The 54,169-nt window shown below is 56.9% G+C and carries 50 protein-coding genes and 1 pseudogene; 18 read left to right on the forward strand and 33 right to left on the reverse strand.

What is annotated here, in order from left to right:
* From bfr to ACOVRA_RS01080, 3 genes are all read right to left on the reverse strand, one after another.
* Positions 1 to 427 (reverse strand): bacterioferritin (gene bfr / locus ACOVRA_RS01070; RefSeq protein WP_421718699.1); only part of this gene is annotated, 427 nt, incomplete at its 3' end.
* Between the two features lie 59 nt (positions 428 to 486).
* Positions 487 to 672 carry a (2Fe-2S)-binding protein gene (locus tag ACOVRA_RS01075; RefSeq protein WP_421718700.1) on the reverse strand — a complete coding sequence of 62 codons (186 nt, stop codon included), beginning with the start codon at positions 670 to 672 and terminating at the stop codon, positions 487 to 489.
* A gap of 306 nt (positions 673 to 978) precedes the next feature.
* A complete protein-coding gene (locus tag ACOVRA_RS01080) occupies positions 979 to 2,163 on the reverse strand; it encodes an acetyl-CoA C-acetyltransferase (RefSeq protein WP_421718701.1) in 1,185 nt (394 codons plus the stop codon).
* A gap of 276 nt (positions 2,164 to 2,439) precedes the next feature.
* Here ACOVRA_RS01080 and phaR point away from each other — a divergent pair, with 276 nt between their 5' ends.
* The 3 genes from phaR to ACOVRA_RS01095 all read left to right on the forward strand — a co-directional run bounded on the left by phaR (position 2,440) and on the right by ACOVRA_RS01095 (position 5,648).
* The gene (phaR, locus tag ACOVRA_RS01085; RefSeq protein WP_290807868.1) at positions 2,440 to 3,030 is read left to right on the forward strand and encodes a polyhydroxyalkanoate synthesis repressor PhaR; all 591 of its coding nucleotides are present in this window, start codon (positions 2,440 to 2,442) and stop codon (positions 3,028 to 3,030) included.
* A gap of 137 nt (positions 3,031 to 3,167) precedes the next feature.
* Positions 3,168 to 3,938, forward strand: a complete 771-nt coding sequence (locus tag ACOVRA_RS01090) for an SDR family NAD(P)-dependent oxidoreductase (protein ID WP_298230661.1) — start codon at positions 3,168 to 3,170, stop codon at positions 3,936 to 3,938.
* A gap of 9 nt (positions 3,939 to 3,947) precedes the next feature.
* Complete coding sequence (locus ACOVRA_RS01095) at positions 3,948 to 5,648, forward strand: M28 family peptidase (protein ID WP_421718702.1); 1,701 nt, start codon at positions 3,948 to 3,950, stop codon at positions 5,646 to 5,648.
* Positions 5,649 to 5,655: 7 nt separating this feature from the next.
* Here ACOVRA_RS01095 and ACOVRA_RS01100 read toward each other — a convergent pair whose 3' ends face one another.
* Complete coding sequence (locus ACOVRA_RS01100; protein WP_421718703.1) at positions 5,656 to 6,147, reverse strand: lysozyme inhibitor LprI family protein; 492 nt, start codon at positions 6,145 to 6,147, stop codon at positions 5,656 to 5,658.
* A gap of 155 nt (positions 6,148 to 6,302) precedes the next feature.
* On the opposite strand from ACOVRA_RS01100, the gene ACOVRA_RS01105 reads away from it, so the two are divergent.
* From ACOVRA_RS01105 to ACOVRA_RS01115, 3 genes are all read left to right on the forward strand, one after another.
* Complete coding sequence (locus ACOVRA_RS01105; protein ID WP_421718704.1) at positions 6,303 to 7,094, forward strand: SapC family protein; 792 nt, start codon at positions 6,303 to 6,305, stop codon at positions 7,092 to 7,094.
* A 678-nt stretch (positions 7,095 to 7,772) separates the two neighbouring features.
* Positions 7,773 to 8,471, forward strand: a complete 699-nt coding sequence (locus ACOVRA_RS01110; RefSeq protein ID WP_421718705.1) for an AAA family ATPase — start codon at positions 7,773 to 7,775, stop codon at positions 8,469 to 8,471.
* A 4-nt stretch (positions 8,472 to 8,475) separates the two neighbouring features.
* Positions 8,476 to 9,249, forward strand: coding sequence for a hypothetical protein (locus ACOVRA_RS01115; RefSeq protein WP_421718706.1), 774 nt, complete (start codon positions 8,476 to 8,478; stop codon positions 9,247 to 9,249).
* Here the strand turns inward: ACOVRA_RS01115 and ACOVRA_RS01120 are convergent.
* Positions 9,246 to 9,812, reverse strand: coding sequence for a TMEM165/GDT1 family protein (locus tag ACOVRA_RS01120; protein WP_421718707.1), 567 nt, complete (start codon positions 9,810 to 9,812; stop codon positions 9,246 to 9,248). The two genes, ACOVRA_RS01115 and ACOVRA_RS01120, sit on opposite strands and share 4 nt — an antisense overlap.
* 17 nt (positions 9,813 to 9,829) lie before the next feature.
* On the reverse strand, positions 9,830 to 10,966 hold the full coding sequence (locus tag ACOVRA_RS01125; RefSeq protein ID WP_421718708.1) for an iron-containing alcohol dehydrogenase: 1,137 nt from the start codon (positions 10,964 to 10,966) through the stop codon (positions 9,830 to 9,832).
* A gap of 153 nt (positions 10,967 to 11,119) precedes the next feature.
* Between ACOVRA_RS01125 and ACOVRA_RS01130 the strand changes: the two genes are divergently transcribed.
* From ACOVRA_RS01130 to ACOVRA_RS01140, 3 genes are all read left to right on the forward strand, one after another.
* Entirely contained in the window at positions 11,120 to 12,937 is a 1,818-nt protein-coding gene (locus ACOVRA_RS01130) for a dipeptide ABC transporter ATP-binding protein (protein WP_421718709.1), read from the forward strand.
* Positions 12,938 to 13,057: 120 nt separating this feature from the next.
* Positions 13,058 to 13,912, forward strand: a complete 855-nt coding sequence (locus ACOVRA_RS01135) for a MaoC family dehydratase (protein WP_290805983.1) — start codon at positions 13,058 to 13,060, stop codon at positions 13,910 to 13,912.
* A 29-nt stretch (positions 13,913 to 13,941) separates the two neighbouring features.
* Positions 13,942 to 15,774: a DUF885 domain-containing protein gene (locus ACOVRA_RS01140; RefSeq protein ID WP_421718710.1), complete on the forward strand. Its 1,833-nt coding sequence runs from the start codon at positions 13,942 to 13,944 to the stop codon at positions 15,772 to 15,774.
* A 15-nt stretch (positions 15,775 to 15,789) separates the two neighbouring features.
* Here the strand turns inward: ACOVRA_RS01140 and hisN are convergent, their stop codons facing one another.
* From hisN to ACOVRA_RS01190, 10 genes are all read right to left on the reverse strand, one after another.
* Entirely contained in the window at positions 15,790 to 16,581 is a 792-nt protein-coding gene (gene hisN, locus ACOVRA_RS01145; protein WP_421718711.1) for a histidinol-phosphatase, read from the reverse strand.
* Positions 16,582 to 16,583: 2 nt separating this feature from the next.
* The gene (locus ACOVRA_RS01150) at positions 16,584 to 17,717 is read right to left on the reverse strand and encodes a PQQ-dependent sugar dehydrogenase (protein WP_421718712.1); all 1,134 of its coding nucleotides are present in this window, start codon (positions 17,715 to 17,717) and stop codon (positions 16,584 to 16,586) included.
* 41 nt (positions 17,718 to 17,758) lie between these two features.
* Positions 17,759 to 18,187: a hypothetical protein gene (locus tag ACOVRA_RS01155; protein ID WP_421718713.1), complete on the reverse strand. Its 429-nt coding sequence runs from the start codon at positions 18,185 to 18,187 to the stop codon at positions 17,759 to 17,761.
* A 69-nt stretch (positions 18,188 to 18,256) separates the two neighbouring features.
* The gene (locus ACOVRA_RS01160) at positions 18,257 to 19,120 is read right to left on the reverse strand and encodes a flagellin (RefSeq protein WP_421718714.1); all 864 of its coding nucleotides are present in this window, start codon (positions 19,118 to 19,120) and stop codon (positions 18,257 to 18,259) included.
* 145 nt (positions 19,121 to 19,265) lie between these two features.
* Positions 19,266 to 19,703 (reverse strand): hypothetical protein, encoded by a 438-nt coding sequence (locus tag ACOVRA_RS01165; protein WP_421718715.1) that lies wholly within the window; start codon positions 19,701 to 19,703, stop codon positions 19,266 to 19,268.
* 237 nt (positions 19,704 to 19,940) lie between these two features.
* The gene (locus ACOVRA_RS01170; RefSeq protein WP_421718716.1) at positions 19,941 to 20,816 is read right to left on the reverse strand and encodes a flagellin; all 876 of its coding nucleotides are present in this window, start codon (positions 20,814 to 20,816) and stop codon (positions 19,941 to 19,943) included.
* Positions 20,817 to 21,047: 231 nt separating this feature from the next.
* The gene (locus tag ACOVRA_RS01175; RefSeq protein WP_421718717.1) at positions 21,048 to 21,872 is read right to left on the reverse strand and encodes a flagellin; all 825 of its coding nucleotides are present in this window, start codon (positions 21,870 to 21,872) and stop codon (positions 21,048 to 21,050) included.
* A gap of 230 nt (positions 21,873 to 22,102) precedes the next feature.
* The gene (locus ACOVRA_RS01180) at positions 22,103 to 22,927 is read right to left on the reverse strand and encodes a flagellin (protein ID WP_421718718.1); all 825 of its coding nucleotides are present in this window, start codon (positions 22,925 to 22,927) and stop codon (positions 22,103 to 22,105) included.
* 237 nt (positions 22,928 to 23,164) lie between these two features.
* Positions 23,165 to 23,989, reverse strand: coding sequence for a flagellin (locus tag ACOVRA_RS01185; protein ID WP_421718719.1), 825 nt, complete (start codon positions 23,987 to 23,989; stop codon positions 23,165 to 23,167).
* Between the two features lie 218 nt (positions 23,990 to 24,207).
* Positions 24,208 to 25,032: a flagellin gene (locus ACOVRA_RS01190; RefSeq protein ID WP_421718720.1), complete on the reverse strand. Its 825-nt coding sequence runs from the start codon at positions 25,030 to 25,032 to the stop codon at positions 24,208 to 24,210.
* Positions 25,033 to 25,333: 301 nt separating this feature from the next.
* Here ACOVRA_RS01190 and ACOVRA_RS01195 point away from each other — a divergent pair, with 301 nt between their 5' ends.
* From ACOVRA_RS01195 to ACOVRA_RS01210, 4 genes and pseudogenes are all read left to right on the forward strand, one after another.
* The gene (locus ACOVRA_RS01195; RefSeq protein WP_421718721.1) at positions 25,334 to 25,744 is read left to right on the forward strand and encodes a DUF1761 domain-containing protein; all 411 of its coding nucleotides are present in this window, start codon (positions 25,334 to 25,336) and stop codon (positions 25,742 to 25,744) included.
* An 88-nt stretch (positions 25,745 to 25,832) separates the two neighbouring features.
* A pseudogene (gene surE / locus ACOVRA_RS01200) lies at positions 25,833 to 26,597 on the forward strand (5'/3'-nucleotidase SurE).
* A complete protein-coding gene (locus ACOVRA_RS01205; protein ID WP_290808609.1) occupies positions 26,594 to 27,235 on the forward strand; it encodes a protein-L-isoaspartate(D-aspartate) O-methyltransferase in 642 nt (213 codons plus the stop codon). The pseudogene surE and the gene ACOVRA_RS01205 overlap by 4 nt, the downstream one beginning before the upstream one ends.
* A 55-nt stretch (positions 27,236 to 27,290) precedes the next feature.
* Positions 27,291 to 28,328 carry a peptidoglycan DD-metalloendopeptidase family protein gene (locus ACOVRA_RS01210; protein WP_421718722.1) on the forward strand — a complete coding sequence of 346 codons (1,038 nt, stop codon included), beginning with the start codon at positions 27,291 to 27,293 and terminating at the stop codon, positions 28,326 to 28,328.
* 319 nt (positions 28,329 to 28,647) lie between these two features.
* Here the strand turns inward: ACOVRA_RS01210 and ACOVRA_RS01215 are convergent, their stop codons facing one another.
* From ACOVRA_RS01215 to ACOVRA_RS01295, 17 genes are all read right to left on the reverse strand, one after another.
* Positions 28,648 to 29,496 carry an ATP-binding protein gene (locus tag ACOVRA_RS01215; RefSeq protein WP_421718723.1) on the reverse strand — a complete coding sequence of 283 codons (849 nt, stop codon included), beginning with the start codon at positions 29,494 to 29,496 and terminating at the stop codon, positions 28,648 to 28,650.
* The gene (mtgA, locus tag ACOVRA_RS01220; protein WP_298230632.1) at positions 29,493 to 30,263 is read right to left on the reverse strand and encodes a monofunctional biosynthetic peptidoglycan transglycosylase; all 771 of its coding nucleotides are present in this window, start codon (positions 30,261 to 30,263) and stop codon (positions 29,493 to 29,495) included. The genes ACOVRA_RS01215 and mtgA overlap by 4 nt, the downstream gene beginning before the upstream one ends.
* Positions 30,245 to 31,342 (reverse strand): tRNA epoxyqueuosine(34) reductase QueG, encoded by a 1,098-nt coding sequence (queG, locus tag ACOVRA_RS01225; RefSeq protein ID WP_421718738.1) that lies wholly within the window; start codon positions 31,340 to 31,342, stop codon positions 30,245 to 30,247. Before queG ends, mtgA begins: the two co-directional genes overlap by 19 nt.
* Positions 31,343 to 31,393: 51 nt before the next feature.
* On the reverse strand, positions 31,394 to 32,068 hold the full coding sequence (locus ACOVRA_RS01230) for a glutathione S-transferase family protein (protein WP_290808624.1): 675 nt from the start codon (positions 32,066 to 32,068) through the stop codon (positions 31,394 to 31,396).
* 72 nt (positions 32,069 to 32,140) lie between these two features.
* Complete coding sequence (locus ACOVRA_RS01235; RefSeq protein WP_421718724.1) at positions 32,141 to 34,297, reverse strand: primosomal protein N'; 2,157 nt, start codon at positions 34,295 to 34,297, stop codon at positions 32,141 to 32,143.
* Positions 34,298 to 34,403: 106 nt separating this feature from the next.
* Positions 34,404 to 35,234 carry an AAA family ATPase gene (locus tag ACOVRA_RS01240; RefSeq protein ID WP_421718725.1) on the reverse strand — a complete coding sequence of 277 codons (831 nt, stop codon included), beginning with the start codon at positions 35,232 to 35,234 and terminating at the stop codon, positions 34,404 to 34,406.
* The gene (locus tag ACOVRA_RS01245; RefSeq protein WP_421718726.1) at positions 35,231 to 36,490 is read right to left on the reverse strand and encodes a hypothetical protein; all 1,260 of its coding nucleotides are present in this window, start codon (positions 36,488 to 36,490) and stop codon (positions 35,231 to 35,233) included. The genes ACOVRA_RS01240 and ACOVRA_RS01245 overlap by 4 nt, the downstream gene beginning before the upstream one ends.
* Positions 36,491 to 36,502: 12 nt before the next feature.
* Complete coding sequence (gene flhA, locus ACOVRA_RS01250; protein WP_421718727.1) at positions 36,503 to 38,620, reverse strand: flagellar biosynthesis protein FlhA; 2,118 nt, start codon at positions 38,618 to 38,620, stop codon at positions 36,503 to 36,505.
* A gap of 9 nt (positions 38,621 to 38,629) precedes the next feature.
* Complete coding sequence (locus tag ACOVRA_RS01255; protein ID WP_290808640.1) at positions 38,630 to 40,024, reverse strand: sigma-54-dependent transcriptional regulator; 1,395 nt, start codon at positions 40,022 to 40,024, stop codon at positions 38,630 to 38,632.
* A gap of 71 nt (positions 40,025 to 40,095) precedes the next feature.
* A complete protein-coding gene (gene fliN / locus ACOVRA_RS01260) occupies positions 40,096 to 40,452 on the reverse strand; it encodes a flagellar motor switch protein FliN (RefSeq protein WP_421718728.1) in 357 nt (118 codons plus the stop codon).
* Positions 40,453 to 40,463: 11 nt separating this feature from the next.
* Positions 40,464 to 41,072, reverse strand: coding sequence for a hypothetical protein (locus ACOVRA_RS01265; protein WP_421718729.1), 609 nt, complete (start codon positions 41,070 to 41,072; stop codon positions 40,464 to 40,466).
* A 41-nt stretch (positions 41,073 to 41,113) separates the two neighbouring features.
* Positions 41,114 to 42,127 carry a flagellar motor switch protein FliG gene (gene fliG, locus ACOVRA_RS01270; protein WP_290808649.1) on the reverse strand — a complete coding sequence of 338 codons (1,014 nt, stop codon included), beginning with the start codon at positions 42,125 to 42,127 and terminating at the stop codon, positions 41,114 to 41,116.
* On the reverse strand, positions 42,128 to 43,750 hold the full coding sequence (gene fliF / locus ACOVRA_RS01275) for a flagellar basal-body MS-ring/collar protein FliF (RefSeq protein WP_421718730.1): 1,623 nt from the start codon (positions 43,748 to 43,750) through the stop codon (positions 42,128 to 42,130). It lies immediately after the preceding gene.
* A 245-nt stretch (positions 43,751 to 43,995) separates the two neighbouring features.
* Positions 43,996 to 44,253 (reverse strand): DUF1153 domain-containing protein, encoded by a 258-nt coding sequence (locus ACOVRA_RS01280; RefSeq protein ID WP_290808655.1) that lies wholly within the window; start codon positions 44,251 to 44,253, stop codon positions 43,996 to 43,998.
* Positions 44,254 to 44,406: 153 nt separating this feature from the next.
* Complete coding sequence (locus ACOVRA_RS01285; protein ID WP_421718731.1) at positions 44,407 to 45,798, reverse strand: flagellar hook protein FlgE; 1,392 nt, start codon at positions 45,796 to 45,798, stop codon at positions 44,407 to 44,409.
* 127 nt (positions 45,799 to 45,925) lie between these two features.
* Positions 45,926 to 46,612: a flagellar hook assembly protein FlgD gene (locus ACOVRA_RS01290; RefSeq protein WP_290808661.1), complete on the reverse strand. Its 687-nt coding sequence runs from the start codon at positions 46,610 to 46,612 to the stop codon at positions 45,926 to 45,928.
* Positions 46,613 to 46,629: 17 nt separating this feature from the next.
* Entirely contained in the window at positions 46,630 to 48,333 is a 1,704-nt protein-coding gene (locus ACOVRA_RS01295; protein ID WP_421718732.1) for a flagellar hook-length control protein FliK, read from the reverse strand.
* 499 nt (positions 48,334 to 48,832) lie between these two features.
* Here ACOVRA_RS01295 and flgK point away from each other — a divergent pair, with 499 nt between their 5' ends.
* The 5 genes from flgK to rlmJ all read left to right on the forward strand — a co-directional run.
* Complete coding sequence (gene flgK / locus ACOVRA_RS01300) at positions 48,833 to 50,977, forward strand: flagellar hook-associated protein FlgK (RefSeq protein WP_421718733.1); 2,145 nt, start codon at positions 48,833 to 48,835, stop codon at positions 50,975 to 50,977.
* A gap of 40 nt (positions 50,978 to 51,017) precedes the next feature.
* Positions 51,018 to 51,941, forward strand: a complete 924-nt coding sequence (locus ACOVRA_RS01305) for a flagellin (RefSeq protein ID WP_421718734.1) — start codon at positions 51,018 to 51,020, stop codon at positions 51,939 to 51,941.
* A 55-nt stretch (positions 51,942 to 51,996) separates the two neighbouring features.
* The gene (gene mnmA / locus ACOVRA_RS01310) at positions 51,997 to 53,196 is read left to right on the forward strand and encodes a tRNA 2-thiouridine(34) synthase MnmA (protein WP_421718735.1); all 1,200 of its coding nucleotides are present in this window, start codon (positions 51,997 to 51,999) and stop codon (positions 53,194 to 53,196) included.
* 31 nt (positions 53,197 to 53,227) lie between these two features.
* Positions 53,228 to 53,749 (forward strand): hypothetical protein, encoded by a 522-nt coding sequence (locus ACOVRA_RS01315; protein ID WP_421718736.1) that lies wholly within the window; start codon positions 53,228 to 53,230, stop codon positions 53,747 to 53,749.
* Positions 53,746 to 54,169: 23S rRNA (adenine(2030)-N(6))-methyltransferase RlmJ (rlmJ, locus tag ACOVRA_RS01320; RefSeq protein WP_421718737.1), on the forward strand; the 424-nt coding region annotated here is incomplete at its 3' end. The genes ACOVRA_RS01315 and rlmJ, both read left to right, overlap by 4 nt.

A 54,169-nucleotide genomic window follows, 5' to 3' on the forward strand; every position in this document is an offset into this window, starting at 1 on the left:
GGTCGATCAATTGTAATTGGGTTTCGAGGAAGTCGATATGCTCTTCGGTATCTTCAAGGATTTTGGCGACGATATCGCGCGACACGTAATCGCGGACTTTCTCGAAATGCTCAATCGCATCCTTCATTTGGCCTTGGCCGCGATATTCCACCGCGAGGTCTGCGGCCAAACATTCGGGTACGTTCTCGCCCAGCTTTAGCTTGTGCATGTCCTGCATATTGGGCAGGCCGTCGAGCATCAGGATGCGCTCAATCAAATAATCAGCGTGCTTCATCTCGCCGATCGACTCTTTATAGGTAATGTCACCCAGCTTGGTCAGGCCCCAATTCTTATACATGCGGGCATGCAAGAAATACTGGTTGATGGCGGTCAACTCATTGGTCAGAATGGTGTTTAGGCGTGCGATGACGCCCTCTGCGGCTTGCATGGGAGGCTCCTAATTGATGAGCTACTATAGGCTTCCTGTCGGATTCGACAAGGCAGACTTTATTCAGCGGCTACTTTGAATTGCTGGGTCTGACGTTCAATCAGTTCTTGCATCTCAGGCACGCAACGGCCGCATTGGGCACGGCATTTATTGGCAAGGAACACATCGCAAGGTCGCCCGGCACCCGCCGCAATTGCCTCGTGGACCGCTTTCTCGCGAATTCCGTTGCAATTGCAAACATACATGGGCTTGTCCATTTCTTGCTTCTGAGAGTCATTCTTATGTAGACGAGAATGGTTCTAGTTGCAAGTGCCTCGCAATAAAAATTATTTGGGGTGGACTGGCCAATTTTTCCCCTCTCCCTACTGGGAGAGGGGTAGGGGGTGAGGGCTTACAATCACTAATCTAAGGAGCGAATTGTCCTGACTTCATCCTACAAAACAAAGATTGTTTGCGTCCGCAAGCCCTTACCCCCCCTCTCCCAAGAGGAGAGGGGAGGGCGCATGCTCGGATACCCCGCGAGCGGCGAAGGCAGTGAATGGGTGACTAAGCTACCGCTCCACACACAGCGCGACACCCATGCCGCCGCCGATGCACAAGGTAGCAAGGCCGCGCTTGGCGTCGCGGGCGGCCATTTCATGCAACAGCGTCACCAACACGCGAGCACCGGAAGCGCCGATTGGGTGGCCTAAGGCAATCGCGCCGCCATTGACGTTCACTTTGCTGGTATCCCAGCCCATGTCACGGTTCACGGCGATGGCTTGGGCGGCGAAGGCCTCGTTCGCCTCGATCAAGTCGAGGTCAGCGGGTTTCCAGCCTGCTTTTTCCAAAGCGCGCTTGGACGCCGGAATTGGGCCCGTACCCATGATGGAGGGATCAACGCCTGCAGTGGCGAAAGAAGCGATGCGGGCCAAAGGGGTCAGGCCGCGCTTGGCAGCTTCGGCCGCACTCATGACAACCAAGGCCGCTGCGCCATCATTAATGCCTGAAGCATTGCCTGCCGTGACAGTGCCGTCTTTCTTGAATGCGGCGCGGAGAGCTTGGGCTGCCTCCATCGTGGCCCCTTTGCGGATATATTCGTCCTTATCGACGGTCACATCGCCCTTGCGGCCCTTCACGGTGACGGCGGCGATTTCCGCGTCAAAGCGACCCGCGGTTTGGGCGGCTTCGGCTTTGTTTTGACTGGCGGTGGCGAACTGGTCTTGCTCATCGCGGGTGATCTGCCACTTCTCGGCAACATTCTCGGCTGTAATGCCCATATGATAGGAGAAGAAGGCGTCGGTCAGGCCGTCGCGGATCATGGTGTCCACAAGGCCTAGATCGCCCATTTTGGTGCCGGCGCGCATATAGGCCGCATGGGCCGACAAGCTCATGCTTTCTTGGCCACCTGCAACGACGATATCGGCACTGCCGGTCATGATCTGTTGCGCAGCCAGAGCCACGGTGCGCAGACCAGAGCCACAGACTTGGTTGACCAACCAAGCAGGTGCCGCGTCTGAGATACCCGCAGCGCGGCTGGCCTGACGGGCGGGATTTTGGCCTTTGCCAGCGGTCAACACTTGGCCGAAGATCAATTCCGAGACTTCTTCACCAGCGACGCCCGCGCGCGCCAAAGCTGCGACAATGGCGGTTCTGCCCAATTCATGCGCCTCCACGGTCGCAAATGCGCCCGAAAACGAGCCAATGGGGGTGCGTGCCGCCGAGACGATCACGATGTCGGAAGAAGAAGTGCTCATGTGCGTATGCCTTTCCCAGAACTATTTTGCCCTGTCTTGCGTAAGAATAGGTTGGCGTCAATCTTAAACAAAGCCCGATCCGGATTCGTTTGGCTTTGTGCAGCCCTTGGTCAAGCTAGCGGACCTGTCTGAAACACCATCCTGCATGGCAGCCGACCATTTCAGCCTGACGTGTTTGCAACCTGCGTTTCGCACCTGCCCAATTGTCTTGCATCTGCGAAGAACAGCGGCGAAACTAGGCAAAATCGCGCAATTCGTAGCGATAGGGAGCCCCATTTGGCCGATAGCAAACAGGCAACCTCCGTGGTGACGATTAAGAAGTACGCCAATCGGCGTCTCTATAACACCTCGACCTCTGCCTATGTCACCTTGGATCATTTGGCCCAAATGGTGCGAGATGGTGTTGATTTTGTTGTATTTGATGCCAAGTCCGGCGACGATATCACCCGCTCCATCCTGACCCAGATTATTCTGGAGGCTGAAAGCTCGGGCAATAATCTTTTGCCCGTCGGGTTCCTGCGCGACATCATCCGTTCTTATGGCGATAGCGTTCAAGGCTTCCTGCCCTCCTACCTCGATCTCGCCATGAAGAGTTTTACCGATAGCCGCGAGCAATTCTCAAAGTCGCTCAATGGTGGCTTTGACCTGTCAGGGCCGGCTGAATTGTTTCAGCAAGCCGTGCGCGCCAATATGTCGATGATGGCAGAAGCGGCGAAAGCCTTTACCGGGGTGGTCGTACCGACTGCTTTGCGGCCGACGAACAAAGCCGCGGCCAAAGCGGAGGCTTCGGAAGAATTAGTCGCCATGCGGGCTCAGATGGCGGCGATGCAAGCCCGTCTCGACAAGCTCGACGGCACACACGGCTAGAGCAGGCGAACTGTCTGTGGCTGTTGGCGAAGCGCGCAACGCGCCATCGCCCCCTTTCCCCTGTGCCAAACCCGTGGCAGAAACTTGGCCAGCACATCAGATGCCGGGTTCAAACAACATATTCAGGGGGAAGCCTTATGCCTAACATTTTCGACCTCAGCGGCAAGACTGCCATCGTCACAGGTTCTTCGCGCGGGATTGGCAAAGCCATCGTTGAGCAAATGGCCGATCACGGGGCTAATGTCGTCGTATCATCACGTAAAGCTGGCCCTTGTGAAGATGTCGCCAATGCCATCAATGCCAAGCATGGCGATAGCCGCGCGCTGGCGGTACCTGCCAACATCTCGTCCAAAGAAGACCTGCAGCGCTTGGTCGACCAAACCAATGCGCGCTTTGGCCAGATTGATATTGTGGTCTGCAACGCAGCCTCTAACCCCTATTATGGCCCAATGGCTGGGATTGCAGACGATGTGTTTGCGAAAATCCTGCAAAACAACATCATCTCCAACCATTGGCTGATCTCGATGGTTGCGCCGCAAATGGTGGCGCGCAAGGCGGGTAACATCACCATCATTTCCTCGATTGGTGGCTTGAAGGCGACCAATATCATTGGCGCGTACAACATCTCCAAGGCCGCCGACATGCAATTGGCGCGTAACCTTGCGCTGGAATATGGCCCAGATGGCGTGACGGTGAATTGTATCGCACCGGGCCTCATCAAGACCGACTTCGCGCGCGCCTTGTGGGAAGATCCCGCAACCTTGAAGCAGGCCACCACCCATTCCTGCTTGAAGCGCATTGGGGAACCTGACGAGATTGCCGGCATGGCGGTGTTCTTGGCCTCACGCGCGGGTGGGTTCACCACCGGGCAGACCTTTGTCATCGATGGCGGCGCAACAGCCGTTTAAGGAATTGTCATGAAAAGATGGATAGCTGGCACCGCTTTGGTGGCTGTGGTTGTTGCGGGGGCCGTGGCAACCCAATTTGCGCAAGCCCAATCTGGGCAAACAAAGTCAAAGGCCGCTCAAGCGGGTCAGCTAACCACTTATCCTGCGATCGATGATGGCCGCTTGCGCACGCACATCAAGACCCTTGCCGATGACTTCTTTGAAGGGCGCAGCCCCGGCACGCGCGGCGATGATATGGCCACCACTTATGTAGCAGGGGCCATGGCGGCACTGGGGCTAGAGCCTGCGGGCGATAATGGCACGTGGTTCCAGAACTTTGAGCTCAACCGCTTCACCACCGCGCCGCGCGGCACGTTCGCGGTGGAAGACGAGATTTGGTATCAAGGCAAGGATATCATGATGATCAGCCGCAAGGCTGATGGCAGCTCTTACAATTTGGTCGACGCGCCTTTGGTCTTCGCGGGCTATGGCGTGAAAGCGCTGGAGAAGAATTGGGATGACTTTGCAGGCGTGAATTGGGAAGGCAAGATTGCCCTCGTTTTGATCAATGATCCTGACTTTGAGGCCGTGCCCGGCGATGCGGTCGCAGGCATGTTCGGAGGCAAGGCCATGCAATGGTATGGCCGCTGGCCGTATAAGTTTGAAGCGGCCGCAAAAGCCGGTGCGGCTGGCGTCCTAATCATTCATGAGGATGCACCAGCGGCTTACGGTTGGGGCGTGGTGCGCAATTCCAATGGCACGCGCTTTGACTTTGTCCGCCCCGATGGTGGGGCCAATTTGGCCGCGATTGAAGGCTGGATGCAGCGCGATGTCGCGGTGGAACTCTTCCGCAAGTCAGGCCTTGATTTTGAAGCGTTGAAGAAGGCCGCCCGCACACCGGGTTTCAGGCCTGTACCCCTCAACCAAACCGCGACCATCGATATCGGCGTCACGCGGGAATCGGTGGCGACGCGCAATGTCGTTGGTGTTCTCAAGGGGGCGAGCCGTCCGAATGAGACGGTTTTGATCGGTGCTCATCACGACCATTTGGGCATTCGTGAGCCCATCAATGGCGACAAAATCTATAATGGCGCGATGGACAATGCTTCGGGCATGGCCGGCATGCTGGAGATCGCGCGCACCATCGCGCAAGGGCCACGTCCGGCGCGCTCCATCGTGTTTGCCTCGTGGGCGGCAGAAGAGCAGGGGCTGTTGGGCTCGGACTATTATGTCAATAATCCGCGCTTCCCACTGGAGAAGACCGCTGCGGCCTTCACGCTCGACATGCTGGCCCATCGCGGCGCGACAACTGAGATGGAGTTTCCGGGCGCTGGCAAGACCAGCCTTGATACCAGCATGAAAGCTATTTTGGCGGCACAAGGTCGGACCTATACGCCAGACCGCAATCCACAATTTGGCCTCTTCTACCGTTCAGACCACTTCCCATTCGCGCGCGCAGGCGTGCCCGCCATGTTCCCGTCAACCGGCACGACTTTGGTCAAAGGTGGGGTTGAAGCGGGCCAAGCGGCGACGAAAGAATGGTTCGACCAGCGCTATCATAAGCCGCAGGATGAATATGATCCGGCCTTTGATTTTGCAGGCGCTTTGATGGATTTGACGGCAACCCGCAGCCTCATGCTGGAAGTTGCGAACGCCGCGACGTGGCCGCAATGGACCAAGGGTGATGAGTTTGAGGCGATCCGCAAAGTGTCTGACGCCGCACGGAAGTAGAGTGACTTTAGTCCTCGCGCATCTCTTTCAGCCACTTCGCCCGTTCTGAAGTCTTTTCGACCATGCAACCGGCATACATTGGGCCGCGTATCGTGCCGCCGATCCAGTTTTCATAGACGGCGTCACAATCGGCATCGCGGCTGACAATCCAAGCCCGTTGCGCCTTCTGTAGCTTAAGCTTCAGCTTGGGTGGAGAGCTTGCGATCAAGGCGCGATAGCGCTCGTTTAAGATCACATCCCAAGCCTTATGCGTCACCATGCTGCATTCGGTGATCGACAATGTGGTGTCGGGCTGCTCGTGTGCGGCTTGGCAAGCATCATAAACGGCTTGGCCACAATCGACGCCGGCTTTGTCTGCCGCTAAGCACACCCGAAACGCGGACATAGCCTTGGGTGTTGGCACGTTCTCCTGCGCCTGTGCGGGGCTGCGCCAAGTCGCAACACCAGCTGTCAGTGCAAAACCGACGAGCCCTATGAATATCTTGTTTGGACGGGACATATAGGGCTCCTAATCACGATTTCGCTGATCTTGATCTCCACCCTAAACCACTTGCCGCCGCTGTCACCCCTGTGCGTCAGGAGCCAATTGCAGAGCAAGGTTGGCCTTTTGCTTAGAAACCGCTAGAAGCCCGCGACCTAACGGAGTTTCTCACCATGTCTGACGCCCAAACCGGCGCGCCTGCCCTTACCGGCAACGTCCTTTTGTACAAAAATCCAGAGCCTTTGTCTTTGGAAGCCCACAACAAACTGGGCCTCAAAAATATCGAACGCCCGTTCGGCTTTGTCGAGACCACCCATGTGGTTCCTCTGACGGTGCAAGAGTTCGGCATGGCGGCTACTTCGCTGCCCATCATCTTTGCCCCAGACCGCAAGACCCCTCTGGCTGTGTTGTCGGCACGTTCGGGTGAAAACCTTTATGTCGACGCAACCGGCAATTGGGAATTGGATGGCTATATCCCAGCCTTCATCCGCCGCTATCCGTTCGTGTTCGCAGCCGACCAGCAAGGCGACAACTTCGTCGTCTGCATCGACACTCAAGCAGAAATGATCGGTGAAAACCCAGATCTGCCCTTGTTCGAAAATGGCCAACCCACCGCTTACACCACCAATGCGATGGAATTCCTGCAAGACTTTGAGCGTCAGCGTCGCGCGACCGAAGAGTTCATGGAAGTCATCAATTCGATGGACATTCTGGAAGAAAAAAGCGTCACTTTCACGCCAACCAATGCCGATGGCAGCCAAGGTGAGCCTGTGAAGGTTGCTGATTATATCGGCGTGTCAGAAGAAAAGCTGAATGCTCTGCCAGCCGCGAAACTGCTGGAACTGAAGCAAAAGGGCTGCTTGGGCGCGATCTATGCCCATCTGGTGTCCTTGCTGCACTGGCAGAAGCTGATCCAACGCACCCTGCGCAATGCACCGCCAGAAGTCGTTGCTGGCAACGCCTAAGCGTTTCAACATCGCAGAGTTTGAAAAAGGCGACCCGCGTGGGTCGCCTTTTTTGTTCATGCACTTATCGTATTTTGGTGTTGCTATGTTATAGTATCAACTATCCAAGCGAGGGCAGAAGTGATGAGGAAATTGGATTCCAAAAAGGGCTATTTTACTCACATGTCGGTGCGCAATGTGCGCTGCTTTGGTGACCCCCCCGAGTCATTGTCTTTGGCTGAGCCCGACAACGAGGCACAGCCCGCCCGCTGGACGGTTATTCTTGGCGCAAATGGGGTTGGCAAAACGACGCTTTTGAGGGCTTTGGCCCTTCTGAGGACGCAGTTTGAGCCTGAAGTTTCCTATATTGGAATAGTTTGGGGTCGTTTCAAACGTCAAAAGCTGGACACCTGTCTGTTTTCTTATCGAACTAGTCAGAGTGATGCAAAGCTAAGTGCACGCATTAGATTTGCGACTGAGAGCGGGCATTTTCTAACGGCTACCATTTCCCCGTCTCAGGTCCTGCCGATAGCGGCCTATGGCGCGGGTAGAAATTGGAATGATCTTTCTGCGGACGATTTATGGCCTCAAGGAACATTATTTGATCGTAGCGCCGTGGTTCGAAATCCAAGTGAAATCCTCTCTCGTTTGGAATTTCGGGAGATCAAAGAACAGATAAAGGGTCCGTCGCGCTTTCAAATGTACCGCGATGCATTGACCAATGGCGTGTTGCCGGATGTTTCTGATTTGCGCACTGTTTTCGCAGAGAACGACAAGGCTGTCGTCGAATTCAAGACCCAAGACGGCTGGATAACACTTGACGATATGTCCTGGGGCTATCAGGTGTTTGCTGCTTTTGCCGCTGATTACGCCAGTCGATTGATTGATTGGTATCCCGACTCCGAAGCGCCGCTGAAGGAACCCGGCATTTGCTTGATTGATGAGCTTGATCTTCACATGCATCCCAAATGGCAGCGGGAAGTTATCAGCCAACTCTCCGAAGTCTTTCCAGCAACCCAATTCATCGTGACCGCCCACTCGCCGTTGGTTGTGCAAGCGGCTGAAGAAGCCAATCTGGTACTTCTAGAGCGCTATGAAGATGACAAGTCACGAGTGCGGATCCGCAATGATGTTGAGGCGATACAGGGCTGGCGGATCGATCAAGTTCTGACAAGCGATCTTTTTGGGCTTGAGAGTTCGCGTCCACCGTCGTTTGCGAAGAGCCTTCAAGAACGAAGTGATCTTCTGAAGAAGGACAAACTTTCAAAGCCGGAACAAGCTCGCCTCAATGCGTTGAATGATGTTGCAATGAGTTTGCCAACTGAAGATCAGGACTGGGAAGCAAGGGCCAAGCGTGCGTTAGCTTTAGCATCCGATGAGCTCAAATCCGCGAGCTAAGTTTATGATCCGTCTAACCCGTCCACCTGAGCCTCCGACCTTCACACGCGTCAACGGCAAAGCGCGACGAAAACGCGAAGAGTTGGAGCAAGCATTTGCCGCCAGTCCAGCATTGCGGGGCGGGCAACAAAAACCTGTCTTTGACAGTTCCGTTTGGGCTTCAGCCAAGCCCGCCCTCATGGCAGCACAACACAAAAAATGTGCCTTCTGCGAAAGCAGAGTCTCGCATATCTCTTATGGGGACGTTGAGCATTTCCGGCCAAAAGCAGGCTATCATTCCAAACGAAATGAACCGCTTATCCAGCCAGGTTATTGGTGGCTAGCTTACTCTTGGAACAATTATTCGGTTAGCTGCCAGATATGCAATCAACAGCTCAAGAAAAACCTCTTTCCACTAGGTCCAAACGGCGTGCGTGCTACTGGGCCGGCTGATGACCTTTTGGCGGAAGATGCGTTGCTTGTTGATCCGATGCTGGACAACCCATTGGCTCACATAGAATTTCGTGAAGAGCTGGCGGTAGCTCGAGGTGCGTCAGAGAAGGGAGCCGCGACAATCGACATTCTGGGCTTGAACCGACCTGACTTATCGGAATCTCGCCGCGAACGCTGGGTTCTTGTCCGGGCATTGATCATTGAACGAATGGCCAAGATGGATAATGGCAGTCCAACACTCGAACTTGACACTCTCCTTGTTGAAGCAATTAGGCCAGAAAAAGAGTATTCCGCAATGTCACGAGACCTCTTAGCTCGTTTAGCTCCAGAACTGCTTGCGCCCTAGGCCGTCAGCGCCGCCACCACAACCCACACGCCAATCGCGGCAAAAATGCCTGATGCAATCATGCGCACGACATTCAGGGGCACGACTTTGGTTGCCGCTTGGCCCAGATAAACGGCAGGCACATTGGCGAGCATCATGCCCAGCGTGGTGCCGATGGTCACCAAAGTGATGTTTTCAAACCGTGCTGCCAGCAGCGAGGTGGCGATTTGGGTCTTGTCGCCCATCTCCACCAGGAAGAAAGCGATGACGGTGGTGACAAACACGCTGCCATGCGATTTGGCCCCCGCATCTTCGTCCTCTTTATCCGGGATCAGCGCCCAAGCAGCCATCGCAATAAAGGCGACACCGACGCCGACTTGAAACCACTTGCCTGAGATCAGTTGCGCGACGCCAAAACCGACACTGGCCGCCAAGGCGTGATTGACCAAGGTTGCCACAAATATCCCTGCAATGATTGGGATGGGCTTATTGAATTTGCAGGCCAAAACGATGGCGAGCAATTGGGTTTTATCCCCGATCTCGGCGATGGCGACAATCAGGGTCGAGAGCCAAATGGCTTCCATTTTCTAGGTCTCTTTCGTTAGCCTACGAGGGCAGCGGCAAACAAAGCGTGATAATCGGCTTCGCTGGCCTTTCTGGGGTTAGACAAGTGGGCGATGTCGACCAAGGCATTGGCGACAATGCCGTCAGCATGATCATTGGATAGGCCCAAGATCGAGAGATTGGCTGGAATACCCAAGGCTTGATTGAGGCTGGCCAAAGCGTCCGCCAAGTCTTCATGGGCCTTAAGCCCCATCGCGTCGCGGATACGTGCCTCTGCATCTGGGCGCACGCCGGCGTTAAAGCGCATCACATGGGGCAAGAAGATGGCGTTGAGCGTGCCATGGTGCAGGCTGGGGCTTTTGAGGCGACCGGCGGCATGGGAGAGGGCGTGAACACTGCCCAAGCCCTTCACAAAGGCCAAAGCACCTTCGGTCGAGGCCATCATCATGTGCCAACGCGCTTCTTTGTCAGAGCCATCTTTGACGGCACGCGCCAGCATGCCATCGCGGACCGCGCGCACGATCCCGTCGGCGGCAATCGCGTCACCAGGTGGATTGATGGCGGGCGACATGATGCTCTCAATACAATGGGTCACCGCATCCATGCCGGTCGCTGCCGTGAGGCCTGCGGGCAGGCCCAAAGTCATGTCAGGATCGCAGATGGCGATGGCTGGGATCAAATGCTTGGAGACAAAGAGTTCCTTGATGCCAGACTCAAGCACGATCACCGCACCGATCGAGACTTCAGAGCCGGTGCCAGAGGTGGTCGGGATCGCGATCAGCGGCGGGATTTTCCCGATCAGGCGCGAGCCGCGCTGGGCTGCACCAAAGCGCGCCAAGGGGCCTTCGCCACTAACCAACAGCCCGACGCCCTTGGCCAAATCCATGGACGACCCGCCGCCTAAAGCAATGATCGAATCTGCGCCAGCTTCCCTATAGAGCGCGGTGGCGGCCAAAGTGGCGGCTTCTGTTGGATTGCCCGGCGTCTCGTCAAACACAGCCGCAGGCGGCGCGCCAAGCGCGTCCAGCACGGTTTGCAGCAGGCCCGCTGCGACAATGCCGCGGTCGGTCACAATCAGCGGGCGGCTTGCCCCCAAACTCTGCAGCGCTTTGCCAGTCTGGCTGACAGCACCATGGTCAAAGCGGGTATCGGTCAAATAAGGAAGGCTGGCCATTGTCTGTTTCCTGAGCAAGAGGACTTTTTCGCAACCTTATTGGCACCGCGCGTGCGCCGCAATGTGGTCACATGTGCTTGAACACATAGACCGCAGGGAAATGCAAAGCTAAGTCGTAGTTTCGAAATTGTTTCTTCAAGGAACCTCGCCTCTATGTCCAGCCCGATTTTGTCCGTCCGTGACCTCTCCGTGACGTTCTCGACGCCTGATGGTTCCGTGCGTGCGGTGAAGGGAATCGATCTGGATATTTTGCCCGGTGAATGCGTCGCCGTGGTTGGGGAATCGGGGTCCGGAAAAAGCCAGACCTTTATGGCGACCATGGGGCTGTTAGCGACCAATGGCGTGGCGACAGGCTCGATCAAATTCAAAGGCCAGGAATTGATTGGCCTAAAACCCACTGAGCTGAATGCCATTCGCGGCAAGCAAATGGCGATGATTTTCCAGGACCCGCTAACCTCTTTGACCCCACACATGAAAGTGGGGGAGCAAATGTATGAAGTGCTGAAGCTGCATATGAATATGCAAGGTGAGGCGGCTACCAAGCGCTGTGTGGATTGGCTGGAACGCGTTCGCATTCCAGAAGCCGCCCGTCGTCTCAGCCAATATCCGCACGAATTGTCGGGTGGCATGCGCCAGCGCGTGATGATTGCGATTTCCATGCTGTGCGAACCAGCACTTCTGATTGCCGATGAGCCCACCACGGCGCTTGATGTGACGGTGCAGGCCCAAGTTCTGGAGCTGATGGATGAGCTGAAGCGCGATACTGGTGCGGCGATTGCCCTCGTCACCCATGATATGGGCGTTGTGGCGCGCTTGGCCGATAAGGTTCAGGTGATGAATAAGGGTCTCTATGTTGAGACCGGCGACGTGCACCAAATCTTTTCAGCTCCAAAAGATGCCTATACCCAAAAGCTGTTGGCCGCGGTTCCGCGCTTGGATCGGCCTGAGCGCAAGGGCGTGCCATTGGCAGATCCCCCAAAGGATAGCGATCCAATTCTGGTAGAAGCCAAGAACCTACAAATCCATTTCCCTGTCAAAGTCTCGGGCGGTCTGTTCCCCAAGTCCATGCCCTTGCGCGCGGTGGACGGGGTCGATCTGGTCATCCGTGCTGGTGAAACTGTCGGGGTGGTCGGGGAGTCGGGTTGTGGCAAATCCACCTTGGCGCGCGGCGTCTTGCGCTTGGTGCCGACAACGGCTGGCGAAGTGGTTTGGCTCGGTAAGGGCGTGACCGAAACCTCGCGATATGACTTACGCGCCTCGCGCAAGGACTTGACCATCGTGTTCCAAGACCCGCTGGCCAGTCTTGATCCGCGCATGACGATCGGGGCGTCGATTGCTGAGCCGTTGGAAGTCCATAAGCCCGGCATTGGCAAGCAAGAGCGCGACGCCATGGTCAAGGACATGATGAATCGGGTTGGCCTCGACCCAGACTGGATCAATCGCTATCCGCATGAATTCTCGGGCGGTCAGAACCAACGTGTCGGCATTGCGCGTGCCATGATCCTGCGTCCGAAGTTTGTGGTATGCGATGAAGCGGTCTCCGCACTCGATGTATCCATTCGCGCGCAAATCATTGATCTTTTGCTGGATTTGCAACGCGAGTTTGGCCTCGCCATGTTGTTCATCAGCCATGACTTGGCTGTGGTGCGCGAAGTCAGTCACCGGATCATGGTGATGTATCTGGGCCGTGTGGTGGAAACTGCGGACCGCAACTCCATCTATCTCAACCCGCGCCACCCCTATACCCAGGCCTTGATCTCGGCGGCCCCTATCCCAGACCCAGAGTTGGAGAAAGCGCGGCCCCGCATCCGCTTGGAAGGCGACTTGCCGTCGCCGATGGACCCGCGCGCCCAATTGCGATTCATGAAGTCGAAATTGGTTGAGGGCAATGGCCCACAATATCGCCCGCAATTGATGGAAGTAGCACCCGGCCATTGGGTGGCTGAACACGATCCCGGAGTGGCTGCTTGAGGCCTAACGGCGTGCTGACTTAAGGCAGTGGGGCCACGCGCGCCCCCTTGCGTCCGGCTGATTTATTCTGTCACACTGCTGAAAAGCCAAATGAATATAGGCACAGCTGGAGGAGCACCCATGGCGATCAATTATGAGCACGTGATGTCTTTGACATCCAAGGACCAAGAATTTTCCTATGGCGACACCCAGACCATGCTCTATGCCTTGGGCATCGGCATGGGTGCGGACCCGATGGACAAAGGGGAGCTACCTTTTGTCTATGAAAATGGCTTAAAAACCATTCCCACCATGGCGACCGTGATTGCCTGGGGCGCAGGTCGGGTTGGCGATAGCGGCATTAATTATGCGATGGTCGTGCATGGCGAACAACGCTTGACCATGCACAAGCCTTTGCCGGTTGCTGCAACGATTTTGGCTGATAGCCGCTTTGTGGAGTGTCTCGATAAAGGCGCTGGCAAAGGTGCGGTCCTGATCAGCGAGACGGTCATTCGCGACAAAAAGGACAATAGCCCACTCTGCACGCTGACCTCGTCGATCTTTGCCCGCGCCGATGGCGGCTTTGGTGGGCCGAGCGAAGGTGGCCCAGAATCCCATCCTATTCCAGATCGCGCGCCAGATATGGAAGTTGATATTCCAACCAGCCCCGATCAGGCCTTGATCTACCGTTTGTCGGGCGATCGGAACCCCCTGCATGCCGACCCAGACTTTGCAAAAATGGTCGGCTTTCCCCGTCCGATCCTGCATGGTTTGTGCACTTATGGCCTAACCTGCCGGGCTGTATTGTCGGCCTATTGCGGTAACGACCCCAGTCTGATTTTGAGCCATGATGTGCGCTTCTCCTCGCCTGTTTTCCCCGGTGAAACGGTGAGTGTGCAGATGTGGCGCGATGGCAATGTGGTGTCGTTTGAAGCGCGGGTAAAATCGCGCGACGTCGTCGTAATCAAGAATGGCAAGTGCGTCCTCGCAGGCTGAGGACAAAGTCAACTAAAAGGGTGAGCGATATGATGCTAACGCGGCGGGGTGCCCTGTTGGGCACGGGGGCGATTGGGGCGACGGCCTTTTTGTGGGGCTGTGCGGATAAAAGTGCTGCCAATCCAAACCTCAAAGCGGTGATCGATTCCATCACCACGGCCATGCTGAAAGACTCGCCCGAATATGCGACCAGCCTGACCGTGCCAGAAGCCTTGGCTGGCGGGCCCTATAAGGGGCGGGTGTCGGATATGTCGGCCGCCGCAGAAGCTGCCCGCAATCAATGGGTGGCTGGCTGGATCAAAGATCTTGAGGCGATCAAGCCAGATAGCCTGAACCCGACTGACAAGATCACCCATGCGGTTGTCTTGTCGTCCACCCGCTATGCCGCTGCCGCTGCACCTATGGGCTATGGCACAGCAGGCTATGGCTCGCCCAACCCCTACATCCTGTCGCAATTGACCGGCAGCTATGTGGGCATGCCAGACTTCTTAGAAAGCCAGCATGTGGTGAAGACCAAGGATGATGCGGATGCTTGGCTCTCTCGGGTTGAGGGCTTTGCCGGTCAGATGGGCCATGAGGTCGAGCGCGTCAAAGCCGATGCCGCAAAGGGCGTTATCCCGCCAAACTTCATCATTGATCGCGCCCTAGGCCAATTGCGCAGCTTTCTGAAAATCCCGGTGGCTGAGACTGTCTTGGTGTCGGGCTTGGTTCGTAAGGCCAAGGAATCCGGCTTGGCTGCTGATCAATTGGGGGCAGCAGCCACCAAATTGGTGAGCGAGAAGGTCTTCCTCGCCTATCAGGCCCAAATTGCCCTGATGGAAGAATTGCGGGCCAAATCGACTGCCGATGCTGGGGTTTGGAAACTGCCTCAAGGTGACGCCTATTATCAAGCTGCAACGGGCTATTGGACGACGACTAAAATGTCGCCCGACGAAATCCATGAATTGGGCCGCGATCTGGTGCGCTCGTTCGGCTCGCAAATGGATGAGGGCTTGAAGAAGCTGGGCATGACCCAAGGCAGTGTGGCCGAGCGGATGAGTGCTTTGTCGAAGGACCCCAAATATCTTTATCCCAATAATGATGCTGGCAAAGAGCAATTGCTGGCTGATCTGAACAAGCAGATGGCGGTCCTCAAAGGCCGTCTCCCAGAGATGTTTGCGACGCTGGCCAAAGCCGATTGCGAAGTAAAGCGTGTGCCAGCCTATACAGAAGCTGGTGCGCCCGGCGGCTATTATCAATCGCCAGCACCAGACGGGTCACGTCCCGGGGCCTATTACATCAATCTGCGCGACACGGCGGCCTGGCCGAAATGGTCTTTGCCGACTTTGACCTATCACGAAGCTCAACCTGGCCACCATTTGCAGATCTCACTCGCACAGGAAGCCCAAGGCCTGCCGTTCTTGCGTTCTAAAATGTTGTGGTTTGGGGCTTATGGCGAAGGCTGGGCGCTCTATGCGGAGCAATTGGCCGATGAGATGGGCCTCTATGAGAATGATATTGCGGGCCGTTTGGGTTATGCCCAGTCCGCCGCCTTCCGGGCCGCCCGCCTCGTGGTGGACACGGGCCTGCATGCCAAGAAATGGACCAAAGAACAGGCCGTTGACTATATGCTGGAAGCTACAGGCGACACGCGCGATAGCATCGTCACGGAAGTTGAGCGCTATTGCGTTTGGCCGGGCCAAGCCTGCAGCTATATGGTTGGCAAGACCAATCTGATCCGCTTGCGCACGGATGCCAAAACCAAGCTGGCCGACAAGTTCGACATCAAGGCTTTCCACGATCAAGTCCTGCTACCGGGGCCACTGCCCCTCGACGTCCTCGATTCTGTGATTGTCGACTGGCAGAATAAAGTCAAAACTTAAGGGGCGGGGTAAACTTTACTTCCCCGCCACAAAAGCCAGTGCCTTGGCATGCAGGGCGGGGCAACCTGCCGCAATAATGTCGCCGCCCTTGGGGTGGTGGCGGCCTTGCCAATCGGTGACCACGCCGCCTGCAGCTTCAATAATCGGGATGAGGGCGGCAATGTCCACATCCTTCAAGCCAGGCTCGACCACCAGATCAATATGACCATGCGCCAACAGCGCATAGGCCGTGCAGTCGAGGCCATAGCGGGTGAGGCGGGTCGCAGCGCGCAAAGCCAAAAAGGCTTCATGTTGCTGACCTTGAAACAGGAACGGGTCCGTGGTCGCTAAGAGTGCTTGATCAAGCGCCACATTCTTGCGGGTCATCAGGGGCTGACGCGCCCGGCCGCGTGACCAGAAGCCGCGATCTGGATTGGCGGCCCAACGCTCATCGGCAAAGGGTTGGTCCATGATGCCAACCAGCGGCTTATCCTCATAGCGCGCACCAATCAGTACGCCCCAGGTCGTGGTACCAGCGATGAAGGCACGCGTGCCGTCGATGGGGTCAAGCACCCAAGTCCAGCCAGAGCTGCCGTCATGATCGTCGAACTCTTCCCCGACAATGCTATCGTGCGGGCGGTCGGCGCGGATTTTGGCACGCATCGCCTCTTCAGCGGCTTTGTCGGCCGCCGTGACAGGATCAAAGCCCGTCTCTGCCTTATTCTCAATCGCGGCCTCAGCCCGGAAATAGGGCAGGATGGCCGCACGTGCGATGTCGGCAAGCTCATGGGCAAAGGCCAGAACTTCTTGGGTGGCAATCGAGCTCATGATCAATTCGGGGTAAGGCGCAGCACTTTGCCTTCGGGGTCATCGGTCAGCGCGATTAAGCTACCGTCGGGCGCTTGGATGATGGCGCGATAGCGCTCTTCCCGCTCGGTCAGTAGGGTTTCTTGAGCCTTTACGGCACCATTCTCAAGGTCCACCCGGCGAATTTGTTGACCGGCTAAGGCGGTCACCAGAAGATCACCCTTCCACTGTGGGAACAGGCTACCTGTATAAAAAACCATGCTGGAAGGCGCGATGGAGGGGACCCAATAGACGAGCGGTTGCTCCATCCCGTCGCGCTTATTCTCCATGCTGATCGGCGCACCGGAATAATCGACGCCATAAGTAATCACAGGCCAGCCGTAATTCTTGCCGGGTTGGATAACATTGACCTCATCGCCGCCCTTTGGACCATGTTCGTGGGCATAAAGTGTGCCGCTGGCGGGGTCACGCGCGATACCCTGCACATTGCGATGGCCATAAGAATAGATTTCAGGCCGCTTGCCTGATTGCCCTTCAAACGGATTGCCGGGGGCAGGCGCGCCCGTATCGGTAATGCGGACGATTTTGCCCAGATCGCTCGACAGATCTTGCGCCTTATCGCGATATTTATAGCCATCGCCCAATGTCACGATGAGGGTTTTGTCGGGCATAAAAAGCAAACGGCCGCCGAAATGGGCTTGGGTTTCACGCTCTGGCACAGCGTCAAATACCGGCTCGACATTGGTCAGCGCCTTGCCATCAAACTTGCCGCGCACAACTGCCGTGTGGTTGGACGATTTCGTGCCCTTGGCAAAGGACAAATAGACCAAGCCATTGGTCGCAAAGTCTGGGTGCAGTGCCACATCAAACAAGCCGCCTTGGCCATCGTTCAACACGGCGGGTACACCCGTGATCGGGGCTTCAACCAATTTTCCGTCGCGGATAATTCGCAAACGACCATCACGCTCAGTTACCAGAATGGAGCCATCTGGCAGGATGGCTGCCCCCCACGGGAATCCCAGCCCGCTGGCAATTTCGGTGACCTTAATGGTCTGTGCCGTTGCAGCTACAGGGGCTTGCGTTTTAGCTGCCGGCGCACAGGACGCGGCAAAGACAAGGGTGGAGGCGATCAGGAGACTAACAGAGTGATTCTTCATGCAGCTTCCATAACCCGACTTAGGCCTTAGGTGAAAGAGCTTTAGCCCTTCTTCGCCTTAGGCGGGCGGATCAATTTTAGATCCAACGCTTCCGCTTCTGTCAGGCTAACCAGACTGACCAAGGTGCAGACGGAGGTTTGCGACGATAATTCTCTGAAAACCAAAGTCGTATTGTCGTCGATCCCTATGGAGTGGCTGACGGGTTCAAGTGAATGGGCATCGCGTGGGTCGCCGGCACCTCGGCAGATCATCTCGCCGCGAAACCAGACATTGCGCGATGTTTCGAGATAGACAACCCGATCATTGGCTTCTTCGCGCCGCACAACAAAGTTGCGGACATTTCGCGACGATAGGATCCGTGCACTGGGACGCCCGGCATAGGGATCAACGACAGCCGGTTTGGCCATAGGGGTTGGTTCGGTGGTAGGGCCAAGGCTCGCGGCCAAGAGCATCGCTAGGGAAATCAGCATCAGACTTTCCTTTCCTGTCGCAACCACACACGATTTTGGCTGCTGAGAATGGCCGAGAGTATCGCTGATTTAGCTATCCCGCAAGAGATTCAAAATCGCGCGGGGCGCTTGATTGGCCAGCGACATGGCTTGAACAGACAATTGCTGGCGGGTTTGAAGAGCTTGTAATTGGGCGCTTTCGTATGCCAAATCGGCATCAACCATTTGGCCGATCCCGGCGGTGAAGCTGTCCTTTAGCTTTGAAAAATAGACGATCTGGTTCTCAAACTTTTTACTGGCTGCACCCAGACGCGAAAGTTCGGTGTTGAGATAGTCGAGGCTGGCACTGACCCGCGCCGCGGCATCCACGCTATTGGCCGCGCTGGACAGGGCGGTGCCGCTACCCAGATACATAGCGGCGGCTGGGCTGGCGATGGCACCGGGGCTCGCCGGCAGCCTCAAGTCTAGGACCGGCAAGTCGAGGCTAACGGATCCATTGGTGCTGGCCAAGAAGGAGAGGCTGCTGGCAGCTGGTCCAGCCAGAAGATTTTGGCCGTCAAATGAGGCATTGGCAATGATGCCCGCAATCTGATCGCGGAGCGCGATGAAGTCAGCATTGTGAATCGCGCGACTCATGTCGGTGATCGACGTGTCCGAGGCAGCGACGGCCTTTTCGCGCATTTGGGTGAGGACATCCGACAAAGCAGACCCAGCTGCGAGCGCGACATCGGCGATGCTGACAGCGCGGTTAAGGCTGGTGGTCACGGCCTCTAAGCTACTGGCCTCGGCCCGCTGCTGCTGGGCAATGCCAAAGGTGGCGGCCCCGTCGCGAGCGCCGCTTGCTTTCAGTCCGGTCGAGATCCGATTTTGCACCTGTTCAACGCCGCGATTGACGGTGTTAAAGGATTGGACGGCGCCTAAAGCTGCCAAATTGGTGTTAACAGTCGATGCCAAATCAAGCCCCCTCGGATGAATGAGAAAGAGGGTGTCAGATGTGATTTGATTTGGATAACCAATGGTAAACGCCACCAAAATCCCAATTTTGGTGGGTAAGCGCGACTTTTACGGTCGCGGAATCAGCTTTGGAACGCAGGCCGTATTAAGCTCTTGCGTCAATCATCACGCCCCGCATGGTGGCGCGCTCTTCCTCATCAGCCAGCGAGGTCAGGGTGTTCGCCAAGTCTTCAATTGGCCAAATCCGCGTGACTTCACCAGTCACCCGATCCACCGATTTATAGATGAAGCCTTGGGAATCCTTGTTTTTCTCAATGACTAAAGATTTGTTGGTTCCCATGATCTTTTCAACCATGGCAACGCGTTGCTCAGCGTCGAGCTCATCCTGCACGGACTCAACCGGGGCAGACTTGGTCTCTTGGCCTACCGGGCGCTTATAGTCATTGGACGGCGCACGGTCATCGGTTTGCTGATTTCTGATATTTTTGGACGCTGGTTGCACCACAACCGCCTCCTGCCCCGGACGTATGGGAGCAATTGGTGCGGTTTGTGTCAGCGAGATATTCTTCGTCTCGATGTTCATCCGATCCTAGGCCGATGTCGCCACCGGTCCCCTCCAGTTCTTGTGTACCAGGCACATCTACTAAAGTACCTAAGTCATAATGACCCATCTTTAGGGTAACACAGGACCATCAAGGGAAGGTTTCCCCAATCGACCAAATTTTAGATAAAATTAAGACTTATTGCGCGTTTGTGATCTGTGAAGAAAAAGGGCCCGGCGGTAAGGCCGGGCCCGAAAAGTTGGGTTCCAAAAATGAACTTAGCGGAACAGCGAGAGGGCTGTTTGCGAAGAACCATTAGCAATCGACAGAGCTTGAACGCCCAGCTGTTGCTTAACCTGCAGAGCTTGCAGTTTAGCGCTTTCTTTAGCGAGGTCGGCATCCACGATGGCCCCGATCCCGTTGTTCAATGCGTCTTGCAGTTTCCCGATAAAGGTACGGTGAACGTCCAAACGCTTCGCGCCAGCACCCCAAGTCGCCAAACGGGTCCCGAGGTTATCAATCGTGGTATTGACCAAGCCGACCGCGGTCGTGGCGTTGGCCGTCGACGAGATCGTTTGGTCTTGACCAAAGCGCATGATTTCACCACCGGCGACCGCAGCTGTGGTGGCGCGCAATTGCATACCCGCACCAGCGATGGTGATGTTGTTACCGCCTGCAGCGTCGCCCAAAGAAATGGCGTCGTTGACGGTGTTAGCCGTGGTGCCGTTTGCTTGGAAGTTCCGGATCATGTTGGCGCCGTCGAAAGAAGCGTTTTCAACGATGCTGACGATTTGGTTGCGCAACTGGATAAAGTCAGCGTCCAAAGCGGATTGGGCTGAAGCAGAGTTACCAGCTTGGGTGCCGGCCAAAGCCTTGCCCTTCATTTCGTTCAACAATTCCATGATGCTTTCGCCAGCAGCAATGCCGGTGTCGAGAATGGCTGTTGCGCGATCGGCCGATTCACGAACCCGGTCATAGGCCGTAACGTCGGAGCGCATTTTATTGGCAATGGCGAAAAGCGCGCCATTGTCTTTTGCTGAAGCGACTTTCAGACCGGTGGCAATCGCATTTTGCGTTTTGGCCATCTGGTCATTGGTTCGGTTCAGAGTCTGCAGGGCCACCATGGCCCCTTGGTTTGTGTTGACACTGATCATTCTTGATCTCCTAACTCATACGCGTCTCGTGCCGTTCAGGCGCGAAAGTCTTTCAGACTCGAGACAAATGTAACGTGGAAGGGCGTATTTTTGCTTTGGAAGATCGGTACAATTTTATCTATCAAAGTATAACCAGCAAGAAACTTAGTATTATTTGCAGGCATTCTGAATAAAAAAAGGGCTTGGATTGCATTAATCCAAGCCCATTCTATTTTAATTTTATTGTTGGGCTTAGCGGAACAACGAGAGCGCTGTTTGCGAAGAACCATTAGCAATCGAGAGAGCTTGCACACCAAGCTGTTGCTTGACTTGCAAGGCTTGCAGCTTGGCGCTTTCCTTGGCGAGGTCGGCATCCACGATGGCCCCGATCCCGTTGTTCAAAGCGTCTTGCAGTTTCCCGATAAAGGTACGGTGAACGTCCAAACGCTTCGCGCCAGCACCCCAAGTCGCCAATTGCGTACCCAAAGCGGTGATGGAGGCGTTGACGTTCGTCAGAGAAGTCGTGGCGTTTGCGGTTGAGGCAACGTCATTCGTACCTGTTACCGATATCGTTGCACTACCCAATGCCAAGCTGATGCCGGAGATCGTGATGGTGTTACCACCTGCGGCGTCACCCAAAGAAACGGCGTTGCTTGGAGTAGCTGCAATCATATTGGCACCGTCAAACGACGCGTTGGCGCCGATGCTGGTGATTTGATCGCGCAATTGAGCGAAGTCGGCAGCTAGCGCAGCCTGAGCTGAGGTGGAGTTACCGACTTGGGTGCCGGCCAAGGCCTTGCCCTTCATTTCGTTCAAGAGTTCCATGATGCTTTCACCAGCTGCGATGCCGGTGTCGAGAATGGAGGCTGCACGGTCTGCGGATTCACGCACACGGTCATAGGCCGTGACGTCAGAACGCATTTTGTTGGCAATGGCGAACAAAGCGCCATTGTCTTTTGCTGAAGCGACCTTGAGGCCGGTGGCAATCGCGTTTTGCGTCTTGTCCATCTCGTTGTTGGTGCGGTTCAAAGTTTGAAGCGCTACCATGGCGCCTTGATTGGTATTTACGCTGATCATTCTTGATCTCCTTACTGGTACTAAAATCACGCCATTCAGGCATGAAAGTCATTCAGACTTACCCGTGAGAATAAGTCTCGGACCCGTATTTTCTGTTCTGGAAATGGAAGCAATTTTATCGAACTCTTGGTAACGCCAAATAGAATCGAGATTTCGCAGTTAATTACCTAAAAAAAGGCCTGGATCGAAGTGATCCAGGCCCAATTTGCTTTTTTGATTTTCTTCTTATCTTAGCGGAACAACGAGAGCGCTGTTTGCGAAGAACCGTTAGCAATCGACAAAGCCTGCACACCAAGCTGTTGCTTGACTTGCAGAGCCTGCAGCTTGGCGCTTTCCTTGGCGAGGTCAGCGTCAACAATCGCGCCGATCCCGTTGTTCAATGCGTCTTGCAATTTGCCGACGAAGGTACGGTGAACGTCCAAGCGCTTCGCACCAGCACCCCAAGTCGCCAATTGGGTACCCAAAGCGTTGATGGAGTTGTTGGTTGCGGTCAGTGCTGCGGTCGACGTCGTGTTATCGGTCAAGACGTTGGTGCCGGCGACGCTGATGGTCGTGCTGCCCAAAGCCAAGCTGATGCCGGTGATGGTGATGGTGTTACCGCCAGCGGCGTCGCCCAATGATACGGCGCTGCTTGGGGTGGCTGCAATCATGTTGGCACCATCGAACGACGCGTTGGCGACGACGCTGGTGATTTGGTCGCGCAATTGCACGAAGTCAGCAGCGAGAGCCGCTTGTGCCGAAGCCGAGTTACCAGCTTGGGTACCGGCCAAAGCCTTACCCTTCATTTCGTTCAAGAGTTCCATGATGCTCTCGCCAGCAGCAATACCGGTGTCGAGGATGGAGGCTGCACGATCGGCTGATTCCCGCACGCGGTCATAAGCGGTCACGTCCGAACGCATTTTGTTTGCAATGGCGAACAAGGCACCATTGTCTTTAGCCGAAGCAACTTTCAGGCCGGTGGCAATCGCGTTTTGCGTCTTGTCCATTTGGTCATTGGTGCGGTTCAAGGTCTGCAAAGCGACCATGGCACCTTGATTGGTATTTACGCTGATCATTCTTGATCTCCTTACTGGTACTAAAATCACGCCATTCAGGCATGAAAGTCATTCAGACTTGCGGAGACATTAGGGATCGATGGCGGATTTTCGGTTTTACAATTAGGAACAATTTTATCGAACTCTTGGTAAATGCAAAAACATATTCAAGAATAGTGCGAATAATGCAGTATAAAATAAAAAAGGGCTTGGACTAAACCTGTCCAAGCCCATTCTATTTTAGGTGTATCTTCAAGATTAGCGGAACAAAGATAGCGCCGTTTGCGAAGAACCATTGGCAATCGACAAAGCTTGCACGCCCAGCTGTTGCTTGACTTGCAAGGCTTGCAGCTTGGCGCTTTCTTTGGCGAGGTCGGCGTCCACGATGGCGCCGATCCCGTTGTTCAAAGCATCTTGCAGCTTGCCAACGAAGGTACGGTGAACGTCTAGGCGCTTTGCACCAGCACCCCAGGTCGCCAATTGGGTCCCCAAGTTGGTGATAGACGCGTTGACTTGGCCAAGTGCCGTTCCAGAAGTGGTGTTGTCGGTCAAGACCGCCGCGGCTGCAACGGTCACCGTGGTGCCGCCCAAAGCCAAGCTGGCACCGGCGATGGTGATGGTGTTACCACCGGCTGCATCACCCAAGGAGACCGCACTATTGGGTGTACCTTGAATCATGTTTGCGCCGTCGAACGAAGCGTTGGCGATCACGCTGGTGATCTGGTCACGCAATTGCACGAAGTCGGCAGCCAAAGCAGCCTGAGCAGAAGTGGAGTTACCCGCCTGCGTGCCGGCCAAAGCCTTGCCCTTCATTTCGTTCAACAGTTCCATGATGCTTTCACCAGCGGCGATGCCAGTGTCGAGGATGGAAGCTGCACGATCGGCCGATTCCCGCACGCGGTCATAGGCTGTCACGTCCGAACGCATTTTGTTGGCAATGGCGAACAAAGCACCATTGTCTTTTGCTGAAGCGACTTTCAAACCCGTGGCAATCGCGTTTTGCGTCTTGTCCATTTGGTCATTGGTGCGGTTCAGAGTTTGCAGGGCTACCATGGCACCCTGATTGGTATTTACACTGATCATTCTTGATCCTCCGGTACGTACTAAAATGCATCATTCAGATGCACCGATCTTTTTGATCTACGTCATGGTAACACCGGGGATGAAATATATTTCTAATAACTAGATACAATTTTATTGTTTCGGCGAGAATCTGAGGTATTCATAAAATAAAATGCAAAAAAGGCCCAAGCATCTCTGCTTGAGCCAATTTGTAAGATACTTTTTTCTTCTTATGATCTTTAGCGGAACAGCGACAAAGCTGATTGCGAAGAGCTGTTTGCAATCGACAATGCCTGAATGCCGAGCTGCGATTTGGTTTGCAGAGCTTGCAGCTTTGCGCTTTCCTTGGCGAGGTCGGCGTCGGCAATCGCACCGATGCCATTGTTCAAAGCATCCTGAAGTTTGCCAATGAAAGTCTTGTGCACGTCCAAGCGCTTTGCGCCAGCACCCCAGGTGGCCAATTGGGTGCCCAGATTGGTAATCGAGGTGTTGACAAGGCCGAGGGCTGTTGTGGCGTTAGCGGCACTATCGACAGCCGAAGTACCTGTGACGGTGACGACTGCGCCGCCCAAGGCCAAGCTGGCACCGTTGACCGTAATCGTGTTGCCGCCAGCCGAGTCGCCCAGAGCGACAGCATTGTTTGGCGTACCTTGGATCATGTTCGCGCCATCAAATACCGCGTTAGCAATGATGCTGGTGATTTGGTCGCGCAATTGCGCAAAGTCAGCGGCGAGAGCGGCTTGAGCGGAGGCGGTCAGACCTGCTTGAGAACCGGCGAGGGCTTTGCCCTTCATTTCGTTCAGGAGTTCCATGATGCTTTCGCCTGCTGCAATACCTGTATCCAAGATAGAGGCTGCGCGGTCGGTCGATTCACGGACGCGGTCATAAGCGCCGACGTCGGATCTCATCTTGTTGGCAATGGCCCAGATGGCACCGTTATCTTTTGCGGTGGCAACCTTTAAACCCGTCGAAATCGCGTTTTGAGTCTTGTCGAGATCGGAATTGGTTTTGTTCAAGGTTTGCAGCGCGACCATGGCGCCTTGATTCGTGTTTACGCTGAGCATTTCGTAGCCCTCATCCATACTAGGTTGTCACTTGCATTCAGCAAGTCGTATTCGTTTTGAATACCCGACCAAGCTACCAGTGAGTCCTAAAGGCTCCGTTGAGAAGTATGGTAAACAAATATCTAATTCAAAATAAATGCAGGTATTGTCAGGTATAGTTTCTATTTGCTCATCCGCAGTGTTTTTCCCTTAATTTTCAAGGTATTTCTATGAAACTGGCAGCCCCATTTTGCCTTTGCATCAAATCTGCTTCCGTATTAGGCTCGATAAAATTTTATCAAAAAACTGGGGGAAAAATAACATGCGCATCTTTGGTCTTAAGCTAATCCCGCTGATCCTTGCCTCTGTGCTGATCTATATCGTCGGCGCGCTCATCTATGGTGTGTTGTTTTCGGCGCAATGGATGGCCTTGTCTGGCTATACGGCGGAGAGTCTGGCTGGCGAACAATGGCGGATGGCCTTAAGCCCGATCATGCCCGTGATGATCACGATCGGCATGGGCCTTTTGATCAAGGACCGCGGCATCACGACTTTGATGGCTGGTCTGCGGCTCGGCGTGATGGTGGGCCTGTTATTTCTGGTTGCCGCGCGCCTGTACAATTACGCCTATGGCAACGAGCCCTTTGCGCTTCTTTTGATGGATTCCGCCCATCTAATGGCCAATGCCATGATCGCGGGGGCAGTTCTAGGCGCGATGAAAGCCGCCGAATAAGAGGCTCGCGAAGCAGGCCGTGAAGTGATACCCCGTGCCAAAGCCAATCAGGCAGAACCGATGATTCTGGTTCGACAGGGGACAATTTTTGCGCATTTTGATTTCTAATGACGATGGCATTCATGCGCCGGGCTTGGCTGTCTTGGAGCGGATCGCCCAGGCCATCAGTTCAGACATCTGGGTCGTCGCGCCAGAGGTGGAGCGCTCCGGCGCCTCACGCGCTTTGACCTTGACCGAACCCGTTCGAGTCCGGACCGTGGGTGAGCGCCGCTTTGCCTGTTCGGGTACGCCAACCGATTGCGTTCTCTTAGGTGTGGATGAATTGGTAAAAGGCGGCCGCCCGGACTTGGTGCTGTCTGGCGTCAATCGCGGGCAAAACCTGGCTGAAGATACCAGTGTGTCGGGCACGGTCGCGGCAGCCGTACAGGGCATGCAAATGGGCATTCCCTCAATTGCTTTATCCCAAGCGGTCAATTTTCGGGTTGGCCAACCCATTCCTTGGCACACCGCCGAAGCGCATGGCGCAGACGTCTTGCGCAAGCTCTTAGCCAGCCCTTGGCCAGACGGCGTCGTGATGAACGTCAATTTTCCCGATTGCGAACCCGAAGAAGTCACGGGGTAAGAGGCGACCTTTCAGGGCTTCCGTGATGAATGCATCCATCAGATCGACCGCCGCAGCGATCTGCGCGGCAATGATTATTATTGGATTGGCTATCGGGGTAAGCTTTCCAAGCCGCCAGCTGGCTCTGATCTATTGGCCATTTACGAGAACCGCATCTCGGTCTCGCCCCTGCATATCGACATGACCGAACATAGCGCCTTGGGCGCGCTGCGGGAGGTACTTAAAGCATGAGCCAAGACGATGGTCGCGCCCGTATCGTTCTCGCTTTGCGAAAGGCAGGGGTGACAGACCCCTCGGTCCTGAATGCTATCGAGACCATTCCACGGGAGGTCTTCATGTCAGCTGGCTTTGAAGGCCGGGCGTGGGAAGATGCCGCTTTGCCGATTGAATGCGGCCAGACCATCAGCCAGCCCTATGTCGTCGGCATTATGACTGCCGCGCTAGAGCTCACTGGGCGGGAAAAGGTTTTGGAGATTGGAACCGGCTCTGGCTATCAAACCGCCATTCTATCTAAGCTTGCCCGCCGCGTCTTTACATTGGAGCGATACCGCACTTTGCTGCGCTTGGCCCAAAGCCGCCATGAGGCGCTCAAGCTTACCAATATTGTTTCCAAATGCAGCGATGGGGGCTTAGGCTGGCCAGACCAAGGCCCGTTTGACCGCATCATCTTCACCTGCGCGGCACCGGTTCGCCCAGACGCACTGCTCGCGCAATTGGCGCCGGGCGGGATCTTGGTTGCCCCCGTAGGGGCCGGGGCGGTGCAGGAGCTTTTGCGCTATCGCCTACGTGAGGATGGCGTCTTTGAAGAAGAAGCGCTGATGGATGTCCGCTTTGTGCCACTATTGCCGGGTGTCGCCCGCGAGGCTTAAGGCAATGAAGGGCACAGAAACACCTGCTTAACCATGTTGTGCGACAGCTTTGACCATGCGTCGCGCCGTCAGCCTTATTCTCATTGCTACCCTCGCCCTGAGTGGCCTGTCGCCATTGGCGGCTCAGCCCGCGCCGGGTACTCTAGACTTTGATCCGCAAAATCCGCCGACAGAGACCCGGGTGATGCGCGGCGAAACTCTATATGCCATTGCAGAGCGCACCCGCTCGCCATTGGTCGGGCTGATCCAGGTCAATGATCTGCGCGCACCCTTTGCCCTAACGCCGGGTCAGGTCCTGAAACTGCCACCCCTCAAAGTACATATTGTCCGACGCAACGAAAGCTTCTCCGCAATTGCGCGGCGCTATAATGTGGACGAGCGGTCGCTAGCTTTGTTCAACCGCTTTCCTCGGCCCGTGAAATTACTACCGGGCCAGAAGGTTATCTTGCCAGCTTTGGTCCGCGATCAATTGACGGGGTTGGAGCCGCAAGATCTTGTTGCCTTACTGGCCACAGAATTGGCAGCAGGCCGGCCAGTCAGTGGGGCCGTGCCCGGTCAATTGCGCCCAAATGTTGAAGCTGGCCCTGTCGCAAATGTTACCCCGCCAGCGCTACCCAAACGGCCTCTTCCAGAGGTACCAAAGCCCAAGACGACACCATCCACCCCACCCCTAGCCACACCGGGGTCCTTGGCAGCTTCGCCCAGTTTCGCTTGGCCTGTGCGCGGGCGCGTGGTGGAGACTTTCGGCACCAAAGCGGACTTACGCGTGGTGGACGGAATTGAGATTGAAGCCCCGGCCGGCACCCCTTTCAAGGCGGCCGCTTCGGGTACGGTTGCCTATGTTGGCAATCAATTGGCGGGCTATGGCTGGCTTGTCCTGATCCGTCACTCCAACGATTATATGACCGCCTATGCCTTCGCCAATTCGGTCACTGTCCGTGAAGGCCAAAGTGTCACGCGCGGGCAAGTCATTGGCCAAGTCGGCCAAACCGGCCGCGCCCGCTCGCCCCGCCTGCATTTCCAGGTTCGCCACGCCACCAAGCCGGTCGATCCCGTACCATTTTTGGGCTCAAGCAGCGCCAATCCGACTTGAGTGGGGCGTCTTGACTGTTTCCCAGTTTGCGGTTTGCGCTACGGCGTGTTGTTGAGCTTTTCGTCTTGCGTAGAAATACGCCTTTGCGCTGACACCCCTTCAGTCCCTTCAGGACAGCTTCCCCATTAATGGGGAAGCGGCGTCTCCCAACTGCTGCCATTGCCGCTTCCCCGTTTACGGGGTTTCGGCGCATGCGTCGTTATCCGCCGAAGGCGGTGAAGGGGTGTTTCACCCGCCAACTCTCTCAGACCTTGTGCCACAAATTCGTTGCCGGGCCCCGCGCTCCGCTCAGGCTGCGGCGGGGATGACCTCAAAAAAGCTAATCCTGCAGATCGATCGACAGCCCCAGCTGCCCGGCACGATCAATCACGAATTGCCACGCACTGCGGCCAGAGCGCGCTCCACGTTGGGCGGCCCATTGTAAAGCGGTGCGTTCTAGCTCTGGATCATCGGGGGCGAGATTTAACGCCTCGGCATAGCCGCGCACGATAGAAAGCCATGTCGGTTGATCCAAGCTTTGGAAGCCCAGCCACAGGCCGAAACGCTCTGGCAAGGCTACTTGTTCTTCCACCGTCTCTTCGGGGCGAAATTCCGCTTGATTGCCGTCCGGGCGATTGATCAGATGGCGACGGTTGGAGGTGACATAGACCAATAGATTGGCCATCGCGCCAGAAACGCCACCGTCCAACACGCTTTTAAGCGCCTTATACGTCTCGTCCGCCCCTTCAAAAGAAAGGTCGTCGATGAAAACAAGGGCGCGCCAGCCTGCTTCACTTAAACGGTCGGCCAGATCGGGTAAGCTTCTGAGGTCTGTGCGGCCAATCTCGACCAGTTTGAGGTCTGGATGCTGCTTGGAAACCTGATGATGGACGGCTTTCACCAAAGCGCTCTTACCCGTGCCGCGCGCGCCCCATAGCATGGCGTGGTTGGCCGGATGGCCTGCGGCAAAGCGCTCGGTATTCTGAAGGAGGCGGCCTTTTTGTGTCTCCACCCCTTGGATCAAGGCCAAGGGGACACGGCGGGGTTGCGCGACAGGGCTCAAGCGCATCTGATCGCCGCGCCAGACAAACACGTCATGGCCGTCGGGGCTCGGCAAGGGGGCGGGCGCTGGGGCTAAACGCTCTAAGGCTTCGGCGATGCGTTTAAGAAGCACGCGTTGCTCTTTCATGATTTTTTCTTCTTCTTTTCAATCTTGATGCAGGAACCCAAGCCACTTTCGCGCACGATACGCGCCCCTTTGACGATCCCATTGGCCTTGCGCGCCACGCGGCGGGAAGGCTTGGTCGGGCTCCATTTCGCTGGTAGCGGAAGAATGGCGGCGAGGCGGGCAGCCTGCATGGGCGTGAGGTCCTTGGCGTGCTTACCAAAATGATAGAGCGCGCCGGCTTCCGCCCCAAAGATACCGGGGCCAAACTCGGCTACATTCAGATAGGCCTCCATGATGCGCTGCTTAGGCCAAAGGGTTTCAATCAGAACCGTAAAGCCCGCCTCCAAGCCTTTGCGCAGCCACGAACGTTCGGGCCACAGGAACACATTTTTGGCGGTCTGCTGGCTGATGGTAGAGCCACCGCGCAGCTTGCGGCCGCGCTCATTGCTCTTCACTGCCTTTTGGATCGCAATCCAGTCAAAGCCATTGTGACTACAGAATTTCGCGTCCTCGGAAGCAATGACCGAGTAGATCAAATGCGGGCTGATCTGGTTGAGCGCGACAGGATTGCGCCGCACATCCTTGCCTTGAAAGGCACGCTCCACCATCAAGATTGTCCCCGGGATGGGCACGAAGCGGTAGAGCAAGGTCCAGACGATCGGCGCCAACGCGAGGAATAGCATGAACTTCCCCAAGCGACCCCAAAAGCCCTTGCGAGGCTTTGGCTTGGGCGGCGGGCTTACCTGTGGCGCGGGGCTAGTAGCAAGGTTCAAAGTGGCTGTTCCCATTCGGCGCGCACCAGCGCGTCGGTCTCATAGGCCATACTGGTCTCTGCCAAAGCTGAAAAGTCCTCAGGCGGCATCAATTGTTTCAGGGCCCATATTCCAGCCCCGCGCACCAGCGGGCTTTCATGTTGGCTGAGATGACGGGCGGCAGGTACAGCTTCGGCCGCTCCCCGATTGCCGAGGCCAATGGCGACATTGCGTAAGAAGCGGTCGACGCCAATGCGCTTGACGGGGTTTTTGGCAAACAATGCCCGGAAATGGGTATCATCGAGGTAGGCCAATTCGAGCAGGCTCAATTGCTTCAACGCGTCGCGCACGTGCAATTTGGTTTCGCGCGCGGTTTGGGCGAATTTGTTCCATGGGCAGACGGCCAAGCAATCGTCACAGCCATAGATGCGATTGCCCATCGCGGCGCGGAACTCCAACGGGATTGGGCCAGCATGTTCAATCGTGAGGTAGGAAATGCAGCGCCTCGCGTCGAGTTGATAGGGTGCCGGGAAAGCCTTGGTCGGGCAAGCGTCCAAACATGCCGTGCAGGACCCACAATGATCCTTCGTTGGCACATCTGCGGCAAAGTCCTGCGCGATCAAGATACAGCCCAAGAAAAGCCAAGAGCCAAAGTCGGTGGAGACAAGATTGGTATGTTTGCCCTGCCAGCCAAGACCGGCGCGCGCCGCCAGCGGCTTTTCCATCAAGGGGGCGGTGTCGACAAAAACTTTGACTTGCGCGCCACTTTGGCGATGCAACAGCCCAGCAAAGGCCTTGAGCTGCTTCTTGATCACATCATGATAATCATCGCCACCGGCATAGACCGAGATATTGGCCAGATCCGGATGTGCCAATTTCGCCATCGGGTCAGTATCGGGGCCATAATTGACGCCCAGCATGATGGCAGTCTTGGCATCTTCCCACATGGCGGTGGGATGGCTGCGGCGGTCGAGCGTCTCTTCCATCCAGCCCATTGCGCCATGAAAGCCTGCGGCGACGAACTCGCGGAGACGGGTATCTGCCTCCCAGGCGGCGCGTGCATCGGCAAGACCGCAAGCGTCAAAGCCATGCGCGCGCGCCAATTGTTTGACCATAGCGGCATCAAGGGGTTGGGATTTGGACGCGGTCTTGGCCAAAGCGCCCTCCTAAAAGTCCAAATCACCATAATGTGGCGGTGGCGACAGGCCTGCCAGCAAGTCACCCAGAAGGGGTCTGAACGCCGGGCGCTGCTTCAAACGCGCATACCAATCCTTGCCTGCTGGCGCGCTACTCCAACTGACGGCATCGAGATAATCCAATACGGAGAAATGCGCGGCAGCAACCATGTCGGCAATCGACAACTTCTTGCCGCCAATCCAGCCCTCAGCCTCTGCCGCACGGCCAATCTGGTCGAGGGTTTGGGTCGCTGCCAATGTGGCTTGGCGCAGGATGGCGGTGTCAGGCGCGCCGCCACGGGCAAGGGCCTTGCGCGCCTTCTCATGCACGACATTGTCGACAATCGGCCCCAAAGTCCGGATCGCCCGGATCGTCATGGCGCGCACAGCCGCGCGCTCCAAAGGTCCGCCGGGCAAAAGTGGCGGGGTGGGCAAAAGGTCTTCTAAATATTCAAAGATTGCGAGCGCTTCAGAGATGGTCGCGCCATGGCCCCAGGAATCATCGACCAGCACAGGCGTCATGCCATCGGGGGCCACGGCCAGCAGCCCAGCATCGGCTTCAAACGGTAAGGCTTCGCGCACGTGAAAGACGGCGCGCTTCTCACCCAGCGCCAAGCGCACGGCCCGCGAGAGGGGGTCTAGGGTTCTGGCATGAACAAGCAGCATGGATTTTCTTTGTGCGTGCCGCTGGCCAAGGTCAATGATGGCACACAGGTTTCAGAACAAACAGGCAGTGGTCTACAGGAAGGAATAGGGGTCCATGTCGATGCTCACGCGCACACTGCCGGGCACCCGAAATCCGCGTCGCCAAGCCGCCATAAAGGCCGAAAGGTCAACTTCCTTGCTGGACTGGATCAAAAAGCGTCGCCGCCGCCAGCCGCGTATCATGGCCAAAGGCGGTGGCGCTGGCCCCCACACTTCAACGCCATCCGCTGGAAACAACGCGTCGCTGGCCGCTTGGGCGGCGGCATCGGCGGCCTCATCACTTTGGGCCATGATGTGTAGGGCGGCCATACGGCCAAAGGGCGGCGCCCCCACGGCGGCGCGACCCAAGCTTTCGGCTTCGATAAAGGCATCGCGGTCGCCCATGACGAGGGCTTGCAGCGCTTCATTGTCGGGATAATGGGTTTGGATCAGGGCGCGACCGGGCCGGTCGGCGCGGCCTGCCCGCCCTGCCACTTGGCTCAACATCTGATAGGTCCGCTCGCCCGCGCGCGGATCACCCCCTTTGAGGCCCAGATCGGCATCGACAACGCCCACCAAGGTCAAGTTCGGGAAGTTATGGCCTTTGGCAACGATTTGGGTGCCGATCAAAATGTCGATCTCGCCGCGCTCCATCCGCCCGACCAATTCACGCACGGCTTGGGGATTGTGCGCAGTATCGGAGGAGAAAATCTCAATCCGTGCATCGGGGAAACGCTCGGTGGCTTCAGCCGCAATACGCTCTACCCCCGGACCAACCGAGACCAGCCCATCTTCGGCCCCGCAATTGGGGCACGCATCGGGCTTGCGCATGGAAAAGCCGGTCAGATGACAGACTAAGCGGTTGGAATATTTGTGCTCAACCAGCCAAGACTCGGTGTCGGGTGCCTTCATGCGGTGCCCACACTTGCGGCACAAAACCACGGGCGCATAGCCGCGTCTGTTTAAGAACAACAAGACTTGCTCACGCTGTTCCAAGGTTTCCGCCATAGCCTGCACCAACACCGGGCTCAGCCACTGATCGCGTTCGGGTGGATATTCCTTTAAGTCGATCAGACTGACATCAGGCAGAAGGGCGACACCAAAGCGGCTGGGCAGAAGCAGGCGCTGATAGCGCCCGGCATCAGCATTGAGGCGGGTCTCCATCGAGGGCGTGGCCGAGCCCAAAACGATGGTCGCCTGTTCAAACTTGGCGCGCGCCACCGCCATGTCGCGGGCATGATAGCGCAGGCCGTCGTCCTGCTTAAAACTGCTGTCATGCTCCTCATCGACGAGGATCATTGAGAGTTTGGCAAAAGGTAGAAACAAGGCCGAGCGGGCACCAATGACGATGCGGGCACGACCGGCGGCCACTTCTCGCCACGTCCGCCGCTTTTGCGCGGCGCCAATGTCGGAATGCCATTGCGCAGGGGCAGCACCAAAGCGCTGTTCAAAACGGGCGACAATGGCTTGGGTCAAGGCGATCTCTGGCAGCAGGATCAACACTTGCTCATCGGGTCGCGCGATCAAGGCTTGCGCGACGGCCTCCAGATAGACCTCGGTCTTGCCCGACCCTGTCACCCCGTCGAGCAGGAAGGGGCTGAACCCGCCGGCCGAGGCGGCCTTAGCGATCATATGGGCCGCGTCTGCTTGCATCTCAGACAAGGGCCGCGCCGGCAGACTGGGGTTTGGGACATCAAAGGGCAGGTCGACAGGTCGCTCGATCTCTTCCAACGCACCCAGCTTTAGGAGCGCTGTGACAATGCCCGAACCAACGCCCGCCGCCTTGGCGAGGGCAGCGCGGGGGATCGGCTCTTGCGCGCAGTCGAGAACCCGCGCCCGAGCTTCATTAAGTTTGTCAGGGCGCAGCGATGTCGCCACAGCCAAGCGCTCAAACGGACCTGGGCCCAAGGCTTCAGGTTGCCGCAGCACCATGGCCAAAACTTGCCCCGGGGGGGTGACGAGATAGCGGGCGGCAAAATCGATGAATTGGCGCAAAGCGGGTGGGAAAGGCGGGCTATCAAACCGCGACTTAACAGGTTTTAGATTGCTGCCATCGCTGTCGGGTTTAACCGCCCAAACGACACCAATGCGCAGGTTTTGCCCCAAGGGCACTTCCACCACATCGCCCAGCCCCAGTGTCAATTCCGCGGGGACGACATAGTCAAACGCTTCCGGCAAGGGCAGGGGAAGAAGGACGGAAACAACAGCCATGCTTTCCTCCTACGCCAGACAAGCCGACTTGGGCAGGGGGCGGTTCAGCCCAAAGGAGGATTTGCTAACAGATAGCTGCGTCAGATTAGGGCGTGGGCCGCGCGCGTCAAGCGGCGATGCGGGTTTCAAACGCTAGGCCAGATTTCACCAAATGGGTGACCGTCTCAAGGTCGCCAAGCGCGGTGGAGGTGGGGGCATGGCGCGACAACAGCATTTGCGCGCGCAGGGCTGTTTTGACGGCCTGGTCTTCGTGGATGGCCCCAGCACAGCCCGGCTCAAACCCCAAATAGGAGCCGCAAGCCCGCGCGAAGGATTGATGGATGCGGTCGGCTTCTTTCTTATTCTTGACCCGATTGGCCAAAACCCCAATGCGTGCATTCGGTCGGCGGCTTTTCAGTAGCTTCACGAAGGCATAACCATCGGTCAAAGAGGCAGGCTCGTCCAAGGCAACAATCAGCACATCATCGGCATCGGCGGCAAGCTTCAGCATGGCATGGCCGATACCGGCTGCCAGATCGACGATCACGCGGTCATAGGAAAAGCTCAAAGCCGAAATCCCCGCCGCAATGCGTTGGACGTCGCGCTCGCCCAGATCGGCAAAGCTGGCGATTCCATGGCTACCGGGCAACAAGTCAAAGCCACCGGGGCTTGCCGCACCGCCTGCAATACGCATGACGGCTTCGGCCAAGGTTGCTTCCCCATCCATGACATGGGCGAGGGTCAAGTCTGGCTGGACGCCCAATTGTATATCGACATTGGAGAGGCCTAAGTCGCCATCGACCAGAAGAACGCGCTCCCCTTGCTCGGCCAAGGCGCGGGCTAGAGAAACAGCGATAAACGTCTTGCCGACCCCGCCCTTGCCCGAAGCAATCGCGACAATGCGGCCGGGTGGCTTGCGGGTTGGAAACGGCACGATGGTAGTTGCAGAATCGCTCATGCCGCATCCTCTGCTTTGATGTCATCAAATGGCTCGAGCAGGAGCGCTGCGACGCGGTGGGCAGAAGCCAGCGCGATACCGCCTGTGATAAAAGGGGTGGCCGAAATCTGTGCCAAGGCGATGCCTGCTTTATGCAAGGCAAATACCGCCGAGGCCCGCCGCTTGGTCAGGTCAAACCGCGTTACAATCGCACGTTTGGTGCCAATCTCAGCAAAGGCCAGACCCAAGTCCTCAAGATCTTCATAGCGCAGATCGGCGGGCATGCAGAGGATAGGCTCAAGGCCCACTTCCTGCACCAGTCGCTCGGTAGAGCGCATGTCAGAGGGCTGCATCGGGCTGGCAGCAGCGGCATCGACAAAGACGCACTGACCGGCTTGCCGCGCTTGTTTGGTCAGGCGTGAGAGGTCTTGCAACGTTGTGGCGGTTTCAAAGGGCGTGCCCAAGCGATCGGCCATGGCGCGCAATTGCTCAGCCCCGCCGCAGCGCTCGCTATCGACGGAGATCAACAGCGCCTCATAGCCAACGGCCAAGGCCCGCGTCGCAAGTTTGGCAACAGCCGCCGTTTTGCCTGCACCTGGAGGGCCGACCAGCACGATTGGACGCGTTGGGGCAGCTTCAATCGGCTCAAACTTCAGCTTTTGCGATAGGGATTCGGAGAGGGCTTGGCGCAATTGGGCGTGGTCGCTTAGCGCCATGGCCATCGCCTGTTCACGCGTCAGCCCAGCCCGCGTCCAGAACATGGCCAAACGCGATGGCGCAGGCTTGTTGGCTGGTGGCTCAAGAGCTGGAGTGGGTTTGGCTTGCGTGGCAGGCGCGGCCTTGGCGGTTGGCTTAGGCGGAGCTGGTGCAGGCTTGGGCGCGGCTTCTTGAACAAGGGGCCTGGCCGCGGCCTGCCGCCCGAGCAGCGCGGCGGTGCCCCGACCGCTGACGGGTGCTGGTTTTGGCTTGGAGGCTGGGGCAAGCGGGACAATGTCTGCAGCTGCTGGGCGTGGTGCCCCCATCAGGAAATCTTCGGGCTTAAAGTGCTGCGCTAAAGTCTCTTGTTTGGAAGTTGTCCCTAGGACTGGCTTGGCGCGTTCCGGCGGGGAGACCGCAGATTTGGCGCGCGGTTTGGTGCCGGGTTCAGCGGAGGCGCTGATCTCAATGCCGCCGCGCGTGCTGCGCCAGCTTAACACCACCGCCTTTGGCCCAAGCTCTGCCCGCACCTGCGCGATCGCCTCAGGCAGGGTGGAAGCAAAGTAGGTGAAGACGCGCATCAGTTAGTCACCCTAGACACTGCCCAAGGTGCGCAGCTTGGCTTTCGGGTGGATTTCGTTCTGGCTCATCACCATGGTCTGGGCGCGGAAGCGCTCAATCAGCGAGCGGACATAGGGGCGAATGCCGCCAGAGGTCAGAATGACAGGGATTTCGCCAGTCTGGGCTGCACGGTCCAAAGCAATCCGAACGGCTTGCACAAACTCATGCACTTGGCTGGGGGCCAGCGCCAATTGACGGTCGCCGCGTTCACCAACAATCGCTTCGGAGAAAGCCTGCTCCCATTTGGGCGACAGCGCCACGATTGGCAGTGAGCCATCGGGGCTGCGGTTTTGGAAACAAATCTGGCGGGCCAGACGCGCACGGACATGTTCGACCATCGATACCGCATCCATCGACGTGGCTTCGGAAATGGCTTCCATGATGGTGGCGAGGTCGCGGATCGAGACGCGCTCGCGCAGCAGGCTTTGCAGCACGCGCTGAACCGTCGCCCAAGAGACTTGGCTTGGGATGGTATCTTCGACCAGCTTCTGATGTTCTTTCGACAATTCCTTCATCAGGCGCTGGACTTCAGCAATCGAGAGAAGCTCGGCCATATTGTCCTTCACCACTTCGGTGAGATGAGTGGTGAGAACTGTTGCTGGATCGACAATCGTATAGCCCTTGAAGGCAGCTTCTTCGCGGAAGCTTTCAGCCACCCAAGCCGCGGGCAAACCAAAGGCAGGCTCTTTGCAAGGCTCGCCCGGCAGGTTGGGCGTCTCGCCGGCTGGGTCCATCACCAAGAGATGGCCGATGCGCAATTCGCCTTCGCCAGCTTCCATCTCTTTCACGCGGATCGAGTAGCTGTTGTTGGGAACGGCCATATTGTCCAAGATGCGCACGGCAGGCATGACAAAGCCCAGTTCTTGGGCGATCTGGCGGCGCAGCGCTTTGATCTGATCGGTGATGCGGCGACCTTGGACGTCATTGACCAAGGCTAACAAGCCATAGCCTAACTCGATCTTGAGCTCATCGATGGAGAGCGCTGTTGCAATTGGCTCATCTTCTTCAGGCTTTGGTGGCGCATTGGCCGCATCATGGGCTGCGACGTCGGTGGTAAACTGTTTGTCGGCTTCGGCCTTCCACAGCTTATAAGCCAGATAACTCGCCCCGGCCCCAATCAACCAAAAGGCAATCATGGGCATGCCAGGCAGGACGCCTGCGATGAAAGCCGTCGCGGCCACCATCCCCAACGCTTGTGGGCTCCCTGCCAACTGGCGGGCCAGTGCGGTTTCTGCGGCCTCTTCCACGCCTGCTTTTGCCACCAACATACCAGCGGCGAGCGAGATGATGAGGGCTGGGATTTGGCTGATCAGGCCGTCGCCAATCGTCAATTGGGTGTAGGTGGTGCCAGCTTCGCTAAAGCTAAGGCCTTCTTGGGCCATACCGATGATCATGCCGCCAATCACATTGATGGCGGTGATGATCAGGCCTGCAACCGCGTCACCGCGCACAAACTTGGATGCACCATCCATCGCCCCGAAGAAGTTGCTTTCGCCTTCCAGTTCTTTCCGGCGGCGGCGGGCTTCTTCTTCATTGATGAGGCCAGCCGACAAATCGGCGTCCACGGCCATTTGCTTGCCGGGCATGGCGTCCAAGCTGAAGCGTGCAGCGACTTCGGCGATACGCGTCGAACCCTTGGTGATGACGACGAAATTCACGATCACCAAGATGATGAAAACAATAATCCCGATGACGAAATTACCGCCCATGATGAAGTCACCAAAGGCGGCAATGATCTCACCAGCTGCGTCGGGGCCTTCGTGACCATGGCTTAGGATCAAGCGGGTCGAGGCGATATTCAGGCCGAGCCTAAACATGGTGGCCACCAGCAATACGGCTGGAAAGGCGCTAAATTCCAGCGGCTTGCGGATGAACAGCGCCGTCATCAAGATCAGCACAGAGCTTGTGACCGAAATGGCCAACAAGAAGTCCAGCAGGAAGGGTGGCAGGGGGATGATCAGAAGGACCACCAGCCCAACAACCCCAACCCCCATCAAGACTTGGCCTGTCATCACCCCTTGGAAGAAGGTCGACAGGCTGAATTGCGGGGCCTTTGGGTTCGTACCTATTCCTGCGGAAGTGTCGGTCATGGACTAGGCTTATCCGTATACAAAGCGGGGTTCATTGGCACCGGGCGCTGGCACATCGATGCCCGCATCCAAGTAAAGCTTCAGCTTGTTGCGCAGCGTCCGGATCGAGATGCCGAGGATTTGGGCCGCATGGGTGCGGTTGCCATAGCAATGCTTCAGCGTGTCGAGGATCATTTCCTGCTCGACCGCTTCAATCGTCCGGCCGACCAGATTAACAGGCGCGCTTTGAACCGCTTGCGCAGCCAAAATGGCTTGTCCGGCGGTAGCGACATGCGGGTTCAGGGCTGAAGCTGTGCCCAACGCTGACCCGTCGGGCAGGCGAATGTCGCCAATCTCAATCTCTGGCCCAGCCGACAGAAGGACTGCGCGGTGCATGGCATTTTCCAATTCCCGCACATTGCCACGCCAAGGATTAGCCTTGATGGCATCGAGCGCTACGTTTGAAATCCCCTTTGGCTTCAAGCCATTGGCGGTGGTGTATTTCTTGATGAAATAGGTCGACAGCGCGACCAGATCGCCTGGACGGTCGCGCAAGGGTGGAATGCACAGATTGACGACATTGAGCCGGTAATAGAGGTCTTCGCGGAATTTCCCGGCGCGTACATCCTCTTCCAAATTGCGGTTCGAGGTTGCGAGGATGCGGATATTGACCGGCACGGGTTTGGAGCCGCCGACGCGATCAATGACCCGCTCTTGGATGGCACGCAGAAGCTTTGCCTGCAGGCGAATGTCCATCTCGCTGATTTCGTCGAGCAGAAGTGTGCCGCCATCGGCTTCTTCAAACTTACCGATCCGGCGGGCTAAAGCACCGGTAAAGGCACCTTTTTCATGGCCAAACAGCTCTGATTCCAGAAGATTATCCGGAATCGCTGCGCAATTGACGCTGATGAAAGCTTTGTCGGTGCGGCGGGAATTCTGGTGCACAAAGCGCGCCATGACTTCTTTACCAACGCCACTTTCGCCCGTGATCAGAACACTGGCTTCTGATGGGGCAATTTGTTCGGCCAACCGGATCACGGCCTTCATGGCAGGATCATGGGCGATCAGTGGCCGATTGTCGTCGGTGATGGCGGCGAGGACGGCTGCGATCAACTCTGGGTCCGGTGGCAAAGGCAAGAATTCTTGCGCGCCTTGCCGAATGGCATTGGCAGCCGTGCGTGGATCGGTGGAGACGCCACAGGCAACAACCGGCACAATGATATGCTCGGCCTCGTTCTGCGCAATCAAGGCTGCGATATCATGGCTGACATCGACCAGAAGCAGATCTGCCCCTTTGCCATTGCGCAAGGCCGTGGTGGCCTGGGCAATGGTGTCGACCTGGAACACTTTGGCACCGCGATCCATCGCAATCTTGGATGCGACGGCGAGCTGCCCACTCATGTTGCCAACAATCAAAACTCGCATTTTCGGTCTCCTCACGCCTAAGCGTGTTCACTAGTCTTGCGCTTCTGCGCGCGGTCGTTCGGGTTCAAGGTCTATGAGTTGGTGTCATTGTCCTTGATGATTTCAGTCATGGTCACGCCCAGTCTTTCGTCGACGACGACAAGCTCGCCGCGCGCCACGAGGCGGTTGTTCACATAAATGTCGATGGCTTCCCCGACGCGTCGGTCGAGCTCGATCAAGGACCCCCGTGCGAGCTTCAGAAGCGAGGCCACATCCATCGTCGCGCGGCCAAGCACCGCCTTAATGTTCACCGGCACATCGAAGACCGGTGCCAGATCAGTCGCTGAGCGGGTGTATTGCTGCGGGACTTCGGCCTGTGCGGCCTCTTCTGGCAGGGGATCAAGCTCCGAGAGGTCGGGCAGATCGTAGGACTCGTTGTTTTCGTCCATTTCAGGCCTCCTCAGGTCTGGGTCATGTCGAGGCTTAAGCCTTCAGCGTCTGCTGAGGCCAGCCAGTTTTGAGCAGAAGTTTCAATCTCGGCGAGGGCACTTGCACGGTCGTGCACAATGCGCCCATCGCCCCAATCCAGGGTGCAATCCCCGGTCTGAGCTTGAGGATCAGGACGCACCGCGATTTCGCCGGTAAAGCCAGCTTCGTGGGCGCACCCAATCAGGCGTTCTTCAATCGTCTCGGCCAAGTCGGGCGAGACCCGGACAACGAGGCGCGGTGTGTCGCGCAAATGGGCGACAGCAGAGGCAACAATCGCCTCAACCCGGTCTGCGCCATAGGCGTCCAGGGCATCGTGAGCGACCGAGCGTGCGGCGGCGAGCGCAACTTCGGTTGCATCTTGGCGCAGGCTATGGGCCTCCTCATTCAGGCGACCCAACATCATTTGCATCATGCGGGCGATCGCGCGCAGGGATTCGCTGGTTGCCCGCTCGACCTTTACCAATTCCGCCGCCTGCCCTTCGGCAAAGCCTGCGGCATGGGCAGCGGCCACATCCTCGTCAGTCAAAACCTTACGGCGGTTCGAGGCGCTAGGCGGCGTGGCACCGGTTTTGGTGAACATGGGCTCGAAGCTATATTTTGAAGAGTGAACCATCATGCGCCTCAGTAAATCAGCTCATCATCACGCCCGCCTTCGGCGAGCATGATTTCGCCACGCTGGGCTAAGTCTTTGGCGATCTGGACCATGCCGGACTGCGCGCCATCGACATCCTTCAGGCGCACAGGGCCCATCGAGGCCATGTCATCGCGCATGATTTTCGCGGCGCGTTCGGACATGTTGCTAAAGAACAGATTGCGCAGCTCGTCGGACGCCCCTTTGAGCGCCAAGGCCAGCTGCGACTTCTCGACCGCCCGCAACAGGGTTTGAACCCCACCTGGATCGAGCTTTTTCAAGTCTTCAAACACGAACATCAAGGAGCGAATCCGCTCGGCCGCTTCGCGGTTGCGCTCTTCCAAGGCCCCGATGAAACGGTTCTCGGTGGCGCGGTCGAAATTGTTGAAGATCTCGGCCATTAATTCATGGCTGTCGCGCTTGGAAGTCCGCGCCAAATTGCTCATGAATTCGTTGCGCAAGGTGATTTCGATTTTTTCCAGAATGTCGCGTTGGATCGGCTCCATGTGCAGCATCCGGTTCACGCACTCGAGCGCAAAATCGTCTGGCAGCGCGGATAAAACCCGCGCCGCATGGTCTGCCTTTACCTTCGACAGGACCACAGCCACCGTCTGGGGATATTCGTTCTTCAGATAATTGGCCAAAGTCGTTTCCGCGACATTGCCCAATTTGTCCCACATGGTTCGACCGGCCGGACCCCGGATTTCTTCCATGATGGCTTCCACCTTTTCAGGTGGCAAGATGGAGGCCAAAAGACGCTGGGTCTGTTCATAGGACCCCATGACCGCGCCGGTATTGGAAATGCGACCGACAAAGTCGACCACCAATTCTTCCACTGCGTCAGATTGCACATTGCCCAAATTGGACATGGCTTGTGAAATTTCTTTGATTTCTTCTTCATCGAAGAATTCCCACAAAGTCTTGTGGTCTTCCCCTAAAGCCAACAGGAAGACGGCTGCCTTCTCGGCGCCTTTCAGTTCACTCAAGGATGCGATGGCTGCCATCTATCTGCGCTCCTGCAGCCAAGCCCGGATGACCGAAACGGTCTGCTCAGGATTTTCGCTCACCATTTGAGAGACTTGCTTCATCGCATTGGCGTTGACGGAGCCTTGGATGCGCGCAATGTCGACGCGTTCATCGCCTGTACCAGCCTCACCTCCAGGCAGCGCAGCGACGCTGCCCGCCCCTGCCATACCCATAGCTTGGCCGGGCAGACCCATGGGCATGCTCGCGGAACCAGCGCTCGACGAGTCAAACACGCCTTTAACCAGAGGACGGGCGACGAAGAATAGAAGGGCGGCGGCAACCAAAGTCATCGCAAGGATTTCAGCGCCGCGCATGATGTCGTTTTTGTCAAAAGCAAAGGCGCTAGGCGCTTTAGAGCCAGCGTCGGCAGCAGCCTTGGCAAAGCGCACATTGACCACTTCGATCTTGTCGCCGCGCTCTTCATTAATGCCGGCAGCCGAGCTAACCAAGGCCGCTATCTGCTTCATTTCGGCCTCAGGACGTGCGGCCCATTTGGGCGCTTCACCTGCTTTGGCCACCGGCGTTGAGACACCGTCGACAGCAACCGCAACTGACAGACGCGTCACTTTGCCTGGCGTGATGACTTCGGTGCGGGTGCTTTTTGAAATCTCGTAATTGACGGTTTCGTCGGTGCGGTTGGAGTTGGATTCTTGTCCCCCTGCTGCACCGGGCGTTTGGCCGTCGGGGACGTTTTGGGCTTGGGTGACGCCTTGATCATTGGCTTTATCGGCAGCCACTTCTTCAATGGTCCGAGTGGAGCGTGGTGCCACTTGATCGGGATTGAAGTTTTCCTCGGTTTTGGTGACTTGGCTGAAGTCCAGATCAGCAGAAACTTGCACCCGCGCAGCACCTGGGCCGACAATGCCTTCAACGATTTCCTGCAAACGACGGCGCAGGCGCTCTTCATATTGGCTGGTGCGATCATCCATAGCTGCCGACGATGCGTCTGCGCCAATGCTGGCGCCGGCGAGCAATTCGCCGCGCTCGTCCAAAATCGTCACTTTATCGGGCGAAAGCCCTTGAACCGCAGCTGCGACGAGACTGCGAATGGCGTTGATTTGCTTTTCCGATAGCGACCCGCGCTCTAGCCCAACCACGATCGACGCAGTCGGTGGCTCTGAATTGGTTTGGAACAGAGCCTTCTCAGGCAGAACCAAATGGACGCGCGCGGCGTTAACGGTGTCGAGGCTATCAATTGAGCGCGCCAATTCGCCTTCCAGCGCCCGCAACTTGTTGACATTCTGCACAAAGGAGGTGGCACCCAAGGCGTCTTGCTTGTCAAAAATCTCGTAACCAATCGAGCCTTGGCCGGGCAGACCGTCTGCAGCCAGACGCATGCGGGCTTCGGCGACCTTTGAGCGGGGAACAAAAATGCTCGACCCATCGGGGGAAAGTTGGAAATCAACCTTGGCAGCCGTCAGGCTTTCGCTCACCGCTGCTGCATCTTTTGCGGACAAATCTGAATAAAGCAGTGAACGCTCTTCTGCACCAACGCGGAACATAATCGCGAACAAGGCTGCAGCCACCAATGCTGTCACTGCAAAGGCGGCGATCAGCTTTGCTGGACCTGCTGACTTCAAAATCGAGATAAATCGTTCCAACGACCCGCTCCGCTTGAAGCGCCAAAACCCGCAGCCTTAAAGGGTCTGTGGGGTGTTCGGGCGCTCCGTCACCTTGTTTCGCGCTGGCATGCTTCGGTCGGTTTTAGACGATCCGAATGAGACGCAGCACGGTGGCAAAGTGACCGAATAGCCTTCATGGCTACTCGGTCATTTTTGCCTGCTAGGCAGCTTTTTCCGGGTGTTAGGTAAAAGACACGTTAATTTCGGCGGTTAAGCCTGCAAACTTAACGGTAGTTTTGGATGCGTGTGACACGCAGTCCTGGAAGACCGTGACGGTCCACCTGACGTTGCCAGCCGAGAAATTCCTCCGCTGTGATGCGATAGCGCGCGCACGCATCCTCAAAGCTGAGCAGACCGCCTTTAACAGCAGCAACTACTTCAGCCTTGCGGCGTGCGACCCAACGTTCTGTGTTGGGTGGTGGTAAACTCGACAAAGTAAGAGGTGTACCCTCTGGACCCGTCACCGATAATTCCCGTTGCATGGCGTGCACCATGTGCTCACCTCCATATCTTGTTCTTGAGAAGAAGATACGCCTTTCGATTTAAGGCCGCGCTAAGCGACAGGCTTAATTTTGAGTGATTTCAGACATCAGAATTCTTCAGATTGCCGTAGCGAGGCGTTCAGCTTGTCAGCCTTAGCGCTTCATTCGAATGACTTCGTCGAGCATGTCATCAGCTGTCGTGATGATCTTCGACGAGGCGCTGTACGCGCGTTGAATGATGATCATGGAAGAAAATTCCTGAGCCAAATCAACGCTTGAGGATTCGAGGCTGGATGAGGCAATCACGCCTGCGCCGCCGAGCCCTGGATCTTTCAGGCTGAACTGACCGGAATCTGCCGTCGGACGATAGACGCCGCCGCGGTCCGCCAGGAGCCCGTCGGGATTAATAAATGTCGCGACCGGCAGCTTAAAGATCTTCTTGGTAACACCATTGTTGAAGATCGCCGAGATGTAGCCATCCTTCGAAATCTCTACCCCACTCACATCGCCAAAGAGCGAACCATCGGTTGTGGTGGAGGTGATCGCGGTTGGGCTGTCGAACTGGCTCACGCCGCCTTCGCCACTGATTTGGCCGAGATCGAGACTGAAGGTTTGGGCGGCAAGACCGGTCGAGGCGGCCCATTTGGCTGTGCCCGCAGCCGGAGCACCCGCTGCTGCCGCGCCCAAATTGAAGCCAGCCAAGAGTGCAGGGGTGGTTGCCGCGGTGTCGAGCTTGCCGCTTGGGGTAAAGGCCAATGTGCCAGTGGCAATCTGACCATTTACCAGAGGCGCGCCGGTTGTGACGCTGCTTGCAGGCGAGGCGTAGATTTCTGTAATCCACTGATTGGCCGTCGCACTCTTCAGCATGGCGACATTAAAGGTACGCAGACCGCCGAGACTGTCATAGACTTGGAAGGACCAGTTGGCATCTGGCGTCACAGCGCCCGAAGCCATGTTGTTGGTCGCCGCATTATAGGTGCCGCCGGATACAGCCGTGCTAACTGGGGTCGTCGATTTCAGATTGCCGTTGATTTTGGCGATCGTGGACGGGGTCGCCGTGCCGGAAATCGAGCTTATATTGACGGTTTCAAGCAAGCTTAGATCGCTGGGGCTGGTTGTCACCGTGCCTGTTGGGTCAACGCGCCATCCTTGCAGGAAATATCCGGCTTGATTGACCAGATTGCCTTCATCATTGGCAGCGAATGTCCCGACCCGTGTGAACGCCACGTCGGTCACAGCGCCACCAGCTGTTTGCAGGGGCGACACAGCAAAGAAGCCTTGTCCCGAGATTGCAAGGTCTGTCACTGTCGAGGTCGTGTTCAAATTACCTTGTGAACGCACCAATTGCCGTGTCTGCGCGGAAACCCCACCTGCATTATAGGTAGAGCTTTTGCTTTGAGGATTGACCAGTCGGGTGAAGTCCGTGCGGTTCCGCTTAAAGGCGGTCGTGTTCACATTGGCGATGTTGTCAGAGACGACAGCCATGGCACTGGAATTGGCGATGAGGGACGAAACCCCCGCCAGCATTGCGTTATTGATCGACATTGAATGCTCCTGATCGTGTTTTTATTGTTAGGAGCATTCTGCCCAACCACTTGTGTCCAGATTTTAGGGACGGAGTGTTGATTTTTGGTTGATTTTTTTCTTAATCGCAGCGATTTAAGTCAAAATATCAACTGGCCTGCAGTCCTATCTTAACGATTGACGACAAGGGCAGGGCCGCGCCGCCAATTGTTACTGTCGGTGTGTTCCCGGAAAGGTCGACGCCGGTGATAACGCCCTTTTGTCGGACGGTGCCGGTGATCGGACGTTCATCCGCCCCTTGGGCATTAATTTCGAGGCGATAGGTCCCGGCAGGTGCTGCCTTGCCTGATTGATCCTTGCCATCCCAGGTAAAGGTCTTTTCGCCGGTGGAAGTTTCACCCGGTTTAGTGGCAATGGTCCGGCCTTGTGCGTCCACAATTTTTAACGTCGTGCTGGTTGAAGACCGCGGCAACTCATAGCGCCAGGTGGCTTGGCCACCGCTCGACAGACCAGCCAAAGCAGATGTCGCTGTCGCTTCTTTACCCAGATAAGCCACAGCCGTCGCGCCCGCGCTCAGCTTGGTGGTTTCGGTCAAGGACGACAAAAGATCATTGGTCTTCAACTGTTGTTCCACGCCCGAGAATTGCACCAATTGGTTGGTGAAGTCCTTGGTGTCCAAGGGTGACAGCGGATCCTGGTTCTTCAACTGTGCGGTCAAAAGCGTCAGGAATGTCTCGAAATTGTTGGCCAAAGAAGCTTTGGGTGTCGCGGCCCCTTTGGCCGCTGTGGCGGAGGCTGCTGTCGAAGCGGCCGTCGTATTGGTTACTGTTGCCATCTTGCGTTCCTTACAACTTAGGCGGTCATGGCGATGCGGGCGCGTTGCCAGCGTTCGACAGGACCAGAGAGGTGGGCGGAGAGCGGAGCTGCCGGCTCAGGCGTGGCCGCTTCGGAGGTGTCATAGCCTTCGAGGCTGTGTTTGATGCGCGCGCTTTGCTGCTGATTGGCATCGCGATTTTGCGGCGAACTGCCTTGATCATTCATTGAAAACGACAGGCCATTCTCTTCCAGTTCAAGCCCGGCTTCCTGCAAGGCGCGGGTCAGATCGCGCGCGGACAAGGCCAGATCTTTCAGGGCTTCAGGCCGATCCGTACTCACGACAGCGCGCACCTTTTTGTCGGTGCCTACAGTCAAACGCACATCGACCCGGCCCAATTCAGGCGGATCGAGGCGAAGGGTGAATTCCTTCATCCCATTTTGAATCCGGCGCATCATGGCGGCGGCGAGCATTGGCACGGTGTGGGGTTGCAGCACGGTCGGCTTTGGATTTGCGTCTGGTGCTGGAACCCCTGTACCATCTGTGCTTGCCGAGGCAGCAGCGTCAGCGGTTCCGTTGGAGCCAGCCATCATGCCAGCCGCATCGGTTGCCGCAATCTTGGTTTCTTCGCTTTTGGTGGCAGGCTTGCTGAAGGCAGGCACAGGCCCTGTTACAAGTGCGACCGAAGCTTGTGCAGTGGCGGTGGCAACTGGGGCGGCACTCGGTGCGCTTTGCAAACCTGCATCGTCGGACGCCACAAAGCCAGAGCCCGTGTTGAGCCAGCCGGTTGCGACATTGGTTTTGGAGGTGCGTGCTTCACCGGATTGGGCCTCCAAAGCCCGTGCTGCGCCGGGACCTTGGGGATCGGTAGCCAGGGCCAAATCAAAAACTGCGCTGGCTTGCGACGTCGAGGAATCGGTTGGCTGCGGACTCGGCTGAGGCACTTGCGCCATGACAGGTGTTGGCACCGTCGCAGTGGCAGTGGCCGTCGCCGCGGCCGTCGCCGTCGCCGTGGCAACAAGCTGCGCCATTTGCTTGTCGTCCGCCGCTGGCTGCTGGGTTTGCCCCAAGGCAGCAAGGCCTGCCAAAAGACTTTGCGACACGGTTGCTTGTGTTTTGGGGGCGAGCGCTTGGGCAGTCTGCGCCTGATCGATTGCAGGCTTTAGGGCAGGTTCGGCTGACTGGGTGGACGGGGCTGTGGCTGAAGCTGACGCTAAGGCTGAGGCGTCGCCCGTCTTGAAGGTCGCGCTGGCATCGCCAGTTTGAGCGACCAAAGCGTCAGGGGCATCGCCGGGCACGGGTTCAGCGGGCACTGCGTTGCCCATCAACGCCAGCGTAACCGCTGCGCTTTGAGCATCGGGAACTTGCCCGGCCGCGCCGATACCTTCTTGCTTGGCGACAGCCGCGGCCGAGGTCGAGGGAGAGGCAGGGTTGATCGGCGTGATCGCGATGGGAAGTGCCGGCACGACTGCGGACGGGGTAGCCAGACTATCTGTGACCGTAGCGGCATCATCGATCACTTGATCTGGGGCCAGCTTGGCACCACCGGTTGGGTCACGTGAATCCGGCGCTGTCTTTGCCGGTTCAAGCGCGCTGGGGGGTTGGACGAGGCCAATCATCGTGTCGACAAAGCTCAGACCTGCGGTCTCACCCATGTTTCCAGCTGGCGATACAGACGACTTCGCGCGCCGCGACTGTGGCGCCTCCGCGATGCTGTCCATCATGCGACCAACCATTTCCATGCGTCTTCAGCCCCCGCTTCCCAACATGTCGCACGTCACTCTGCGACTTCGAGCTAGGGGGGTAGCAAGGGGCGTGCCACTCGGAAATATGTGTAACAATCTGTTTTTGTTTGTATTTACTATGGGTTAACCGAGGTGAATAACGGCCAAATCAGCCGAGTGGCGGCATAGATTGCCGGGTGAAAGGCTAATCCTGCCGCGCAGCCTTATTTCGTTGTCTGGCGCGCCTTTACGGCGTGTTTTGTCTCGTTCAAGTGGGTTGCTTTGGGTTTGGCCTGCTTTGGCGCGCGGGTTGCAAGTAAGCATGTGACCACGTGCTTTTGCTGCAGAGGCTGCGGAGATAGAAAAGAGTTAAATCATTGAAATAAATTGATTTAATTCTGCTCTCCCAATCGCCGCCGCTGCGGGCGAGGTGTGTGATCAGGCAAAAACCGCTCGGCAAGTCGGCAAAAATGACCGGGTGCCGGGAGGAATAAGGCAGAAACAAAGGCTGAGTTGAATGTCGCTGAATTCGATCATGAACATCGCTACGAGTGGCCTGTTTGCCAGCCAAAACGCCATTCGCACGGTGACGCAGAACGTCTCCAATGTGAATACGCCGGGCTATGTGCGCCTTGAGCATAATCAGAATGCGCGCGAAGTTGGTGGCAGAGGTCAAGGCGTCGATACGGCCTTGGTCACCCGCGCGGCGGACCGCTTTCTAGCCGCAGCGTCGTTGGCGGCCTCCAGCAGCGCAGGCAGTGCAGCAGGCCGCTCGGGTTATTTGGACAATGTTCAAGCTGCTTTTGGTGATCCAACCAGCGAGTCTTCGATCTTTGCCGCCTTGAACCGTGCCTTGGGGGCCTTTGAAACAGGCGTGCTAAACCCGGGTTCCATCTCCGCTCGCCGTGGGGCGATTGCTGAGTTGCAAGGCTTCCTCGCTCAGATCAACACCGTCGGCCAAACCATTGAGACGGCGCGGGCTGATGCGGACCAGCGAGTGGCAGACCAGGTGCAGCGGGTGAATACGCTGCTGAAAGATATCTCGGCGGCCAATTCCGACATTCTGCGCGCCAATGCGGTCGGCGATTCAACTGGCGCACAGCAGCGTCAAGCCGACATGATCCAGGAATTGTCTCAATATGTTGACATCAAAGTGGCTCAGCGTCCGGATGGCTCAACGGAAGTTCGCACCAGCAATGGTGTCTTGTTGGCGGGCTTCAGCCCTGCGACCTTGAACTTTAAAGCCTCTGGCATTGGCGCGACCTCGTTTGATCGCATCACCATCACTTTCGGGACAGATCCCACCGAGCGCGAGTTTGAGCCTAGCATTCAAAGCGGGTCCTTGCGCGGCCTGTTGGACGTACGCGATCAGGATTTGGCCAAAATCGCCTATGGCTTGGGTGAACTCGCCGGTGGGATTGCCGATGCGTTGAACGCCGCCCACAGCCAAAACGCCACTTTGCCACCTTTGGCGTTGGCAAAAGGTAGCGATACCGGACTTTTGGCCTCCGACAGTCTAAACTTCACCGGCCAAACCAGCATTGGTGTTGTGAATGCCGCAGGCCTTTTGGTCAGCAAGATCGACATCAACTTCAACACCGGCGCGATCAGCGTCAATGGCGTGGCATCGGGAACCACCGGGACAACGATTGGCTCGCTCGTTACCGCGCTCAATACCGCGCTGGGGGCCAATGGCACGGCAAGCTTCACCAATGGGCGGCTACAATTGCAATCGGCCGCACCTGTGCCGGCAACCGCGACCCCCAATGGATTTGTGTTTGATGAGCCTGCAACCGGGGGAAGCCAACGCGGCAATCGTGCATTTGCCCATTTCTTTGGATTGAATGATCTTGTTCAGTCCGGCACGCCGCTCAACTATGCCACGGGCCTAAAAGCCACCGATGCTCACGGCTTTGTCGCTGGCAGCGTCATGAGTTTGCAAGTTGTCGGGCCGACGGGCGGCATTGCAACGACCAAAAATATCACCATTCCTGCTGGCACGATTGGCGACATCATGAACGCCCTGAATGATCCCACGACAGGGATCGGGCTCTATGGTGGGTTCTCACTGGATCCCCAAGGCGTCATGAAGTGGACGCCCGGCACAGGCCAAGGCAATTTGCGTTTGGAGATCACGCAAGACGTCGGTCCACGCGGGGGTACCAGCCACGGCTTTGCTGCGATCTTTGGCGTTGCGTCAAAAACCCGGGAAGCGCGCGCCTTAGGGATTGAGGTCAATCCAGCCATCGTTTCTGATCCCGCAAAAATGGGTCTCGCACGGCCAGACCTTTCCACGGTCGCCATTGGTGCTGTCGCGGTTGGCTTGGCCGATAGCCGCGGCGCGCAGGCCTTGTTTGATGCGTCGCGGGCACCTTTGCCTTTTAGTGACGGGCCAGGCGGTGTTACCCGCTCGATGAAGTTGATGGACTTTGTCTCATCGCTTGGGGGCGATGTCGGACGACTGGCGGCGGAAGCGGCTTCTGACAAACAAACCGCTGACGGCTTTAAGGCCGAGGCTGATGCCCGCCGAGCCAGCGTCGAAGGCGTCAATCTCGACGAGGAATTGGTCAAGCTGACCAGTTTCCAACAAGCCTATTCCGCTGCCGCCCGCATGATCCGGGCAGTTGATGAAATGTACCAAACTTTGCTGCAGGCCGTTTAAGGCCAACCAAAACTGAAGAAACACAGGTGGAGCAACCCTCATGAATCGCGTCGCAACCTATAATCAGTTCTTCGGCAGCGCTGCCGGTATTGCCTTGGGTCAAGCCAATATGGCGAAGGCGCAAGAGCAGGCCTCGACGCAAAAGATCGCCGGAGACTTGCAAGGGTTTGGCATTGAGGCCGGGCGTCTTTTGTCTGCTAAAACCTATGCCGAACGTTTGGATCGTCGGGCCGAGACCCTCAAGGCGCTGGAAGCCCGCGCAGATGTCGAAGCCACGGCCCTAGATAGCGCACAAGCCGCAGTCCAGCAGGCCCGTGATGGCTTGGCTAATGCCGCAGCCAACCAAAATGGTGCTGGCTTGAAGGCAGCCCTTGAGCAAGCCCTCAGCATCATCGATACAGCCGCCAACGCTCAATATAATGGCGAGGCTATTTTTGGCGGCGAGTGGGGCTATGGCGAGCCGTTTGTGCCCGCCAGCCTCGATACTTTGGCCGCGCAACCCAATACTGATGCCAATTGGGTGGATACCGGACGCAATCGCACGGTGATGATCGAAGATAATCGCTCGATCGAATTGAGCCGCAATGCAGAAGATTTGTTCCGGCCCTTCGTCGACCTTTTGCGTTCGATCCGCGTCTGGGAAAATGCCAATGGTCCGCTCACCGGGAAACTCACCACCGCGCAGCTAACCTATGTCCAAGGCCTCATTCCCCAGATGGCAGCGGTGCAAACTAATTTGATCGACAAATCGGCTGAGGCGGGCAGCACTGCGAAGCAAATTGAGATGGCTGTGACCACCAATGATGCCAAGCGCGACACCTTATTGGCCACAATTGGCGATCAGGAAAATGTTGATCTGGCCGAAGTGGCGGCCCGCCTATCTGCTGCGCAAACCCAGTATCAGGCCTCGGCTGCGATCTTTGGGCAGCTAAAGGACCTGAACCTGCTGCAATATTTGCGATAAGCTGCTAAAGCACTGCCATCGCTACAGGCCTTGAACCTGTGGGGAAGGAGAGAGCATGTCGTTAGATACATTTGGGGCTCGCGCTGACGCTGGCCCGTCAACCATTCCAGATATTGATTTGGGCTTTGATAAGCCCCGCGCCAAAACCCGTGTAGTTGTTGCCATGTCCGGCGGCGTGGATTCCTCCGTTGTTGCCGCATTGGTGCAAGCCGCGGGCTATGAAACCATTGGCATCACTTTGCAGCTTTATGACCATGGCGCCGCCCTCAAAAAGCAAGGGGCATGCTGTGCCGGGCAAGACATTCACGATGCACGCCGGGTCGCCGATCAGATCGGCATTGCCCATTATGTGCTCGACTACGAAAGCCGCTTTAAAGAAGCCGTGATCGACAATTTTGCGGATACCTATCTCGCGGGCTTCACGCCCATTCCCTGCGTCCGCTGCAACCAAAGTGTGAAGTTTAAGGACTTGCTGGAAACAGCCCGTGACCTCGGGGCCGATTGCTTGGTGACCGGCCATTATGTTGGCCGCGTTGATGGCCCCGAAGGAGCAGAAATGCGCCGCGCCGCCGATGCAGCGCGCGACCAATCCTATTTTCTGTTCGCAACCACGCGGGCGCAATTGGGCTTTTTGCGGTTCCCGCTGGCGGACTTGCCTAAGCCTGCCGTGCGCGACATTGCAGCCGCCCTGAGTTTACCCGTAGCGATAAAGCCCGACAGCCAAGACATTTGCTTTGTGCCAAATGGCAAATATGCCGACGTGGTGGCCAAGCTGCGCCCAGGCGCGGCCGAACCCGGTGAGATTTTGCACGTCGACGGGCGGGTTCTAGGCACCCATGATGGCGTGATCCATTTCACCGTTGGTCAAAGACGTGGATTGGGCATCGCAACGGGTGAGCCCTTGTTTGTCGTCAAATTGGATGCGGCAGCCAAGCAGGTGATTGTTGGGCCGAAAGAGTGCCTAGCCGTCACCCACATCACGCTCACAGATGTGAACTGGATCGGCGAACACGTCGCGGGTGAGGATGCGCTGGACGGACGGCGTGTGTTGGCGCGTGTGCGCTCTACTCGCCCACCGGTGCCAGGGACCTTGCATATCGGGGCAGGGTGGTCCGTTGTCTTGGATGATCCCGAAGAAGGCGTCGCACCTGGGCAAGCTTGTGTGTTTTATGACCCTCAAGATCATGGCGACCGGGTCCTTGGTGGTGGCTGGATTGCTGCGACCGCCCTGCGCGGCGAAGGCGTGGCGCTGTAGCCCTAAGCCGAAGTCTGGGTTAGATCGACATATGCCCACTTATCATCAGCCCAAGAAAATGAGTTTTGTGCCCCCGATTTTGCGGCGCAGGTTTATCGTGCCGGATAATCCCCGCGAGCTGGGTACCTTGGTTGCCATCATCGGCCTTGCAATCTCTTTGATTTCCGCAGGACCGACGGTCTTGGATTTGACCCAATGGATGGGTAAGCGACAAGCCGAAGCTAAGTTGGTCGCCACTGTGCCCTTCCGCGCCAATCTGGAAAGCCGCCTCGTGGGCGTTTATTTGTTTGACGATGAGAACAAGCTGCAAGTCGCCGTGCGCGGGGACCGTGTTTATTTGAGCAAAGCGGCTGTTGCGCCAAAGGCGTTGGTCGTGTGGCGGGCGGGACGGTCTGACAAAGCCAAGACCATGTTCCAGTATCTCGACTATCTCTTAGGTCTGCCCATTGGCCTAACCGTCTTGGCTTGGGGCTTGACGATCCGAGTTAAGCGACCCGATCCGTTTGAGGAGGCGATGGCCGATCGGTCAGACGAAAGCGGTCCTGCTGCATGAACTATCGTCACGCCTTTCACGCCGGCAATTTCGCCGATGTTTGGAAGCATTTAGTCCTTGTACTTAGCCTCGATCATTTGCGGCTAAAGGAAGCCCCGTTCCGCGTCTTGGATGTGTTTGCGGGCATCGGCACCTATGACCTCTCCAGCGAGGAAGCCGCACGCAGCCCCGAGTGGCAGGATGGGATTGGCCGCTTGTGGGCGGCAGAAAACCCGCCGGCACCTGTTCAACGCTACCTCGACCTTGTGGCTGCGGCAGGCGACGGCCCCAATACTTACCCTGGCTCACCCGCCCTGATCGCAGAGATGTTGCGCTATCAGGACAAAGCTTTGTTCTGTGAGCTGCATCCAATTGACTTTGAAACGCTCGCGACGCGCTTTGACCGCGCACGCGGCATCAAGGTGGAGCGTCGCGATGCGT

Source organism: Aquidulcibacter sp. (genome assembly GCF_049239865.1).
Taxonomy (GTDB): Bacteria; Pseudomonadota; Alphaproteobacteria; order Caulobacterales; family Aquidulcibacteraceae; genus Aquidulcibacter.

Bases quoted from the DNA above. Each gene is read 5' to 3' on its own strand.
- hisN (WP_421718711.1), bottom strand. From the start codon at position 16,581: ATGAGCTCGATTGCCACCCAAGAAGTTCTGGCCTTTGCCCATGAGCTT.
- ACOVRA_RS01170 (WP_421718716.1), bottom strand. From the start codon at position 20,816: ATGATCAGTGTCAACACAAACCAAGGGGCCATGGTGGCCCTGCAGACT.
- ACOVRA_RS01135 (WP_290805983.1), top strand. From the start codon at position 13,058: ATGGCGATCAATTATGAGCACGTGATGTCTTTGACATCCAAGGACCAA.
- ACOVRA_RS01315 (WP_421718736.1), top strand. From the start codon at position 53,228: ATGCCCACTTATCATCAGCCCAAGAAAATGAGTTTTGTGCCCCCGATT.
- ACOVRA_RS01095 (WP_421718702.1), top strand. From the start codon at position 3,948: ATGAAAAGATGGATAGCTGGCACCGCTTTGGTGGCTGTGGTTGTTGCG.
- ACOVRA_RS01265 (WP_421718729.1), bottom strand. From the start codon at position 41,072: ATGTTCACCAAAACCGGTGCCACGCCGCCTAGCGCCTCGAACCGCCGT.
- ACOVRA_RS01150 (WP_421718712.1), bottom strand. From the start codon at position 17,717: ATGAAGAATCACTCTGTTAGTCTCCTGATCGCCTCCACCCTTGTCTTT.
- ACOVRA_RS01190 (WP_421718720.1), bottom strand. From the start codon at position 25,032: ATGCTCAGCGTAAACACGAATCAAGGCGCCATGGTCGCGCTGCAAACC.
- ACOVRA_RS01080 (WP_421718701.1), bottom strand. From the start codon at position 2,163: ATGAGCACTTCTTCTTCCGACATCGTGATCGTCTCGGCGGCACGCACC.
- flhA (WP_421718727.1), bottom strand. From the start codon at position 38,620: ATGACCGACACTTCCGCAGGAATAGGTACGAACCCAAAGGCCCCGCAA.
- ACOVRA_RS01115 (WP_421718706.1), top strand. From the start codon at position 8,476: ATGATCCGTCTAACCCGTCCACCTGAGCCTCCGACCTTCACACGCGTC.
- ACOVRA_RS01125 (WP_421718708.1), bottom strand. From the start codon at position 10,966: ATGGCCAGCCTTCCTTATTTGACCGATACCCGCTTTGACCATGGTGCT.
- ACOVRA_RS01140 (WP_421718710.1), top strand. From the start codon at position 13,942: ATGATGCTAACGCGGCGGGGTGCCCTGTTGGGCACGGGGGCGATTGGG.
- ACOVRA_RS01175 (WP_421718717.1), bottom strand. From the start codon at position 21,872: ATGATCAGCGTAAATACCAATCAAGGCGCCATGGTAGCGCTTCAAACT.
- ACOVRA_RS01185 (WP_421718719.1), bottom strand. From the start codon at position 23,989: ATGATCAGTGTAAATACCAATCAGGGTGCCATGGTAGCCCTGCAAACT.
- ACOVRA_RS01305 (WP_421718734.1), top strand. From the start codon at position 51,018: ATGAATCGCGTCGCAACCTATAATCAGTTCTTCGGCAGCGCTGCCGGT.
- ACOVRA_RS01195 (WP_421718721.1), top strand. From the start codon at position 25,334: ATGCGCATCTTTGGTCTTAAGCTAATCCCGCTGATCCTTGCCTCTGTG.
- ACOVRA_RS01230 (WP_290808624.1), bottom strand. From the start codon at position 32,068: ATGCTGCTTGTTCATGCCAGAACCCTAGACCCCCTCTCGCGGGCCGTG.
- ACOVRA_RS01205 (WP_290808609.1), top strand. From the start codon at position 26,594: ATGAGCCAAGACGATGGTCGCGCCCGTATCGTTCTCGCTTTGCGAAAG.
- ACOVRA_RS01290 (WP_290808661.1), bottom strand. From the start codon at position 46,612: ATGGCAACAGTAACCAATACGACGGCCGCTTCGACAGCAGCCTCCGCC.
- fliG (WP_290808649.1), bottom strand. From the start codon at position 42,127: ATGGCAGCCATCGCATCCTTGAGTGAACTGAAAGGCGCCGAGAAGGCA.
- ACOVRA_RS01120 (WP_421718707.1), bottom strand. From the start codon at position 9,812: ATGGAAGCCATTTGGCTCTCGACCCTGATTGTCGCCATCGCCGAGATC.
- ACOVRA_RS01090 (WP_298230661.1), top strand. From the start codon at position 3,168: ATGCCTAACATTTTCGACCTCAGCGGCAAGACTGCCATCGTCACAGGT.
- ACOVRA_RS01215 (WP_421718723.1), bottom strand. From the start codon at position 29,496: ATGAAAGAGCAACGCGTGCTTCTTAAACGCATCGCCGAAGCCTTAGAG.
- ACOVRA_RS01155 (WP_421718713.1), bottom strand. From the start codon at position 18,187: ATGCTGATTTCCCTAGCGATGCTCTTGGCCGCGAGCCTTGGCCCTACC.
- ACOVRA_RS01295 (WP_421718732.1), bottom strand. From the start codon at position 48,333: ATGGAAATGGTTGGTCGCATGATGGACAGCATCGCGGAGGCGCCACAG.
- ACOVRA_RS01165 (WP_421718715.1), bottom strand. From the start codon at position 19,703: ATGAACATCGAGACGAAGAATATCTCGCTGACACAAACCGCACCAATT.
- ACOVRA_RS01285 (WP_421718731.1), bottom strand. From the start codon at position 45,798: ATGTCGATCAATAACGCAATGCTGGCGGGGGTTTCGTCCCTCATCGCC.
- mnmA (WP_421718735.1), top strand. From the start codon at position 51,997: ATGTCGTTAGATACATTTGGGGCTCGCGCTGACGCTGGCCCGTCAACC.
- ACOVRA_RS01240 (WP_421718725.1), bottom strand. From the start codon at position 35,234: ATGAGCGATTCTGCAACTACCATCGTGCCGTTTCCAACCCGCAAGCCA.
- ACOVRA_RS01280 (WP_290808655.1), bottom strand. From the start codon at position 44,253: ATGCAACGGGAATTATCGGTGACGGGTCCAGAGGGTACACCTCTTACT.
- ACOVRA_RS01110 (WP_421718705.1), top strand. From the start codon at position 7,773: ATGTACCGCGATGCATTGACCAATGGCGTGTTGCCGGATGTTTCTGAT.
- ACOVRA_RS01210 (WP_421718722.1), top strand. From the start codon at position 27,291: ATGCGTCGCGCCGTCAGCCTTATTCTCATTGCTACCCTCGCCCTGAGT.
- ACOVRA_RS01235 (WP_421718724.1), bottom strand. From the start codon at position 34,297: ATGGCTGTTGTTTCCGTCCTTCTTCCCCTGCCCTTGCCGGAAGCGTTT.
- ACOVRA_RS01105 (WP_421718704.1), top strand. From the start codon at position 6,303: ATGTCTGACGCCCAAACCGGCGCGCCTGCCCTTACCGGCAACGTCCTT.
- ACOVRA_RS01255 (WP_290808640.1), bottom strand. From the start codon at position 40,024: ATGCGAGTTTTGATTGTTGGCAACATGAGTGGGCAGCTCGCCGTCGCA.
- flgK (WP_421718733.1), top strand. From the start codon at position 48,833: ATGTCGCTGAATTCGATCATGAACATCGCTACGAGTGGCCTGTTTGCC.
- ACOVRA_RS01245 (WP_421718726.1), bottom strand. From the start codon at position 36,490: ATGCGCGTCTTCACCTACTTTGCTTCCACCCTGCCTGAGGCGATCGCG.
- ACOVRA_RS01075 (WP_421718700.1), bottom strand. From the start codon at position 672: ATGTATGTTTGCAATTGCAACGGAATTCGCGAGAAAGCGGTCCACGAG.
- mtgA (WP_298230632.1), bottom strand. From the start codon at position 30,263: ATGGGAACAGCCACTTTGAACCTTGCTACTAGCCCCGCGCCACAGGTA.
- fliN (WP_421718728.1), bottom strand. From the start codon at position 40,452: ATGGACGAAAACAACGAGTCCTACGATCTGCCCGACCTCTCGGAGCTT.
- ACOVRA_RS01130 (WP_421718709.1), top strand. From the start codon at position 11,120: ATGTCCAGCCCGATTTTGTCCGTCCGTGACCTCTCCGTGACGTTCTCG.
- ACOVRA_RS01100 (WP_421718703.1), bottom strand. From the start codon at position 6,147: ATGTCCCGTCCAAACAAGATATTCATAGGGCTCGTCGGTTTTGCACTG.
- ACOVRA_RS01180 (WP_421718718.1), bottom strand. From the start codon at position 22,927: ATGATCAGCGTAAATACCAATCAAGGTGCCATGGTCGCTTTGCAGACC.
- queG (WP_421718738.1), bottom strand. From the start codon at position 31,342: ATGGTCAAACAATTGGCGCGCGCGCATGGCTTTGACGCTTGCGGTCTT.